Genomic DNA, 55,664 nt, shown 5'->3' on the forward strand with positions numbered 1-55,664 from the left:
GTCGACGAAAAATGTAATTGAGAACTGTTGGGCAGTGTGTGAGGGCTATTGCGGCGTTACGGTCAGCGATCAGGCCTTCCCCACGCAGCCGCCGCAATTGCCACGAATTTCGATCGTCGTCTTGGCCGGTCTGAAACTGTGCGCGCGAGTCCAGCCGTCAAGCCGGTCCTTCACCACTTCGTCGGAAAACTCTTCCACCTTGCCGCAGGTCTCGCAGATGGCAAAGGCGATCAGCTCCTGTTGATGGCAATGGGGATGCGCACAGGCGACGAAGGCGTTCAGGCTCTCCAGCCGGTGGACCAGGCCCATCTCCGTCAGTTTGTCGAGCGCGCGATAGACCTGGAGCGGCGCGCGCAGCCCGTCATCGCGCAGCCGGTCGAGGATCGTGTAGGCACTGAGCGGTGCCTCGGCGCCCGACAGCGTCTTCATCACCAGTGACTGGTTGCGTGTCAGATCTGCGCTCATGGCTTGGTCTCCGTGGAGGGCGCTTCGGTTCTTGCCATGGGCGAGGGCGCGAGGCTCAGAATGAAGAGGGCAAGCGCCGCCACCACGATGGAGGGCCCCGAAGGTGTATCGAATTGCAGCGACGCCGTCAGCCCTCCGACCACCGACAATGCACCGATGAGGGCGGCGAGCACGGCCATCACCTCCGGCCCGCCCGCAAAGCGCCGCGCAGTGGCCGCCGGTATGATCAGCAAGGCAGTGATCAGCAGAATGCCCACAAGTTTCATGGCTATTGCGATCACCGCAGCCATTAGCAGCATGAAGACTAGGCGGGACCGCTCGGGTTTCAGGCCCTCAGCCTGTGCGATGTCAGGGTTGACGGTGGCCGCCAACAGCGGGCGCCATAGCCAGACGAGGAGGGCGGTGACCACTGCGCCGCCGGCATAGATGATGGCAATATCCGTCTTCGATACGGCAAGAATGTCACCGAACAGGAAGCCCATCAGATCCACCCGCACCCAGGTCATGAAGGCGACCATGACCAGTCCGAGCGCCAGTGTCGAATGCGACAGAATGCCAAGCAGCGCATCGGTGGAAAGCGCCTGTCGCCGTTCCAGCAGGATGAGCGCCAGCGAGGCCAGCGCCGCCACCAGGAACACGCCCACCATGAGGTTGATTTCCATCACCAGCGAAAGCGCCACGCCCAGAAGCGCGGAATGCGCCATCGTGTCGCCGAAATAGGCCATGCGCCGCCACACGACGAAACAGCCGAGTGGGCCCGTAACAAGCGCAAGACCAATGCCGGCAACGAGGGCGCGGATGAAGAAATCGTCAAGCATCGCGGCCTCCCTCTGCTGGCGCTTCGCGATCCGCATGCTCATGGTGGTGACCGTCATCGGGATGGCAATGGGCGGTGACCGTCCCATCGGCATGGCGCACACGGCCGTCGGGCAAATGTGTATGATCGTGGTGGTGACGGTAAAGAGCGAGGGATTCCGCTGCACGCGTGCCAAAGAGCTTTCGGTATTCCGGGCTGTCCATCACGCTCTGCGGTTCGCCGCGGCAACAGACATGCCCGTTCAGGCAGATCACCGTATCGGTGTCGGCCATCACGATGTGCAGATCGTGCGAAATCATCAATATGCCGCAACCGGTGCGGTCTCTCAGGTCGCGGATCAATTCATAGAGCGCGACCTCGCCGGTGAAATCCACGCCCTGCACGGGTTCGTCCAGAACGAGCAGGTCCGGCTTGCGTAGCATGGCGCGCGCGAGCAACGTGCGTTGAAACTCGCCGCCCGAAAGGGCTGCCACCTGGCGTCCCGCCAGATGCCCGACCCCTGCCTCATCCAGTGCCGCGCGGATATCCTTTCGGTTGGCCGGTCCCGTCAGCGTCATCAGGCGCTCGACACTGAGCGGCAACGTCCAGTCGAGCGCAACCTTCTGCGGCACATAGCCGATCCGCAGCGCGCCTTTGCGGTGCACATGTCCTTCGCTTGGCGTGATGATCCCGATCGCGGTCTTGGCCGTCGTGCTCTTGCCCGAACCGTTCGGGCCGATCAGCGTGACTATCTCGCCCCTTCTGACGGCAAGATCCACGCCGCGCACGAGCCAGCGTCCGCCACGGCTGACCCCGGCATTGTGCATCTCCACCAGCATGTCGCCACTGGGTTGGGCATGTGTTTTTGATTTTTCCAGCATGGTCATTTTTCCGACTTGTCAGCGGATATGGCACACGTTATAGCGTAACGCAAGGATGTGTAATGTCATAACATTCGCATTGGAATTCCGTTTCTGATGATGCATCTCTTTGTTCGTTCGACGCCTGACAGGAGCCAGCCATGAAATCGTTCCGCCTCTTACTCGCCGCCGCATCCTCCCTTGCGCTGCTGGCACCGGGAGGGGTCACGGGCGCGTTCGCAGCCGATCAGGAAGTCGTTGTTTCCATAAAGCCGGTGCATTCCCTGGTGGCTGGGGTGATGGAAGGTGTCGGCGAACCGTCACTCATTCTGCAGGGCGCCGGCTCACCACACACCTATTCCATGCGCCCCTCGCAGGCGCGGATGCTTGCGGGTGCCGATATCGTGTTCTGGGTTGGGCCGGGCATGGAAGTTTTCTTGGCCAAGCCGCTCGAAACACTGGCTGGCGAGGCAAAACAGGTGGCTCTGGCCGAAACCGACGGCATCACGTTGCTCGACATGCGCGAGGGCGGAGCTTTCGAGGCCCATTCCCATGGTGATGAAGACGACCACGATCATGAGGCACATGACGATGGTCATGATCATGGCGACAGCAAGGGGCATGATCACGAAGAAGCCCACGCCGATGAAGGCGAGCACGATCACAAAGAAGATGAAGAGGCTCACGCCCACAAGGGGCATGAACACGAGGGGCCTGAACACGAGAACCATGAGCACGGGAAACATGAGCACGGGAAACATGAGCATGCGGAAAATGATCACGAAGCGCATGCGCATCACGACCACGGTCCGGATACGCATATCTGGCTCGACCCGGAAAATGCAAAAATCATCGTCAATGCTGTAGCGGAAGTGCTAAGCGAAGCGGATGCCGAAAATGCCTCGACCTACGCTGCCAACGCAGCCAAGCTCAACGAGCGCATTGAGGCATTGAAGGCGGAAATTTCCGCCGAGATCGAGCCAGTGAAGGACCGTCCCTTCATCGTGTTCCACGATGCCTACCACTATTTCGAGAAGCGCTTCGGTCTTTCTGCTGCCGGCTCGATCACCGTCAGCCCCGAGGTCATTCCCGGCGCGCAGCGTGTGGATGAGATCCGCACCAAGGTGAGCGAGCTGGACGCTGCCTGTGTCTTCGCGGAGCCCCAGTTCGAGCCAAGGCTCGTGGAGGTCGTGACCGAGGGTACCACTGCCAAATCCGGTGTTCTCGATCCGCTGGGCGCCGAGATCACGGATGGACCAGACCTCTATTTCGAATTGATGCGCGGCATGGCGGCTTCGTTCAAGAGTTGCCTCGCCAAGTAGCCGGTTCTCCGGCCACCGCCAGCAATCTGCCAGCAAGGCTGCCGCCGCCCTCAAATGCGGGCGCGGGAGCTGGCATCAGCCGCCATCTTCGCTGACCTGCAGCGACAGACCGGCTGGACCAGACCAAAACGCCTGAACCAAATCTGTAATGTTATAACAAATAGGAGACTTGGAATGCGACCGTTCAGACATCTCATGAAAACGGGCGCGCTTGCCCTTGGCACCGCGCTCGTCGCATTGCAGCCCCTTCACGCAGAGGAAGAGGAAGCCTGGCGGTTGTTCATCGCCGATCACAGCGAATCGGTTCTTCGGGCGCTCGATGCGGAGAAGGGCGAGGTGCTCGAAACCTTCCAGCTCAAGGCCCCGGCCCGCATCTATGCGACGGAGAGCAAGGAAACCGTATTCGCCGTGCAGTACGATGCGAACACGGTCACGGCATTCTCGACAGGCATCCATTTCGACGATCACGGCGACCACGCCGACCTTGAGGTGACCGCACCCAGGGCGCTTGAAGGCTCTGTGGATGGCGAGCGCCCGGTTCATTTCGTCGCGCATTTCGGTGAAATCGCGCTCTTCTTCGATGGCGAAGGTGTCGCGCGCCTCGTATCGGAAAAGGCGGTCTCCGAGGGAAAGCCCGACATTCGCGAGGTCAGGACCTCAGCCCCCCATCATGGCGTTGTGATTCCCTATGGCGCACACGCGATCGCAACGGTTCCCAACAGCAAGGATCCGAGCGAATTGCCCGAGGGTGTTCAGGTGGTGGATGCAAAGGGCGCAGCCATCGGCGAGCCCGCTGCCTGCCCCGGTCTGCACGGTGAAGCGACCTCCGGCAACATTACGGCAATCGCCTGTGATACGGGGCTGCTTCTCATCACGGGTGGCCGCAACGATCTCCCGGAAATCCGACACATCGCCTATACCGATGGTCTTCCGGAAGACCTCAAGGTCTCGACCCTCGCTGGCGGCAAGGCTCTGCAGTATTTCCTTGGAAACTTCGGCAAGTCCAACCTCGTTCTGATTGACCCCGAGGATGAAGACGCCTTCCGTCTCATTGAACTTCCGGTGCGCGCCGTGCATTTCGTGGTCGATCCGGTGCGGCCGAAATTCGCCTACGTCTTCACTGAGGATGGCAAGCTCAACCGCATCAATGTCCTGTCCGGCAAGATCGACCAGTCGCTTGAGCTGACGGCACCCTATTCCATGGACGGGCACTGGTCCGATCCCCGCCCGCGCATCGCTGTCACCCACGACGAGATTATGGTCACCGACCCGCTCAAGAGCGTAGTCCATGCCATCGATGCGGCAAGTTTCGAGAAGGCCCGCGACATCGCTGTGGAAGGCAAGCCCTACAACATCGTCGCCGTCGGCGGCTCGGGCGAAAGCCACGAAAACCACTGATCGCAGATCACCGCAAAGACAAAGCCCCGCTGTTTCCGGCGGGGCTCTTCTTGTTTATGCCGAGGGTCGATTACCCGCGGGAAAGCCAGTCGTCGATCTCGCGCTCGGCCTCTTCCTCGGCCTTGCCATAGCGTTCCTGCAGCTTGCCGGCCAGCTCCTTCCGGTTGCCGCGAACGACATCCAGATCATCATTGGTGAGCTTGCCCCAGTTCTGCTGGACCTTGCCCTTGAACTGTTCCCAATTGCCTTCAATCTGATTCCAATTCATGTCGGTATCCTTCCGCATTTGAATGGAGTGCACTCCGGTTGAGGTCATCGGCCTAGGTGCGTCGATAATGCGCGAGGCACGATGTGGTTCCCGCCTTGTTTTCGCCATCTGTCGATTTGAACGCCGGGCTTCCCGGGCCTAGATTAGGCGGGAAAGGAAAACCTTATGGAAAGCCAATCCGCGCCTTTCGTGCCACCGGCCCCGCGCCCGCGCACCAGCCCGCCATCCACCTTCGAGATGATGCGCATCGTCTATCGCAACCCGCTCGAACTGTGGGGCGAGCCCTCCTACAACGAACCGTGGATTTCCATCGACAACACGATCGGCGGCCCGCTCGTCATCGCCAATGATCCGGGCCTCATCCGGCATGTCCTCGTCGACAACGCGAAGAACTACCAGATGGCCCGCGTGCGCCAGAAGATCCTGCGCCCCATCCTGCGCGACGGGCTCCTGACGGCCGAAGGCGCGGTCTGGCGCCGCTCGCGCAAGGCCATGGCCCCTGTCTTCACCCCGCGCCACATTGCCGGCTTTGCCAAGCCGATGCTTGAGCGCTCGCAAGCCTTCGTCGCACGATACGAAAACGCAGACGAGCCCGTCGATGTCTCGCGCGACATGACCCTTCTCACCTTCGACATTCTCGCCGAAACGCTCTTTTCCGGTGAGATTGCCGGCGAGCCGGGCAGTTTCGCCCATCAGGTGGACCGCCTGTTCGAGACCATGGGCCGCGTCGATCCGCTCGATCTTCTGGGCGCGCCCGACTGGCTGCCCCGCATCACGCGCCTTCTGGGCCGCAATTCGCTGAAATTCTTCCGCGACATCGTTGCCGAGACGATGGCCATGCGCCGCGAGAAAATGGCGTCCGGCCGCGACGTGCCGGAAGATTTCCTCACGCTCCTCCTGCGCGCCGAGGGGCCGGAAGGTCTCACCCGCGCGGAGATCGAGGACAACATCATCACCTTCATCGGTGCGGGCCACGAGACCACGGCGCGCGCACTCGGCTGGACGATCTACTGCCTCGCCTCAGCCCCCTGGGAGCGCGAAAAGGTCGAGGCCGAGATCGACGCGGTGCTCGCCCGCGAGCCCGATCCCGTTCGCTGGCTCGACGCCATGCCCTTCACCCGCGCCGCCTTCGAGGAGGCGATGCGGCTTTATCCGCCCGCGCCCTCGATAAACCGCGAAGCGCTGGCCGAGGATCGCTACCGCGATTTCACCATCGTCAAAGGTGCACAGGTGCTCGTCATGCCGTGGACGGTCCATCGCCACCGGCTGTTATGGGCGGAGCCGGATGCCTTCATGCCGTCGCGTTTCCATCCCCAGAACCGCGAAAAGCTCGACCGTTATCAATATCTGCCCTTCGGGGCCGGCCCGCGCGTGTGCATCGGCGCCAGTTTCGCCATGCAGGAGGCCGTCATAGCACTCGCCATCCTCCTCTCCCGCTTCCGCTTCGACACCCTGCCGGAAACGAAGCCCTGGCCTGTCCAGAAGCTCACCACCCAGCCCCAGGGCGGCCTGCCCATGCGCGTCTCCCACCGCTGACACCGCATCAGGATAAGCATCACCACCAGAACCGCGTCTGCCCACACCCCCACTGCTTCGTCATCCTCGGGCTTGACCCGAGGATCCATGCCGGAACACCGGGGGATAAACTCCTGCCTCCTGAAAACTGCCCACTTTTTCTCGCCCGCGCCCGTCACCCCCGCAACGGCATGGATCCTATGGTCAAGCCATAGGTTGACGAGGCCAATGCAGCGCATTCCCTACTCGCTATTCGCTACTCCCTATTCGCTCTTTTCTCCCCCACCCCCAAAACCTCCACTACACTCCCCCCATCGCCCCTGTCGGGAACCGGGTCCGGAGCCGGGGATCAGGAGGGGCGACGGCAGCCTCCCCCTCGGGTTCGGTGACCCGAGGCCTGTGAGGGCCCGCGAAAGGCCGGCGGCCGGCATCATGTCGGTTGCGGAAAAGCCGCTAGGGCGCAGATCGCCCGAGTGACCGGCCGGCAGACGGGACAGCGGCCGGCGGGGCGCGCTTTTCGCGCCACTTACTTCACAACAGAGAGGCACGAAAAACGCGCCCCGTTTCCCGAATGGTCCAAACCCCGGCGGCAACCCCGCGCGGCAACGATGGAGCCTGTCTTGCAATGCCTGCGCCACCCCCCTCTGCAGAATGCCCGCCCACGTCAAACGCCCCTTCTCCCCGCGAGCGGGGAGAAGGTGAGGATGAGGGGCGAGCGCCGTTAATGGCCGGAATACCGACAGAGGTGAAGAAGATCGCAAGGCCCCGCCCGCCCCAGCTCTCACCCGCGTCCCTGGAAAAGGTTTTCCACGTGCACCGGCCAGCGGCGGGGAAGCACGGCAACAAGGTCGAAGCGCAGCGAAAGGCGCGCGTGGTCGGGCTGGCGCGCAAGCCACAGATCAGCCGTGCGCTCGATACGCGTCTGCGCGTGATAAGACACCGCATCCATGGCCGCCTCCACGGTCGGGCGTGCCTTCACCTCGACAATCGCCACCAGATCGCCGCGCCGGGCGATCAGGTCTATCTCGCCAAGCTTCGTGCGGTAACGGCGGGCAAGGATGCGATAGCCCTTGAGCCGGAGCGCCATAGCCGCCAGCCATTCGCCGCGATGGCCGAGCCGGTAGGCTTTTTGCCGCGCGTCAGCCGGCATCGCTCTTGGCTTTCAGGTCAAGAAGCCGTTGGTAAAGCTCGGATTTGCGTCCACCGGTCATACGGGCAGCCTCGCCAGCCGCTTTCGAGGCCGACATCTCATTGGAGAGCGCCATGAGCAGTCGGTCCACATCTTCGGCACTTGTTTCTTCCTCGCTATCCTGCGGCGCCACGCAGACCACCACTTCGCCCTTGGGCGCACCGGTATCGGCGTAATGCGCGGCCAGATCCGAAAGCGCGCCACGCCGCAATTCCTCGAATGTCTTGGTCAGCTCGCGTGCCACGCAGGCCTGGCGCGCGCCGCCGAGCACGTCCGCCATGGCGGCCAGACTGTCGTCGAGGCGGCGCGGCGATTCGAAGAACACCAGTGTCGCCGGCGTCTGGCGAAATGTTTCCAGCCGCGTGCGGCGCTGCCCGTCTTTCACGGGCAGGAAGCCTGCAAACAGAAAGGCATCCGTCGGCAGGCCCGACGCCGAGAGTGCTGCCAGCACCGCAGAGGGGCCGGGAATGGGCACGACGCGCAGGCCTTTTTCAATTGCTTGATCCACAAGACGATAACCGGGATCGGAGACGAGAGGCGTTCCGGCATCCGAAATGAGCGCAACGCTTTGCCCCGCTTCCAGTGCGGAAAGAAGGCGCGGGCCGGCCTTGTCCGCATTGTGCTCGTGATAGGCGGTGAGGCTCTGGCCGATGCCATAGCGCCCAAGAAGCACGCGCGAAACGCGGGTGTCCTCGCAGGCAACGATATCCGCCCCGGCAAGAACCTCGAGCGCACGCAGCGTGATGTCGCCCAGATTGCCGATGGGCGTTGCCACCAGATAGAGCGCCGGCTCCAGCGGCCCGGCACCAATGCGCGCGTTGCCGACGACGAAACTCTTCTCCCCGCGCGGGTTATCCATAACTCTTTGATCCTTATTCGCTCATCTCTTTGACATGGAGGCATGTGGGTTGCAAAGTCGCGCGCTGAATTTGGGACGAATGCGACGCATGAAATTGATGACATCGCCCGGTCGCCGAACCGGAATCCGCTCGCTGGCGCTTGCCGGTCTACTGGCTCTTGGTGGTTGCATGGGGGGCGATGTGCCCTACGGCATGCCGCAGTCAGGCGGTCAGACCATTGCCACACAGCCGGTCTTGGACAATGCGCCGCGCGTGCCTGCCTCGGGCGAGGTGATCGGTACGGGTGAGGCGCGGGTCGCGCTGCTTTTGCCGCTAACCGGCGAAGGCAATGCCAGCCGCATCGCGGCCGAGCTGAAGAACGCCGCGCTGCTTGCGATGGACGATGTCGGTCTCAACGCGCTGGAACTGGTGGTGAAGGACACGGGCGGGACCTCCGAAGGCGCTGCGATCGCCGCCGGTCAAGCCTCCGCCGAAGGTGCGGCCGCCGTGCTGGGTCCGCTCTTTTCGGCCAATGTGCGCGCCGCCGCCCAGGCGATCGGAACATCGCAGACCCCGATGGTCGCGTTCTCTTCGGATCGCGCCGCGGCATCGCCCGGCGTCTATCTCAATTCCTTCCTTCCGCAGGGCGTGGTCCAGCGCACGCTCTCCTATGCGGCAGGGCAGGGCGTGCGCAGCGTGGTGGCGGTCCTGCCCGAGGGGGCTGCCGGCGACATTGCGGAAGCTGAAGCGCGTCGCACCATGCTGTCCATGGGTGGCGAGGTGACAGCGGTTGCCCGCTATGCCTATGACAACATGTCCGTCGATGAAGCGGTGCAGGGCGTTGCCGATGCGGTGCGTTCCGCGGATGGGGTGTTCATCCCCGATGGCGGCACGAGCCCGGCGACCATCGTCTCGACCATGACCGAATCCGGTATCGACATTTCGGGCAAGAAGCTTTTGGGGACCGGGCAATGGGCGAGCGCCAATCTGGCAGATCCTGCGCTGCAGGGCGGGTGGTTCGCCGATACGGACCAGACCCGCGTCAACACCTACAAGCAGCGTTATCAGACACGATTCGGCGCCGAGCCGTCTCTGACCTCCGCGCTTTCCTATGACTCGGTTGTCCTCGTCGCCAACATCGCCAAAGGCGGTGGCGGGATCCCGCGCCATGCCTTGGAAACCCCGGTGGGCTTCAACGGGTATACCGGCCTTTTCCGCTTTTTGTCCGACGGCACGACCGAGCGCGGATACGCCATCTATGAGGTGCGGGAAGGCAAGGCCGAGATTATTGACCCGGCCCCGTCACGGTTTGGTGGAGGCAGTTAGGCGCTATCGGGCCAGATCGGCGACAACCGCATCCAGCACAATCATGCCCTTCGGCGTTGCCCGCAGCCGGGTGTTGCCGACGGGCTCGACAAGGCCCTCTTCCTGCAACACTGCGATGCGCGTGTTGGAAAGCGCCCGGCCCGAAAGCGCTTCATAGCGTGGTAGGTCGATGCCTTCCACCAAACGCAATCCCATAAGCAGGAATTCGTCGGCTTCCTCATCGTGGGTCAGAACCTCGCCGCCGATGACACCATGGTCCTGCATCTCGACGCGTTCGAGCCATGTCTCAGGCATTTTTTCGGTGAACGTCACTTGGCGACAGCCATCCTGAATGAACCGGCCATGGGCGCCGGGGCCGACGCCGACATATTCGCCATAACGCCAATAGACGAGATTGTGCCGGCTCTCAGCCCCAGGGCGGGCGTGGTTCGAAATCTCATAGGCCGGCAGCCCCCGTGCGGCCGTCACCTCCTGCGTGATCTCGTAAAGTCGTGCGGCATGATCCTGATCCGGCATCGCAAGCTTGCCGGCCTCGTGGAGAAGCTGGAAACGTGTGCCCTCCTCGATGGTGAGCTGATAGAGCGAGAGATGATCTGCCGCGTGCCCCATGGCTTGTTCAAGCTCGCTGGCCCACGCCTCCTCGCTCTGGTGCGGGCGGGCATAGATCAGGTCGAAGGAGAGGCGTGGAAAGATCTCACGGGCAAGGCCGATGGCCTTGAGTGCCTCGTCCACATTGTGCAGACGTCCGAGAAATTTAAGATCCCGGTCATTGAGCGCCTGCACGCCGAGCGAAACACGGTTGACGCCGGCCGCGCGGTAGCCGCGAAAGCGGTCGGCTTCAACGGAGCTGGGGTTTGCCTCCAGCGTCACCTCGATACCGTCCGGAACGTCCCAGTTGGCAGCAACGGCATCCAACAGCGCGCCGACGGTTTCAGGCTCCATCAGCGAAGGCGTACCGCCACCCAAAAATATGCTGGTAACGGTGCGCGGGCCGGTGCGGGCGCGCATGGTGGCAAGTTCACGCTGAAAGGCGGCGGCAAAACGTTTCTGATCCACCGGCTGGTGGCGCACATGGCTGTTGAAGTCGCAATAGGGGCATTTGGCCGCGCAAAACGGCCAATGCAGATAGACGCCGAAACCCGGGCTGCTTTCGGGCGCGGAGATCACGCAGCGCCCAGCCTGGCACGCGCGAATTTCTGGAATGCACGTGCTCGGTGGGAGAGCGCGTGTTCATCCCCCGGTTTCCAGCCATGCTTTTCCTGTGCCGTCATCTCGCCAAATGTAACGTCGTAGCCAACCGGTTGAAACACAGGGTCATAGCCAAACCCGTCCGTGCCGCGCGGCGGCCACACCAGATGTCCTTCGGCCTCGCCGCGGTAATACTCGGTTTCTCCGTCGGGGAAGCAAAGGCAAAGCGTAGCCACGAACCGACCGGTGCGCTTGTCGGTCGTGTCGGCTCCGTTCTCGGCAAGCAGTTTTTCCGTTTTCTCCATCGCCATCATGAAGTCGCGGCTGCCATCTTCCCTTGTGGCCCAGTCGGCGGTGTAAACGCCGGGTGCACCGTCCAACGCATCCACGCAAAGGCCGGAATCGTCAGAAAGGGCGGGCAGGCCCGTGGCTTCGGCAGCGGCCAGTGCCTTGATGCGGGCGTTTTCCTCGAATGTTGTGCCGGTCTCCTCCGGCTCTGGCAGGCCTAGCTCCGCAGCCGAGCGAACCGTGTAGCCAAAGGGGGCAAGAAGGTCGGAGAATTCGCGCAATTTGCCCTTGTTGTGGCTGGCGAGCACGAAGGTGTTGTTTTCGATCGGTCTCAAGTCAGTCCCCAGATACGTGGTTCAGCGAATTCGAGCGAATTGCCGAAAGGATCGCGAAAATAGATGGAACGGCCACCGCTCGGCCATTCAAAATCCGCCTCGATGGTAATCCCGGCCGCTTCAAGATGCGCTTTCCAGTGGACAATCTCGTCGCTGGTCGCGGCAAAGCAAAGGTGGCCGGGGCCGATTGCCCCGTGCGGCGGCACTGGAAGCCGGGCATCGGGTGCTGGCGGCTCAACGGTCGCTGAGGGGTTGAACAACAAAAGTACAGTCTGTCCGCAGCGGAAGAACACATGCCGCCCTTCGACCTTTGCGATCCTCTCAAGCCCGAGCATCTCACCGTAAAAGCGCTCGGCCTCGCCAAGATCGCTTACATAGAGCGCTGCCTCGAGGATTGCCGATGGTTGCATGGTCCGCTTTGCGTTCAGTTCAGGAAATCGCCATCTTCTGCATGTCCGCAAGCTTGGTGATACCCTTGCGGGCCAGTCCCATCAAGGCCGCAAACTCCTCTTCGGAGAATGGCTCGCCTTCGGCGGTGCCCTGGATTTCGACGATGCCGCCCTTGCCGGTCATCACGAAATTGGCGTCGGTCTCTGCCGCCGAATCTTCGGCATAATCGAGGTCGAGAACCGGCGTGCCATTGTAAATGCCGCAGGAGATTGCGGCGACATGATCCTTCAGAACCTTGTCGCGGCTCACCATCTGGCGCGCTTCCATCCATGAAAGGCAATCCGAAAGTGCAATGAAGCCGCCGGTGATTGCCGCTGTACGGGTACCGCCGTCAGCCTGGATCACGTCGCAGTCGACGGTGATCTGCTTTTCGCCAAGGGCCTGCAGGTCAACGACCGAGCGCAGCGAGCGGCCAATCAGGCGCTGGATCTCAAGTGTGCGCCCGCCTTGCTTGCCGGAAGAGGCCTCACGCCGCATGCGGTCACCGGTGGAGCGCGGCAGCATGCCATATTCGGCCGTCACCCAGCCCTGGCCTGAATTGCGCAGCCATGGCGGTACGCGTTCTTCGAGGCTTGCCGTGCACAGCACATGGGTATCGCCAAAGCGCACCAGGCACGATCCCTCCGCATGCTTGGAAAAGCCACGCTCGAAACTGACGGCACGCATCTCATCGGGTTCGCGTTTGGACGGGCGCATGGGCGTTTCTCTCCACTATCTATCGGTGTTTGCGGCTTGTAGCTTTGCGCAATCATGAACGCAAAGGAATTCCGGAAAACAAGGGAAAACCAGCCCGCCAATCACGAACAAAATTGTTGTTTTCACGCTATCCACGCTTATATTCGGGCGATCAGAGGTTGCGAATGACAAAACCGATCTTGGACAGAGAATTTCAGGAACATGCACTCCAATCGCTGGATAGCCGTTCCCGCGAGATTTTTCGGGTCATCGTCGAAACCTATCTGAGAGACGGTGATCCGCTGGGCTCGCGCAATCTGTCGCGCATCCTATCGACACAGCTTTCCCCAGCCACCATTCGCAATGTGATGAGCGACCTGGAGCATCTGGGGCTCATATACGCACCACATGTCTCTGCGGGACGGATGCCCACGCAGCAAGGGCTGCGTTTTTTTGTCGATGCGTTCATGGAGATCGGCGATCTCTCCGATGATGAACGCCGGATCATCGAGACGCAGGTGAAGGCTTCGAGCAGTGGACACTCGCTGGATCATATGCTGACAGAAGCAAGCCAGCTTCTCTCCGGGCTTTCACGAGGCGCAGGCGTTGTTCTCGCGACGAAGTCGGAAGCCGCGCTCAAGCATATCGAATTTGTCCAGCTGGAACCGCGGAAGGGATTGGCCATTCTCGTTTCGCAAAACGGTGACGTGGAAAACCGCGTTATCGACTTGCCAACCGGCGTCACCATATCCCAATTGCATGAAGCCTCGAACTTCCTGAACGCGCATATTCGCGGCCGCACTCTTGCTGAAACGCGCATGGAGCTCTCGCGTCTCAAGGAGGAAACGCGCGCTGCACTTGATTCGCTTTCGCAGGAACTGGTGGAACAGGGGCTTGCCGTCTGGGCGGGGACAGAGAGCGGCCAGCCTGCCCGGCTGATTGTGCGAGGCCGCGCAAACCTGCTCGAAAACCTGACCGCAGAAGCCGACCTGGAACTTCTTCGCCGTTTGTTCGAAGATCTCGAGACCAAGGAAGGCTTGATCCAGCTTCTCGACATGGCCGAAGAAGGGTCAGGTGTGCGTATCTTCATAGGCTCGGAAAACAGGCTATTCTCGCTGTCCGGCTCTTCGCTTGTAGTGGCTCCCTATCGCGATCAGGAATCGCGTGTGATCGGTGCTTTGGGCGTTATCGGGCCGACGCGTCTGAATTATGCGCGCATTGTGCCAATGGTGGATTATACCGCGCAAATCGTCGGGCGCTTGCTTCGATAATTTCTCAACCGGGGGGATCAATGTTTGGCCTGATCGGCAAGATGCGTGCGCACCCAGGTAACCGCGATGCGCTACTGGAGATTCTTTCGAAAGGCACGGCATCCATGCCTGGATGCCTGAGCTATGTAATTGCACGCGATCCCGAAGATCCCAACGGGATCTGGATTACAGAAGTCTGGGACAGTGAGGATAGTCACAAGGGGTCTCTCACCTTGCCGGCGGTTCAGGCGGCGATCGCAGAAGCTCGGCCCTTGATCGCTGGTTTCGACAGCAGTGTGCGAACCGAGCCGGTATACAGGATTGGAAACTGAAACCGTCGCCCCTTGATTTTGCGGTCGGGAACCTCGATATCGGACGCAATATCCAAGCAATTCTAAAACCATAGACGGACTGACATGACCAATCAGGCTAGGGACAACGAACAGGCCAGAACCGAAGCGGCGGAAGACCCGAACGTGAAGGCGTTCGAAGAACATGCCGGCGAAGAGGCGGTTTCGGAAGAAGACGTCCTTGTGCGGCTGGCCAAGGAAAATGAAGAACTGAAGGAGCGGGCCCTTCGCCTCGCGGCCGAAATGGAAAACCTGCGCAAACGCACGGCACGCGATGTCGCCGAGGCGCGCAGCTATTCCATCGCCGGCTTTGCGCGGGACATGCTGACGGTTTCGGACAATCTGCGCCGGGCGCTCGAGGCAGTCCCCGCGGAAGCCCGCGCTACCGGAGATAGCGGGCTCGCTTCCCTCATGGAGGGTGTAGAGATGACAGAGCGCGCCATGCTCTCCACGCTCGAGCGTCATGGTGTGAAGCAGATCGACCCCAAGGGTGAGCGGTTCGATCCGCATTTCCATCAGGCAATGTTCGAAGTTCCGGATCCCGAGACCCCGGAGAACACTGTCGTTCAGGTGGTGCAGCAGGGCTATGTGATCGGCGAGCGTATGCTTCGTCCCGCGATGGTTGGTGTCGCCAAGGGTGGCCCCAAGGCCGGCGCGGTTCAGAACGGCGAAAATGGAAGCGCCGAACCCGGTCCGCCCAACCCGCAGGCCGAGCGCGACGCCTGAGCGGTAGCTTCGCATTGGATTGAACCCCTTCGCGTGTCCGCGAGGCAACCCCTTGCTTCCTATTCATCGGGCCTTCGGCTATCCAGAAGGTGGAGGGCCCGATGGAACTGATTCAGCTTCTTGATTATGCCGGCGTGGCGGTGTTCGCGGCAACCGGCGCTCTTGCGGCGTCGCGCAAGGAACTCGACCTCATTGGCTTCATTTTCCTCGCCGGTGTGACAGGCACCGGTGGTGGCACGCTCCGCGATCTGGTGCTGGGAGTGCCCGTCTTCTGGGTTGAGAACCACACATACATCATAGTCTGTGCTGTGGTTGCGGTCCTCGTGTTCTTTGCCGCGCCGTTGGTTGAATATCGCTACAGGTTGCTTCTATGGCTTGATGCGGCGGGGCTCGCAGCCTATTCGGTGCTCGGGGCTGCCAAAGGACTAGAGGCGTCCGGGTCAGCCATCGTCGCGCTGGTCACCGGCGTGCTTACGGCAACCTTCGGCGGTGTGTTGCGCGACGTGCTGGCCGGCGAGCCATCTGTTCTGTTGAGGCCCGAAGTATACGTGACTGCCGCTCTTATGGGGGCAGGGGCGTTCACGGTGGCGAATGTTGCCGGAGTGGAGGGAGCGATCGCTGCACTGATTGCCGTGACAGCCGCATTTCTGGTGCGCGGCGGGGCCCTGCGCTTCGGCTGGACCATCCCGCGCTATCGTTCCCGCCCCGGGCGTCCGCCCGAGGAGCTAGAGTAGACCGACCTGTTGCGCCTCGTAGCGCAGGTCTTTGTGCGGCCGCGGGCCGATCTGCTGGATCACCAAGCCGGCGGCAAAGGAACCGAGACGGCCGCAATCGATGAGGCTGCGGCCATTTGTATATGCATAGAGGAACCCGGCTGCGTAGAGATCGCCAGCCCCCGTGGTGTCCACCAACTCGTTGATCTCGATCGCGTCGACGGCAACGGTTTCGTCCTTCGTAACGATGATCGAACCTTTTTCCGAACGGGTGACTGCAGCCAGGCGCGTGTCCTTGCGAATTTCTTCAAGTGCGCTCTCGAATGAGGACGTTTGATAGAGAGACAGCAGTTCCTGCTCGTTGGCAAAAACGATGTTGACTCGGCCCGAGCGCATCAGTTCCAGAAACTCGTCGCGATAGCGGTCCACGCAGAACGGATCTGAGAGGGACATGGCCACTTCGCGGCCCCCTGCATGCGCCGCATCGGCGGTCATGCGGATCGCTTCCTTTGCCCGTGGCGGATCCCACAGGTAGCCTTCGAAATACGTGACCTTGGAGCCCTTCGCCTTGTCTTCCTCCACGTCTTCCGGCCCGAGCTTCACACAGGCTCCGAGATAGGTGTTCATGGAGCGCTCGCCATCGGGCGTGACGAAGATCATGGACCGCGCAGTTGGCGGATGACCTTCCAGAGGTCTGGTATCGAAGGCGACACCCTGAGCGCGAATGTCGTGTGCGTAAATCTCGCCAAGCGTGTCGTTTGAAACTTTGCCGAAGAACACGGCTTTTCCGCCGAGGCTGGCGATGCCGGCTGCCGTGTTGCCCGCGCTGCCGCCAGAGGCTTCGATGGCCTGTCCCATGCGCTCATACAGGAGGGTGGCACGATCGACATCAATCAGGTTCATTGCACCACGAATGATCTTGTTTTCTTCCAGAAACGCTTCGTCGCAGCGGGCGATGATGTCGACAATGGCGTTGCCGATGCACAGCACGTCATATTCGCTCAAGTTCGGATCTCCAGACAATTTGGTGAAGCGCTACGGCTTGGGACACCGGCGGTTTACCGGTTTGAACGGGATTTGCAAGCCGTAGCTGCGGGTCGATAGTCTTGCACCAGCCCTATGTCGCCCCTATCTCGAGCAGGAGATGACCATTGAAAGGCTTTGAACCCGAATGATCTTCGACGCGGCCCGCGCCGCAATCAGCCGTCTTTTTTCCAGAGAGTTTCGCAGCGTTTTCTTCAAGACACTTGGTCTGACGCTACTGGTGCTTGTGGGTGTCTGGCTGGGGGCCAAGGAGCTCTTCGAGTACATCGCGCTGCCATGGCTTGATGCATTCTTCCCCGACCTGCCTTCCTGGCTGGGCTGGATGAGCTTTGTCGCACTAATCGCTGCCGGGCTCGGGTTGGCGGCCGGTCTCTCGCTCCTGATCGGACCAGTGACGGCCGTGATCGCCGGCCTGTTTCTGGATGACGTGGCAGAAGTGGTCGAAAAGGAAGATTATCCGCAGGACGCGCCAGGCAAGGCGCTTCCTTTGGGTGCCGCTATCGCCACCTCGATCAAGTTTTTCGGTGTGATCATCCTTGGCAACATTGTCGCGCTTTTCCTGCTGCTCGTTCCGGGTATCAATATTCTCGCTTTCTTTCTCGTAAACGGCTATTTGCTCGGCCGAGAGTTCTTCGAGTTTGCAGCCATGCGCTTCCGCAGCGAGCCTGAAGCCAAGGCGTTGCGCCGGCGTCATGCGGGCACGATTTTCCTAGCTGGTCTCGTCATTGCGGGCTTTCTGGCCGTGCCCGTACTCAATCTTCTGACGCCGCTCTTTGCAGCCGCCATGATGGTGCATCTGCACAAGATGATCTCTCAAGAGGATGCGGCACGCGCAGTGCAGGGCTCAGCTCAGAACGGTTAGGGTCAGGCCTGCGGCGCCAGCTCCACAAGCGGCGCGGGAATATCGTTTGTCTTCTCCAGTGATTTGCAGATATCCGCAATCACGCAGGCCGTACAATCGGGCTTGCGTGCTTTGCAAACATAGCGCCCGTGCAGGATCAGCCAGTGATGAGCGTGGCGCATGAACTCGTCCGGTATGACCCTCACCAGCGTGTCTTCCACCTGTTCCGGCGTTTTGCCGGGGGCAAGCCCGATGCGATTGCCGATGCGCAGTATATGCGTGTCGACGGCCATGGTCGGCTGGCCGAATGACATGTTGAGCACCACATTGGCCGTCTTGCGGCCCACGCCTGGCAGCGTGACGAGCGCCTCGCGGTTGTCCGGAACCTGCGATCCATGGTCGCGGATCAGCGCCTCGCTGAGCGCGATGACGTTTTTCGCCTTGTTCCGCCACAACCCGATGGTGCGGATATATTCACCCACTTTCTCCTCGCCGAGGGCCAGCATCTTTTCCGGCGTGTCGGCCACCTTGAAGAGGTCGCACGTTGCCCTGTTCACACCTGCATCCGTCGCCTGCGCCGACAGGACGACGGCAACAAGAAGGGTGAAGGCGTTCACATGCTCAAGCTCGCCTTTTGGCTCTGGCCGCTGAACCGAGAAGCGACGGAAAATCTCGCGGATCTCCTCGGGCGAATAGGCGGTTTTGCGTTTGCGGGAGCGGGCGGGTTTGCGGGCCGCGGCAATTTTCTTCTTGGGCTTTTCCATGGTGCTTCTATAATCGGGATCATGTCCGAAACAAACAGCGCAGACGCTCCCGTTTTTCAGGCGTTATTGACGCCCTACCGCTCGCTCACGACACGCGGCTTCACCATATTGATGGGCATTCTGCTGCTTGTCTGGCTCACCATTGGAGCATTTTTTCTAAAGATCGGCGCCTGGCCGGTTTTCGGATTCTTCGGACTCGATGTTCTGGCGATCTATGTCGCTTTCCGGCTGAACTATCGCGCCGCACGCGTGCGCGAGGAAGTGCGCCTGTCGCGTACCAGCCTCGATATCCGCAAGGTGCCACCTTCGGGCAGGGCTGAAATGCACCATCTCAACCCGTTCTGGACACGGTTTCGCATTGACCGGCACGATGAGATTGGCATCACCGAAATGGCGGTTGAGACGCGCGGCAAGCGCGTGGCGCTTGGCAGTTTCCTGAACCCGGACGACCGAGAGAGTTTCGCCACGGCCTTCGGAAAGGCGCTGGCCACCGCGAAGGGGCGGTGAACTCGGCAGGAATCGGGTGGTTGACCGGGTTGAAAAACAGCATGGTCATGCTCAGGAAAATGTCATGTGGCACCAGCGTGAACGCGCGTGCCGGGAGTTAACGCCATGAACATGCAGACGGCTCTGTTGCAACGCGATGTGACGCCGGAAGGTAGCGATTACGAGATCGTGCGCCGAGTGATCGAGAAGATCAGTCTCGACTATCGGGACCAACCTTCGTTGGAAGAAATTGCAGATGAAGTAGGCGATACGCCGTACGGTCTGCAGAAACTGTTTACGCGCTGGGCTGGGCTGTCGCCCAAGGCGTTTCTGCAGGCAGTCACGCTCGACCATGCGCGCCGGCTGCTTGATTCGGGCATGCCGCTGCTCGACGCGGCGCTGGAACTTGGTATGTCCGGGCCGGGGCGGCTGCACGACCTGTTTGTGACGCATGAGGCAATCTCGCCTGGTGAGTACAAGGCGCGGGGCGCAGGGCTCACCATGCGCTACGGGTTCCACCTCTCGCCCTTCGGCCAGGCCCTTGTCATGATCACGGAGCGCGGTCTTGCAGGGCTTGCCTTTTGCGACCCCGGCGATGAACGCGTGGCATTCGAGGATATGGCGTCACGCTGGCCGAATGCCCAATATGAAGAAGACATGGCTGCCACCGCATCCTATGCGGCACGCGTGTTCGATCCCTCGCGCTGGCGCTTGGAAGAACCGTTGCGCGTGGTGTTGATCGGGACGGACTTCCAGGTGCGGGTGTGGGATGCGCTCTTGAAGATTCCGATGGGCCGCGCCTGCGCGTACTCCGACATTGCCGAGCGGATCGGCAAGCCGACCGCTTCACGCGCGGTGGGCGCGGCGGTAGGGGCAAATCCGGTTTCCTTCGTGGTGCCTTGCCATCGCGCCGTCGGCAAATCCGGCGCTCTTACGGGGTACCACTGGGGTTTGACGCGCAAACGCGCGATCCTTGGTTGGGAAGCCGGACAGCTCTGCCAGCCCGATTGAGTGGACCTGCGGTGCTGGAGTTCCTTAGGATTCCACGGCGCCGCAAAATGGTCTAGGTTCGCCCCCAAATTTGCGTGGGAGTGTGCCTTGATCGTTATCATCGGTTCCATCAATCTCGACCTGATCGCAACTGTTCATCGTCTCCCCAAGCCGGGTGAAACGGTGCCAGGCGATACATTCGTCACCGCACCAGGTGGTAAGGGGGCAAATCAGGCACTGGCTGCAAGGCGCGCCGGCGCGCATACCCGCATTGTCGGCGCCGTGGGCAACGATCCGTTTGCCGGCGAGGCGCTGGAGCTTTTGAAAGCGGCGGGCGTCGATCTTTCCGCGGTTCATCAAGCGAAAAGTGCCACAGGCACTGCGCATATTCTGGTGGACCGCGAGGGTGAGAATACAATTGCGGTGGTGCCGGGTGCCAATGCGGACGTCTTGCCGGGCCATGTGGCACAGGCAGTGCTCGCGGCCGGCAATCACGTGCTTCTCCAACTTGAGGTTCCCATTGAAACCGTGGCCGCCGCGCTTGAAGCAGCGCGCAAGGCCGAAGCAATTTCGATACTCAACACGGCGCCCTATCGGCCGGAGGCGGTAGAGCTGCTTGGGGGTGCGGATTATGTGGTGGCCAACGAAACGGAGTTTGATCTCTACGCGGATGCGCTCGCGCTTGAAGGCGAAGGCCGGCGTGCGCGCATGGAAGTATTTGCGGCAAAGACCGGTCGAACCGTTATTGTCACGCTTGGTGGTGAAGGTGCATGGGCAGCGACCCCGGAGGCCTTTGTTGCCTGTTCCTCCATGAAGATCACGCCCATAGACACGGTCGGTGCGGGCGACACGTTTTGCGGCTATCTGGCCGCAGGACTTTCCGAAGGGCTGGAGCTCGAACGGGCCTTGCGGCAGGCAACCGTGGCCGGAGCGCTGGCCTGCCTTAAGCCGGGTGCACAGCCGGCCATTCCGTTGCGCAGGGATGTCGATAACGCGGCAGCGTGAGTGGAAATTGAGCGCCGCCGCCGCTCATAACCGCGCCAGCCGCTCCGTCAGCAGCGTGAAGAAGCCATGAGCATCCAGGTCTCGCATGACAAGGGCGTTCTTCGGCCGATCGGTCACCTGCCACCAGTCGACCACAGTCATGCCCATGGTGAGTTCGGAGCCGGTCTCGACGGTTACATTGCAGAGGCGTCCCTTGAACAACTCAGGCTCGAGTAGGTAGGTGATGACACAGGGGTCATGCAGCGGCCCCCCATCGGTACCGTATTTCTCTTCATCGAAGCGCTCGAAGAATTCCAGCAGTTCAGCACAAGCCTCGCCGACCCTGGTGCCGAGACCTCGAATGGCGTCGATGCGCGCACGTGTCGTGAGAGCCTTGTGTGTGACGTCCAGCGGCATCATCACAATCGGAACACCCGAGCGCAGCACCACATCGGCCGCATGCGGGTCAACATAGATGTTAAATTCGGCCGTGGGCGTGACATTGCCACCCTCGAAGAAACCGCCCCCCATCAGGACGATTTCGCGGATACGAGAGGCTATCCGGGGCTCGCGGTTGAGCGCGAGCGCGATGTTGGTGAGGGGGCCGAGAGGGCACAGGGTGATGTCGCCCTCCTCATGATCCATCAGGGACTCAACGATGAAATCGACGGCGTGTTTTTCCTGCAATGGCATCTGAGGCGCTGGCAGGTCAGGCCCGTCGAGCCCGGTCCGACCGTGAACATGTTCTGCTGTTACCAGATCGCGAACCAGCGGGCGGTTCGCCCCCGCGAAAACTCGTGTCTTGGGTTTGCCAGCGAGTTCGCAGATTTTGCGGGCATTCTTCTCTGTCAGTGCCAGCGGCACGTTGCCGGCCACGGTCGTGATGCCCAACACATCCAGCTCCGGACTGCCCAGCGCCAGCAATATGGCCAACGCATCGTCCTGACCAGGATCCGTGTCGATAATGATCTTGCGCGCTGCCACCATGCAGAAGCTCCAATATGCTTGAAACGCGTGATTTGAGCGACCATATCAGTTGGGAAGAGAAAAATGCCAACCGGGTTTTTCTCTATCCACGTCGCTCTTTGAGGACTGTTTGAAATGACGCGTATGACTCCCTTCTCGAACCCGCTTCTGCTTGGGTTCGACAGTATGGAAAAAACGCTCGAGCGCATTGCGAAATCGGGCGATGGCTATCCGCCGTACAATATCGAGCGCATTCGCGCAGAAAATGAGCAGGGCGTTAGACTGCGAATAACGCTCGCCGTCGCAGGCTTCAGCGCAGATGATCTGGATGTTACGACGGAAGAGAACCAGCTTATTGTCCGCGGTCGCCAGGCGGATGAAGGCGAGCGCGAATACCTTCATCGTGGTATCGCGGCGCGCCAGTTCCAACGCATGTTTGTACTTGCGGAAGGGATGCGTGTTCTGAATGCCGAATTGAAAAATGGCCTTCTGTCCATTGATCTCGACCGCCCTGAACCTGAGCGGCTTGTACAAAAAATAAACATTTCCGTGAAAGACTGACATACTGGTCTTATTCGGGAGGACCCCGGGCGGGCTGACCCGTTCCGGAACCTTGGGCTCTTCAGCGGGTTGGTTTCATATGGAAACGCCTGCGCTAAGGAGGCTTGCATGACCGAACATGAGCTTAAATTGGCGATTACCCAGCAACAGCTTGCACACATTGGTGAAGGCGCAGTGGCATACATGCGCGAAATGAATGCCGAGGATCTGCAAGGCAAGTTCCCTGGTATGCCTGATTTGACGCCGGGCACCCGGTTATGGGCGCTTTTCGGTGCTGATGGGCAGCCAATTCTGCTGGCTGATGCACGCGATGCGGCGCTCGCAGGCGCGATGCAGAACGATCTGGAGACTGTCAGCGTTCATTGAGGCGGTGTTTGAAACGCGGCAGGGCGCGCTGAAGGTCGCGCGCCCGCTTCGCCCGCCCGCTTCGCCTTTGCACAAACGCTTTGCAGGCTTGACAGCAGGGTCGATCTTCCGGGGAATGTCTGACGCGCTTGTGGCGCACTAGAATTGGGGGGAGGCCATGCCGTTCAGCACAACCCGATTTCCGCTTCTGGATGTTTGGGGTGGGCCAAGACAAAGAGGACTTCAGATCGGCGCCGCCTTTGGCGATCGCATCGCCCAGACGCTCGCCCTCTACAAAGCATATTTCTCTCGGCCCGATGACGTCCTTCTACCTGTGGTAGCCCGTTTTCGTGCCGTTGTTGATGGCTTTGACCCGCGGTATTCGGCCGAAATCGAAGGTATCGCCGAGGGCGCAGAGGTCGATCCGTTATGGATCCACGCTCTTAATGCACGCAGTGAGCTTCTGGCGGCTGTTTCAGCCTCGGAGTGCACTGTTGTTCACTATACCGGGACACCCTTCGTCGGGCAGAACTGGGATTGGTCAGAGGAGCTTGAAGACCTCGTCGTGTTGGTCCGCTCTGAAGATGAGCGAGGTCGACGTTTTCTGACAATGACCGAGCCTGGCCTTCTGGCGAAAATTGGGTTGAACGATGCAGGGTTCTGCGTCTGTCTCAACTTCCTCCCCACTCCAAAGCCAACGAACGGGCTGCCCTCACACGTGCTTTTGCGCGCTCTCCTGGATGTAGGGTCCTGGGCAGAGGTCGAAGCAACGCTTGAGCGTGCCGGCACCGATCGGTCGCTGAACCTTCTGGTCGCCAGTGCGGATGGACGCTGCATAAACGTCGAGTATGAGGGGGATGCCGCGCGGCGCATGGAGGCAGGCAGGCCTGCCACGATCCACACCAACCACTATCTGACTTGCGATGCACCTGTGGAAGCTGAATTGTTGGAAAACTCAACAGCACGGCTCGATCGTGTCCGTGCGTTGACTGCCCATGGCTTCCCGGCCGACCTTGCACGACTTCAGTCGGTTCTGTCCGACCGGGAACATCCTGAACACGCCATCCTTGCACCCTACAGAGACAGCGACGGATTTCTGGGTCGAAAGGGCACAGTCTGCACTATTGCGATGAATCTGGCGCGAAGGCAGATGCATATCCGGCGGGGCAACGATCCCGAGAATCCGTTTCACCAGATACTGGTCAATGAAGTGGAAACAACCTTCTCAATGTGAGAAGGCCGATTTTGGACGGCACCGTCAACGCTGTTGTCACACGCGATTGTTCAGGCGGCGTTGGAAGCCGGCGCCTGTGCCAGAAAGCTGTGAATGGCGGCAGCATCTTTTGTGCCGCGGATCTTCGCCGTGTGCTCTGCGTCGCGCAGCACGCGCGCGATACGAGACAGCGCTTTGAGGTGATCCGCACCCGCCCCCTCGGGGGCGAGAAGCAGGAATACGAGGTCGACGGGCTGGTCGTCGATGGCCTCGAAATCGACCGGGGTCTCCAGGCGAGCGAACACGCCGGTGATGCGGTCGATTCCGGGTAGTTTGCCGTGCGGGATGGCGACACCATTGCCAACGCCGGTCGAGCCCAGACGCTCCCTCTGCAGGATGGTGTCGAATATCTCACGTTCCGGCAGGCCTGTTACGCCTGCCGCTTTCTCAGCCAGAAGCTGCAAGAGCTGCTTCTTTGAATTGGCCTTCAAGGCTGGGATCACGGCCTTCTGGTCGATCAGATCGCTCAGATCCATGTCTATGCATCCTCTGCTTTGTCTGTTCGCCGGTCATGCTGCATGACCGGCGCTGAGGCTGGCACGGAACCTATGCGCTTGCCACTTCCGATGGATCGATCCAACCGATGTTTCCATCAGCGCGGCGATAGACAATATTCACTTCGTTGTTTCCGGCATTGCGGAATACGAAGACGGGATTGTCCTTGGTGTCGAGCTCGATGACGGCGGAGGCAACAGACATGGTCTGTAACGCCATCTTCAATTCGGCGACCACGGTGGGCGCGTAATCTTCCGGGACCTCTTCTTCATCTTCGGCCACCGGCGCCATGACGCGATACGCAATATCCATCGGATCGACAGTCTGGCCGTTGCTGTGCGATTTCAGCCGGCGCTTGTAGCGGCGCAAGCGTTTCTCGATGCGCTCGGCGGCGGCATCGAAAGCGGATTGCGGCTCCTGCGCCTGGCCGGTGCCCTGCAACACCATGCCTGTGTCGAGATGAATCATACAATCGGCGGCAAAACGAGAACCCGACTTTTCAACCGTTACGCGACCGGCAAAACCACCATCGAAATATTTATCGATGGCTTCGCCGATCCGCTCCTCGATACGCGAGCGAAACGCCTCGCCGATGTCCATATGCTTTCCGGAAATACGTAAGCTCATCTGAAAACAGACCTTTCCTGATCAGACACCGAACGAATCGAGTTTATACGTGTGGCTTGCATGTACAAGGTGCCGCGGCGGATTGTGATGTAGTCGGCCGCGTATCCCTTCTTCGGTTGCTGGCACTGCGGACAAAAGTCGAAGGCTCTCAAGGCCTGATAGTCCATGCGGGCGGGCTTCTAGTGGCTTACATCGCCCTTGTCAATTCAAGGAATTGGCCATTCATCCTCTTGTGCCTGCCGTTGCAAGCATCTTCTTCTCACGCCGACGCTGCACCGACGAGGGAATATTGAGCGCTTCCCGATACTTGGCAACGGTACGACGTGCGATGTCGATGCCTTCTTCGCGCAGCCTATCCACAAGGGCATCGTCGGAAAGCACCGCTGATGGCGCCTCGGCATCGATAAGTGAACGAATGCGGTCACGCACGGATTCCGACGAGTGCGGGTCACCACCCGAAGCAGAGCCGAGTGCCGACGTGAAGAAATACCTCAGCTCGAATGTGCCGCGCGGCGTCATCATGTATTTGTTTACGGTCACGCGGCTGATCGTCGATTCATGCATCCCGATGGCTTCTGCCACAGTGCGCAGATTGAGCGGTCTCAGATGGCTGACACCGTAGACCAGAAACGCGTCTTGTTGGCGAACAATCTCGGAGGCCACTTTCACAATGGTCTTTGCCCGCTGGTCGAGGCTGCGGGCGAGCCAGTTGGCGCTTTGCAGGCATTCGCTCAGGAACTGGCGTTCGCCTTCGCGGGCCTGGCCGGCTACTGTCGCATAATACGACTCGTTCACGAGAACGCGTGGCAGCGTCTCGGGATTGAGTTCCACTGACCAGCCTCCACCATTGGTTGCTCTCACAACGATGTCGGGCACCACAGGGTCGGCTGTCCCGCCAGAGAATGCTAGCCCGGGCTTGGGGTCGAGCGCCCGAATTTCGGAGAGCATATCAGCCAGATCTTCTGCATCGACGCCGCACAGGCGTCCAAGTGTACGGAAATCACGCTTGGCCAAAAGCTCGAGATTGTTCACCATCGCTTTCATGGCGGGATCGTATCGATCCTGTGCGATCAGCTGCAATGCCAGGCACTCGGCCAGATTGCGCGCAAAGAGGCCAGGCGGGTCAAAAGTCTGGCAAATGGAAAGCGTTGACTGAACGGCTTCGGGCGCTGCGCCGACACGGTTGGTGAGCTCTTCTATGTCGAGGCTTAGGTAGCCTGCTTCGTCTAGCCCTTCTGCGAGTTCGTGAGCGATGAGCAGTTGCGCGGGATCGGTAAAGGCCAGCGCGATCTGGCCGTTGACATGGTCGCGCAGGGTAGGGGCAGCCGGCGTTGTGTTTTCCAGATCGAAGGCGGTGCCGTTGCTGCTTTGGAGCCCGTTGCCACTGGCCGACTTCCATTGGGCGGACAAGTCGAAGCTGATGTGCTCCCGAGTACCGGGATCGTCCGGAAACAAATTCTCCAGGGAGGAATCGAGTTTATCGGAGATGCCTTCAGCTGTGTTTTCGTGAGCCGCCTGTTCGTTTTGCCAGGTTTCGGGGCGTTCTTCGGCAGTGTCTTCGCCACGCTCCAGCAACGGATTCCGTTCAATTTCGGTATCCAGGAAGCGCTCAAGCTCCAAGTGTGTCATCTGCAACAGCTTGATCGATTGCAAAAGCTGCGGCGTCATCACGAGCGATTGCGACTGACGCAAATGGAGTTTTGGCGCAAGCACCATTAAAACCGGCCCCGATTGAGCCCGACAGGAGTGCCGGGAAGAAGTCGGATTCAATTGGCCCGACTTTTGCTTGTCAAGTTGAAAGAGGGGAATGGTTAAAGGGTGAAGCCTTCACCAAGATAAAGGCGGCGCACATCGGCGTTGCCGACAATGTCGTTGGGATGCCCGTGGGTGAGCACCTGCCCAGCGTGAATAATATAGGCCCTGTCGATCAATCCCAACGTTTCGCGCACATTATGATCGGTGATCAGAACGCCGATACCGCGGGCGGTAAGATGACGTACGAGCTGTTGAATGTCGGTCACGGCGATGGGGTCGATGCCGGCGAACGGCTCGTCGAGCAGCATGAAGTTGGGGCGGCTGGCAAGAGCGCGGGCGATCTCCAGTCTGCGCCGTTCGCCGCCGGAAAGCGCAACCGAGGGTGATTTGCGAAGATGGCTGATGTTGAATTCATCAAGAAGCGCGTCGAGATTTTTGTCGCGCTCCTTGCGGCTTGGCTCGACAACTTCAAGGATCGCGCGGATATTCTGTTCCACCGTGAGCCCGCGGAAAATTGAGGCTTCCTGAGGGAGGTAGCCGATTCCCAGCCGCGCGCGGCGATACATGGGCATCCCGGTGACGTCGTGCCCGTCGATGTGGATCGTGCCCTGGTCCACGGGAACAAGGCCGGTGACCATGTAGAAACAGGTGGTTTTGCCGGCGCCGTTGGGGCCGAGCAGGCCCACCGCCTCGCCTGCACGCACACCGATGGAAACCCCGCTGACCACCTGGCGGCCCTTGTAGGCTTTGGTCAAACCGCGCGCGATAAGCGTGCCCTTGTAATTGGGCAGCTTGCCACTGGCCGGATTCTCCGCTGCCGGCTGTTTTGCCGCCCGCCTCTTACGCAACTTTGAAATCAACGTGGATTACTGCCTGTTTTGGGAGCCAGGGGTGAGCAGCATCTTTACACGGCCGCCCGAGCCACCGCCTTTGCAGCCATCGAGTTTTGCCTGACCGCTCTTCATCTGCACAGTTAGACGGCAGCCGACAATGACATTCTCGCCCTCCGAAAGCACCACTTCCTCGCCCGAGAGCACGAGCACTTCGCTTGCCATGTCGAACGTGGCGCTGTCGCCGGTGGCGACCTGATTTTCCGATTTCACGTAGACATTGCCATCTACCTCGAGCCGGTCGATATTCGCGCTTCCGGTGGCGGCCGAACCGCCATCCTTCAGATAGTAGACCTTCATACGCCCCGCCTTGAGCAGGGTTGGACCCTGCACGACGGAGACATTGCCGGAGAAGACCGCGACATTCTCGCTCTCGCGCACCTCAAGGCGCTCGCTCTCGATCTGGATGGGCTTGTCGCCGGAGAGCTGGAGGCCCGTCAGGCGGCTCTGAGAATCCTGCGCAAAAGCGGCAGAGGACAATCCCGCGAGAAGGAGCACGCCAGAGGCGAGCCTTGAGAAGCTTCCGATCCGCATTGTGTTCCTCTCCATTACCTGGCCATCGCGCCGGTGACCGTGGTTCAATTTCCCGTTGCCGACGCTGTTTCGCGAAGCCGCGACGGGTCGATTGTAACGCGAACGCGTTTATCGAATACAAACACCTTGCCACCGTCTTCCGCCGCGAATGAATCGGCTGCAATCTTCGTTCCTTCAAGCTCGATTTCCACGGGCTTCGAAGAGGCGAGGCTGCTTTTCTCGATGTCGATTTCCGCAGAATCCAACGTGGCAACAATACCTGAAGTGGTGCGTAGCGAAATCTTGCTGGTGATGTCTAGGCGATTGTTGCTGCGATCGTAGATACCGTCACTCGCCTGGATGGTCGCAAAATTGTCAGCGTCCACCGGCACATGGGCACGAATGCCCTCCAGCTCGATGACATCCTTACCGCCCAGCTTCTGGCGGGCACGTTCGGCTGTCATCTTGTAAGGGCGATCGTCATTCGTAAAACCGTTCAGTTCAGGGCTGGACATGACCAGGGATCCACCCTCGATCGACGCGCTTGCCAAATCAATGGCTCCGCGCGTGCCCGAGAAGATGTAGGAATATCCGGCGAACACGACTGTGATGACAAGAGCGATTGCCGGAAGAACAAGCTTCAGAAAACGCACGCGCTGGGAATGCCTTGATGCCAGCTCGAACGCTTCCGCTCCGCGCTCGCTGCTACGGATTGCCTGACCACGCCCGCTTTTTGCCGCTCTGGCGCTGCTATTGACTGATTCGATCATTCTATTTTTCCGTGTGCGCTACAGCAGGCCAATCAATCGATTGGAGCTGAACCCTCCCGGACAATACCGCTCACGATCCGATGAGGAACGCACGATCCATGGGACGATACAACCCAACCGGGTTTGCGGCGGAAAAAGCGCAGCCGTAAAACCCCGAGTTCCAAACTCGCCCCTTCATACTCCATTCAATCCCAATATGGCTATTTTTGGATTAACGACAATGATTTAGGCGCAATTTCGCGCCTTTTTCGCCTATGACGTGTGCTCGCCGCAAAATCTTGTACAAAGACGGTGGCTCCAAATTGGCCTTTGCACTAAAAGGCGCTTGGTTTGGAACGGAACCAGGTGAAAGCGAGGATGTCATGTCCACTCGAGCGGATGAACTGATCGATCGGCGACGATTGCGGCGTAAGCTGACATTCTGGCGGGTCGTGGCCTTTGCCGTGATCGTGTTGGCGATCGCGTTCGCCACGCGGCAGATTATGGGAAGTGCCGTGGATGTTTCCGCGAGCCACATCGCTCAGGTCAAGATTTCCGGAACGATCTTCGAAGATGACGAATTGCTGGAGAGGCTCCAGCGCATCCGTGAAGCCCCATCGGTTAAAGGCGTGATCCTGACGATCGACTCACCCGGCGGCACCACGGCCGGGGGCGAGGCGATCTACGAAGAGGTGCGTCGCCTGGCCAGCGAAAAGCCGGTGGCAGCACAGGTGGGCACGCTGGCTGCGTCTGCTGGTTACATGATCGCAAGCGCCACCGATCATATTGTCGCTCGGCAATCCTCTATCGTCGGTTCCATAGGAGTCCTCTTCCAATACCCGGACGTCAGCGGGCTGATGGACAAACTCGGTGTGAAGCTGGAGGAGATCAAATCCTCGCCGCTTAAGGCAGAGCCTTCGCCTTTCAAGCCGACCAGCGACGAGGCTCGCGCCATGATCCGCGCCATGATTCTCGACAGCTACGACTGGTTCGTGGACTTGGTCACTGAGCGCCGGCCCTTGTCGCGGGAAGAGGTGTTGACACTTGCAGATGGTTCGGTTTTCACCGGACGGCAGGCGCTCGAGAACAAGCTGGTCGATGGGCTCGGCGGCGAACGGGAAGCCAAAGAGTGGTTGGTTTCCAAGGGGCTCAGCGATGATCTGAACGTGGTCGAATGGAAAAAGCGTGAAACAGCTGGCAGCTTCATTCTGCCTCAGATCGCTTCCCGTTTCCTCGGCGTGCCGGAAGGCGGTGCCGATATCCTGCGCGAGCTTGGTGCCGACCGCATCTTCCTTGACGGTCTCCTATCGGTCTGGCAACCTGAAATGAACAGGTTGACTGACTGAAAAAACAAACAAAATCATCTTTGTGTCACAGGCACATGGCGACAAACAGGGCAACTCAGCGGCGGAAAAGAATCCATGATCAAATCAGAGCTTGTGCAGACGATTGCCAATCGCAACCCGCATCTCTATCTCCGTGACGTGGAAAACATCGTCAACGCGATCTTTGAGGAAATTTCCGATGCGCTCGCGGAAGGACACCGCGTGGAGCTGAGAGGTTTCGGCGCGTTCTCCGTGAAGAATCGTCCGGCGCGCACCGGTCGCAATCCTCGCACTGGCGAGTCCGTCGAAGTGGAGGAGAAGTGGGTTCCGTTCTTCAAGACCGGCAAGGAATTGCGCGAGCGTTTGAACGATGAGAAGGACCAGTAATTCCTTTCTGAAGCGTCTACAATTTCACAGTGGATTGACATGTCCAACCGCATTATTCTTGTACTCATTCTCGTGCCGTTGGCGGTAATCATCATCGCGCTGGCTGTTGCCAATCGTGGTCTGGTGCCGTTCACGATCGATCCGTTCAATCCGGGTAATCCGGTCCTGACAGTCCAGTGGCCGCTCTTTGTCTATCTCTTCCTTTCCGTCGTTCTCGGGATGATCGGTGGCAGTCTAGCGACGTGGTTTCGCCAGGGGCGTTATCGACGCGATGCGCGTCAGCGCAAGAAAGAGGTCGACAAACTGCGCACGGCGCCCTCACCGTCCACTGGCAACGCGCCACACATCAGACATTCCCCTTCCTGAAAGTGTCTCTCATAGGCTTGGCAACCAAGCCTTGTGTTGCCTGAGAAATCTGCCTGTGGCAGAAGCGCGGGCATCGTAGCCCAATGGCGGAGTCCCGATTGAAGCCTGCGCGCGCCAAACGCCGGAACGACGACCGGCGCAACCCTAAGAATGAAAAGGCGTCAAGCGCCCAGCTGCAGCGCCAGTCCGCGCCGGCTGCGCGCCCAACGCCACCCCGCCGCAAAGGCACACTGCCAGATGAGCGTTTGCCGGTCATTCTAGAAGTGTTGCCGAATGATGATTATGCGCTGCTCGATTCCGGCGGAGGGCAGAAGCTCGAACAGTACGGTCCCTATCGAATCGTGCGGCCGGAGGGGCAGGCGATCTGGCAACCTGCGCTTGGCCCGGCGGAATGGAACAGGGCGGATGCCATCTTTACCGGCGATACGGACGAAGAAGGCATGGGGCGCTGGCGCTTCCCCAAGGAGCCGTTGGGTGAGACATGGCCGATGCGCCATGAAGGGATCGACTATCTCGGACGATTTACCTCGTTTCGTCATGTGGGAGTATTTCCCGAGCAGGCGACCCACTGGTCCCATATGGAGACGCTGGTGCGCGAGGCGCGCCGCCCGGTGAAGGTGCTCAATCTGTTTGGCTATACGGGGCTTGCTTCGCTGGTTGCGGCCCGTGCGGGGGCTGAAGTGACCCATGTGGACGCTTCCAAGAAGGCGATTGGCTGGGCACGCGAGAACCAGGAAATGGCCAGGCTCGGCGACAGGCCGATCCGCTGGATTTGCGAAGATGCGGTGAAGTTTGCTGCACGCGAGGCGCGACGCGGCAATGCCTATGACATCGTTCTGTTCGACCCGCCCGCTTATGGGCGCGGGCCCAAGGGCGAGGTGTGGCAGCTGTTCGAGGATCTGCCCTATCTGGCTGATCTCTGTCGATCGATCCTGACACCCAACCCGCTGGCAGTGGTGCTGACGGCCTATTCCATCCGAGCGTCCTTTTTTGCCATCCACGCCCTGATGCGCGACACATTCGCCGGCGATGGTGGCCGGGTGGAATCGGGGGAACTCATTATCCGCGAGAAGTCGGCCGGCCGCGCCCTGTCCACCTCGCTGTTTTCGCGCTGGGTAGCATCATGAGCGGACATGAGAACGAGCGGCGCAGGCCGGGCCAGGTAAAGGAAGTCACCAGCCTCACCAATCCGATCATCAAGGACATTCGCGCGCTGGCGCAAAAGAAATACCGCGACCGTGAACACGCCTTCATCGCCGAGGGGCAGAAGCTGGTGATCGACGCGTTCGATGCCGGCTGGACAATCCGCACGCTGCTTTATGCCAAGGCGGGGCGCGGCAATGAGGCGGTGGAGCGGCTGGCCGCGCGCACCGTGGCAACCGGCGGTCTTGTTCTGATCGTCAGCGAGAAGGTCTTGTCGACCATCACCAAGCGCGACAATCCGCAGATGGTTCTCGGCGTCTTCGAGCAGAAGACGGTTAAGCTTGAAACCTTAAAACCCGCCGATGGCGAGGTCTGGGTGGCGCTCGACCGGGTCCGCGACCCCGGCAATCTTGGCACGGTTCTGCGCACTGTGGACGCTGTGGGTGCAAAGGGTCTTATTCTGGTTGGCGACTGCACCGACCCGTTTTCCTTCGAGACGGTCCGGGCCACGATGGGCTCCATTTTCGCTGTGCCCATCGTGCGTGCAAATGAGCAGGCGTTCCTCTCGTGGCGGAAAGGCTTTTCCGGTCGGGTCGTAGGCACCCATCTGAAGGGATCTGTCGATTATCGCACCGTCGATTACACGAAGGGTTCGATCCTGCTCTTGATGGGCAATGAGCAACAGGGCCTGCCGGACCGGCTTGCCGAAAGCTGCGACACGCTCGTGCGTATTCCGCAGGCGGGGCGGGCGGATTCGCTCAATCTCGCCGTGGCAACGGGCGTGATGCTCTATGAAATCCGGCGCGCGGCGCTGCCGCTTGAAGAAAGGGCGGACGCATGAGCGCGCGCGCGATCGGGTTCTACGCGCTGCTGATCGTGCTCTTCACGGTCGCAGATCAGGTGGTGAAGGAAGTGGTCGAGACGATGATGCCGCTGCATGAGCGGATCGAGCTTCTGCCGTTCCTCTCGCTTCTGCATTCACGCAACACCGGCATTGCCTTCTCCATGTTTTCCGGCATGAGTGACATGGCACTGAGCCTCGTGATGGCAGGCGTGATCCTGTTCATCGGGTATCTCGCACTGCGCACGGGGGCCGCGCAAACATGGGCACGGCTCGGCTTCGCGCTCATTCTGGGTGGGGCATTCGGCAATCTCATCGACCGGCTCACCAACGGTTTCGTCACCGACTACATCTATTTCCACACGCCGGTCTGGTCGTTTGCGATCTTCAATCTGGCCGATGTGTTCATCACCATCGGTGCGGGACTTGTCATCCTCGATGAGTTTCTCGACTGGCGGCGCGGCCGCTCGGGCGGCGAGACGCACGCGGATTGACCTCGCGCCCGCTGCGCCGCAAAGTCTGCCATCATCGATGACCGTAACCAGCCGGAGTGAGTGATGGCGGACACGTTTCAAGCGGTTCTGATTTCGCGCGACGAGGACAAGAAGCAATCCGTCGACTGGACGGAGCTTTCCGAAGACGATCTGATGGAGGGCGACGTTACAGTCGCCGTGGAGGCGACCACCGTCAACTACAAGGACGGGCTCGCCATCACCGGCAAGGCCCCCGTGGTGCGGCGCTTTCCCCTCGTACCGGGCATCGATTTCGCCGGCACGGTGACGAAATCCACCCATGACGGCTGGAAAGAGGGCGACAAGGTCATTCTCAATGGCTGGGGCGTGGGCGAGACGCATTGTGGCGCCTATGCCGGGCGCGCGCGGGTGAATGGCGACTGGCTGGTGCCGCTGCCCGATGGCATGACCCCAAAGGACGCGATGGCCGTGGGCACTGCCGGCTATACGGCCATGCTGTGCGTGATGGCGCTGGAGCGCCACGGCATCACCCCGGAGCGCGGGCCGGTGGTGGTGACGGGGGCTGCCGGCGGTGTCGGCTCGGTCGCCATCGCGCTTCTGGCCGGGCAGGGGCATCACGTGATCGCCTCCACCGGCCGCGCATCCGAAGCCGATTACCTGAAGGAACTGGGTGCATCAGAAATCATCGACCGGGAGGAGCTTTCCGGTCCCGCCCGTCCGCTCGGCAAGGAGCGCTGGGCCGGCGGCGTCGACGCGGTGGGCAGCCACACGCTCGCCAATATGCTTTCCATGACCTCCTATGGTGGCGCGGTGGCGGCCTGCGGGCTGGCGCAGGGCATGGACCTGCCGGCCAGTGTCGCGCCGTTCATCCTGCGCGGCGTCTCGCTATTGGGCGTTGATTCCGTCATGGCGCCGAAGGAGCTGCGCATAGAGGCCTGGCAGCGCATTGCCAAAGAGCTCGACCACAAAAAGCTTGGCGCGATCGCAAGCGTCGTGCCGTTCAGCGAGGTGATCACGGCGGCAACGGACATCATCGAGGGCAGGGTGCGCGGGCGCGTGGTGGTGGAGATGCCCGGTTAAGCCATTCGCTAAAATTCGAACGGCCAGCCAAAAGCTTCTGTAATGCCCGCCGCCTATTGTCTGCGCCATGACAATGGCGGGGAAAAGCAAAGGCGACCCGAAGCCGGCAAAGACGCTCCCCCGGGAGCGGCAGCCGCGCAAGAGGATCCGCATCAGGCCACCGGCGCTGGCGCCGGTGCGGCTTCCCGTGCCGACGCATCATGGCGAATTGGCCATCGGCCTGGCAATTCTTCTGATTGCGGGGCTCGGCCATCTGACCGGTGCCTCGCCGCTTGTCAGCATGGCGCTTCTGGCACTGGGTGGTGTTGCGCTGGCGCTCGCTCTTCGCGCGTCGATGGTGGATCGACGCATGGCATCGGTTCTGGCCGAATCCGAAGCGGTCAATCGCGGCGAGCTCGAAGAACTGGCCGACCGCATGTGGGAGCTGCGCGAAAGCGAGGAGCGCTTTCACGGGCTGGTGGATGCGCTGGGTGACCTAATCGTCCACCGCGATCGCAGCGGCCGCATCGTCTATGTGAACCGCGTTTTCGCCGATCTTCTGGGCCGCGACCCTTCCACCCTGGTGGGCCGCAAACTGAGCCAGCTCGGCATCGACATCGGCCTTGTGCCGGATGCCGCCTTCACCGATGGCGAATGTTTGAGCTCCACCGATGTGGCGATCCACACGCGTGGCGGGGTGCGCTGGTATTCATGGATCGAGCACTCGGTGCGCGACGACAGCGCGGATTCGGTGTCGCACCGGGCCATTGCGCGCGACATCACCGCCCGCAAGCGGGCCGAGACGGCGCTGATCAACGCGCGCGAACGCGCCGAGCAGGCAAGCCGTGCGAAATCGAGCTTCCTTGCCACGGTGAGCCATGAAATCCGCACGCCGATGAACGGCATCATGGGCATGGCGACGCTTTTGGCCGACACGGAACTGACGCCCGAGCAGCGCACCTATGTGGGCGCGGTTTCCACTTCGGCCGCCGCGCTTGTGGCGCTGATCGAGGACCTGCTCGACTATTCCAAGATCGAGGCGGGGCGGCTGGAACTGGAGCCCCAGGCGCTTCCGCTGAACGAGCTCGTGGAAAACGTGGTCGAGCTTCTGGCCGCGCGCGCTTTCACAAAGAACGTCGGCCTTGGCTGCTACATCGCGCCGGATGTGCCCGAAACCATCACGGCGGATCCGGGTCGGCTGCGCCAGGTGCTGATCAACCTCCTCGGCAATGCGCTGAAATTCACCGATGAGGGAGGGGTGACGGTCGCTGTCTCGCGGGCGGAGAAGAATGGCGCGCCGGCGCTGCGGATTGCCGTTTCCGATTCCGGCCCCGGGCTCGAAAAGGACGACATCAACCGCATTTTCAAGGATTTCGAACAGGTGGACGGCAGCTCCACCCGCCGCCATGGCGGCGCGGGGCTCGGCCTTGCCATCACCAAGCGCATTGTCGACGCGATGAATGGCGCAATCAGCGTGGCGAGCACGCCGGGCGAGGGCTCGGAATTTGCCGTGCTCCTGCCGCTGGGCGCGGAGGCGGACGAGGCGGGGCGTGTCGAGCCGGTGCTCGAAGAGGTCAACGCCGTCATTCTCTCGCCCTTCGTGCAGGAGGCCGAAACCATCGCCATGACTATGCGTGTCCATGGCGGGCGCGCGGCGATCGCCGCCACTGCGGAGGATGCGGCACGGCTCGCCGAAGAGAGCGGCCGGCCGTTCAACACGGTGCTGGTCGACGCCTCGCTTGAAAGCGACGATGGCGCGCTGATCACCCGTCTGCACGCGCTTGGCGTGGGCGGAGACCGCGCGCTGACGCTGATCACGCCATCGGAGCGCGGGCGGCTTCCCGCGTTTCGCGCCAGCGGCTATGGCGCGTTTCTCGCCCGGCCCGTGCGGGGCAGGACGCTGCTGCGCCAGCTTTTGGGCAGCAAGAGCGAGGCCACCTGGCCGGCTGCGGAAACGCATGATCGCACACATGATGCCGGGACCATGGGCCGGCGCGCGGGCGGGCTCAATATTCTGGTCGCCGAGGACAACGAGATCAACGCCATGCTGGCGCGCGCTACACTGTCTCGCGCGGGGCATCGGGTCACGCTCGTTTCCAACGGGCGCGAGGCGGTGGAGGCGGTGAGCGCGCCGGGCACACGCTTTGATGCGGTGCTGATGGACCTGCACATGCCGGTGATGGACGGGCTCGACGCCATCAACGCCATCCGCCGGCACGAGGAGGAAACCGGGCTGGCGCCACTGCCCATCCTCGTTCTCACCGCCGACGGGCAGGAGGAGACGCGCAGCGGCGTGCTTGCCCATGGCGCCAATGGCTTTGTCACCAAGCCGCTCGACCCGGACGAACTTCTGGCCGCGCTGGAGCTGCAGGTCACGGCCTGAAAACAGGGTGGGGACAGACCGGCTCGGCGCCCGCTGTGACGGCCTTCTTCTTCCGCCCCCGCTCGCGGGGAGAAGGGGGCGCAGGCGCTGGTGTTTTTCCACAGTCGCGGCATCGCCGTGCCTTCACCCTCATCCTGAGCTTGTCGAAGGGCGGGGGTGAAGGCATGCCCCACGCTCTCCGCCGCTGCACTACATGCCGCCCTCTCCCTTCGCCCTTCGGCAAGCTCAGGACGCTCAGGATGAGGGGTGTGTGTGGCTTCCCCTCCAAGCACCGCTTCATCCCGGCCTGACCCGGGACCCATTGAGAAGCAGAGCCGGGTTCCGCAGAAGGCGCTGCCGGCGGAGCGGGGACGGTGCCCGGCCCCAACACCCGCTTGCTGCTAACCTCCCGTGACGGTAGTGTCATAGTTCTGTCGCAAGCGATCATTATTTCAGCTTCAACGCCAAGCGGAGGAGCAACAGCTATGCAGGGCATCACGCTGAACCGGACGCCTCTCGATGACAAGGCCGCAAGGCCGCCGCTCCCCGGCGATGCCGAGGACGCGCTTCTGGGCCGCATCGGCGCGCTCGAAGTGCGCCTTGCGCGCAGCGAGGAGGAGATTGCCGCGGCCCAGAGCATTCGCTACCGGGTTTTCTACAATGAGATGGGCGCGAAAGCGCCGCTCGGCGCGCTGAGTGCCGACCGCGATGCGGATGCATTCGATGCCGTGTGCGACCATCTTCTGGTGTTCGACACCGCGCTGCCGGGCGAGGATGTGGACCGCATCGTCGGCACCTACCGGCTTCTGACGCCGGAGGGCGCGCGCCGGGCCGGAAAATTCTACTCCGCAGACGAATTCGCCATCGAAACGCTGATGGCCCGCCATCAGGGCCGCCGCTTTCTGGAGCTTGGCCGCTCCTGCGTTCTGCCGCCCTACCGCACCAAGCGCACGATCGAGCTTCTGTGGCAGGGCATCTGGGCCTATTGTCGCAAGAAGCGCATCGACGTGATGATGGGCTGCGCCTCCTTCCCCGGCGTCGTGCCGGCGGCCCATGCGGAGGCGCTCTCCTTCCTCGGGCATTTTTGCCAGGTGGAGGCCGAATGGCATGTGCGCGCCGTCGCCAGCCGCTACGCCCCGCTCGACCTGATGCCGAAGGAAGCGATCCAGACCCGCTCGGCGCTTGCCGCCATGCCACCCCTCGTCAAAGGCTATCTGCGCCTCGGCGCACGCTTTGGCGATGGCTGCGTGATCGACCATGATTTCGGCACCACGGATGTGTTCGTGGTCCTGCCGGTGGAGGCGATCTCGGACCGGTATATTAATTATTACGGGGCCGAAGCGCAGCGTTTTGCGGCTTGAGGGGGCTGCCGGGAGGCCACTAATGTTGAATGCCACGCTAGTCAGTGACTAGCGTGGATCTTGTCAGCCAAGCGATCTGCAAGGTTGTCCATCTCGCTCTCAGGAATAATCTCTGGATCAAGCGGGGCGTCGTGCAGAAATTCCAGTGCTCGTTTGTAAGCTGGTAACATTTTTTTGTCAGTGGGCTCCCCAACGAGAAAGTACGTCTTGAAGTTTTCTGTTCCTTTTGAGAGGCCAACTAAGGTGCCAACCCAACGGGCGGCTTTGTCCTGAACTCCCTCTTCCGTGGTCAAGTCGAAAGAAAGTGGTTGTATGCAATGCCATTTCCCATTCTTCCAAGCGTGTTCGAATTCAACTTCGTTTCGTGGTGATCGAATAACCTTTTTCTTAAATATACCTTCGATCTTTCGTTCCAATAGTTTATCGCGAAATGGCTTCCATATATCACTATCAGCTCGACGGTGGACGGTTTCCTCATCGTATTGGCCGATAAAGCGTTGGTGGAGGTTTTCAAGCGTTTTATCGGGATCAGCCGTCACACCTGCACCCATCTCACTCCAAACAAGAGAGCTGTCATCAGCAGCGACAACTTTGTGGCCAAACGAGAGTGCGTTCATATCCCTTGACAATAGGTCGTTTGTCTGGCCGTTTTTTGTGATCTTTGCGAATGCGCGTTCAATCTGTCGAATGTCGTGGCGAAGCGCCGAACCGCTAGCCGTGGGGAAAACCTTTGTGATCCGGCTAAGTGCTTTCTTGAATTTCGATCCGAGATAACCGCTTTTGGGTGCGTAGAGAATAACGCCGATGTTAATCTGTTCTCCGGCGATCGCGTCGTGTCGGTACCTCAATATGGCGTATGTGTATGGCTCTCTTATCATGACAGCACTCTTTCGACCTCTCGGATGCAATGATCAATCTGATCCCTGACCCTTTTAATATGTTCTAACGCCTCGGTTATGAAAGGGCGAACCCCATCCCATTCGCTTGGGAGTACAGCGTCATATTGCGCCAACCTCACATCTGACAAGTCTGCCCACTGAGCTCTTATTGGCGTAAGGTCGAGTTCTCTTTTTCCCGATAGCTGTTGAGCAAAAATGTGTTCACTGTCGGCCCCATAATTGCACATCATGGCAAGGTTGCCTGGCGACCATGGTTCACAACGGGGAAACAGCTTCATCCGAAAACGAAATGCACTCTCGTGATCGATCAACCGCCAGAGCTGATCCTTTACGAGCATGTTCGAGTTCCTCGGACTACGGTCACTGTTACCTATAAAGCCGTCGAACGCCAATACCGATATCGCCTGATCGATCTGATTTCTAGATAGTCGATCAGAGGGAAGCCATCGTCTCCATTGTACTCCGGCGTGTTCTGAGCCGAACGCTACAGGGCACGAATTTTGGAGGCGCATCTTTAGCGAAGGATCGGTCACCGCTTCGAGAAAATCTCTGTCAATTCTCACCAAAAAAGGTTTACACACCGGTAATCCTAAATCCGCAGCCAAAAGAGATCCGATTAATTCGTTTGCAAGGCCTTCGATACTGCATTCAGGGCCATCTGAAACCTTCAGAACGATCTCGTGTTCATTTTCAAGGTTATCCAAAACTGCTGCTCTAAGTGGTTTTGTTCTTCCGACTTCTGTCGGACGGTCAAGGCGGCTTAATCTCGTTTCACAGATCACAGCGCCCCGCTCCCGATTTCCTCTGGATCATATGCTCCCCCCACCCCATCGGATGTTTAGTATCCGATAATGTGACGGGAATATAAAAATATGTCCAACATTAGATGTACTCGCAGCGTCGGAAAATTGATTAATAACTGGCTTGAAATTTTCTCAGGTACTGTGGTGTACCAAGGGGGAGAAAGCCGATGCAAGTACACTCACTTAGTGGCTAGCCATTCAAGCTTTAGGCCTATCTAGCGCTGCCTATGGTCGTCTTGAAGTCCGCTTTATCGTAAAATTCCTCTACCGCTATCACTCCCCCATCACCCCCCGGCATTATAAGCCGCAATCGCCGCCATGTTCACGATATCGGAATCCTTCGCGTTGAGCGAAACCACCTGAACAGACTTGTTCAGCCCCACCAGAAGCGGGCCGATGACGGTGGAGCCGCCCAGTTCCTGAAGCATCTTCGTGGAGATGGAGGCGGAGTGGAAGGCAGGCATGACCAGCACGTTGGCCGGGCCCGACAGGCGGCAGAAGGGATATTGCTGCATCAGGTCCGGGTTCAGCGCCACGTCTGCGGCCATCTCGCCATCATATTCGAAATCGACCCGGCGCTTGTCGAGGATCTTCACCGCCTCCTGCACACGCTCGGAGCGTTCGCCCGGCGGGTGGCCGAAGGTGGAATAGGCGAGCATCGCCACGCGCGGCTCATAGCCCATGCGGCGGGCCTGCCCTGCGGCCTCCTCGGCAATGTCGGCCAGCTCCTCGGAATTGGGCATGTCGTGCACCGCCGTGTCGGCCACGAGCACGGTGCGCCCGCGGCACAGCGCCAGCGTGACGCCGATCACCCGGTGGCCGGGGCGCGCGTCGATCACGCGGCGCACATCGTCGAGCACGGTGGAATAGTTGCGCGTCACGCCGCTCACCATCGCATCCGCATCGCCCAGCGCCACCATGGTGGCGGCGAAGTGGTTGCGGTCGTTGTTGATCAGGCGCTGCGCATCGCGGAAGAGATAGCCCTTCCGCTGCAGGCGCTCATAGAGATAGTCGGCATAGATGCTGTTGCGGCGCGAAAGCCGCGCATTGATGATCTCGATGCCGGATTTGGAAAGATCCACGCCCGCCTGCCGCGCCGTCTCACGGATCTGCTCTTCCCGGCCGAGCAGGATGGCGGTGCCGAGCTTCTGGTTCACATAGGAGGCGGCAGCCCGCATCACCTGTTCTTCCTCGCCCTCGGCGAAGACCACACGCTTGGGCTGGCGGCGCACCCGATCGTAGATGCGCTGGAGCGTCGAGGCGAGCGGGTCGCGGCGGGCCGAAAGCTCGTTTTCGTATTTCTGCATGTCGAGGATGGGGCGGCGGGCAACGCCCGAATCCATCGCCGCCTTTGCGACAGCCACCGGCACCGCCGAGATGAGGCGCGGATCGAACGGCACGGGGATGATGTAGTTGGGGCCGTATTTGGGGCGGTTGCCCTGATAGGCGGCGGCCACATCGTCCGGCACGTCCTTGCGGGCAAGCTCGGCCAGCGCCTCGGCGGCGGCCACCTTCATCGCGTCGTTGATGGTGGTCGCGCGCACATCGAGCGCGCCACGGAAGATATAGGGGAAGCCGAGAACATTGTTCACCTGGTTGGGATAGTCCGAGCGACCCGTCGCCATGATGGCGTCGGTGCGGATTTCGGCCACTTCCTCCGGCGTGATCTCCGGGTCCGGATTGGCCATGGCGAAGATGATCGGGTTTTTCGCCATGGATTGCACCATGGCCGGCGTCAGCGCGCCCTTGGCCGAAAGGCCGAAAAACACATCCGCCCCTTCCAGCGCCTCGGCCAGCGTACGCCTGTCGGTTTCGACGGCATGAGCGGATTTCCACTGGTTCATGCCTTCCTCGCGGCCCTTGTAGACCACGCCCTTCGTGTCGCAGAGGAAGACGTTTTCCGGCGCGAGACCAAGCGATTTGGCAAGCTCGATACAGGCGATACCGGCAGCCCCCGCGCCATTGCAGACAAGCTTGGTCGTCTTGATGTCGCGGTCGGTGAGGTGCAGCGCGTTGATGAGGCCGGCGAGCGCGATGATGGCCGTGCCATGCTGGTCGTCATGAAAGACGGGGATGTCCATCAGCTCGCGCAACTGGCTTTCGATGATGAAGCACTCGGGCGCCTTGATGTCTTCCAGATTGATGCCGCCGAAGGAGGGGCCGAGCAGCTTGACGCAGTTGACGAAGGCGTCGGCGTCTTCCGTGTCGACTTCCAGATCGATGGAATCCACGTCGGCGAAGCGTTTGAAAAGGACGGACTTGCCCTCCATCACCGGCTTGGAGGCAAGCGCGCCCAGATTGCCAAGGCCGAGGATCGCCGTACCGTTGGAAATGACGGCCACCATGTTGCCGCGCGTGGTGTAGTCGAAGGCGCGGCTCGGGTCTTCGGCAATGGCCTGAACGGGCACGGCCACGCCCGGAGAATAGGCGAGTGACAGGTCGCGCTGTGTCGCCATCGGCTTTGTGGGGGTGATTTCCAGCTTGCCGGGTCTGCCGGATGAGTGGAAGTCCAGCGCTTCCTGCGGGCTGACGGATGGTCCCTGACGTTCGGACTTTTTATCGTTGGGCATGTCGGCTTGTTTCCTCCGGGAGACGGGCTCTGGCTTATGCTTTCTGTGGAGTTTTGCCAGTGACGGGTGCATAAGGCTACACTTTTGCCCAGTAAATGGCCAAGCAGATTGAAGCTGTTGATTTGAAGCCAGTACAAAGGCCGGGGGAGCCCTCCTTGAACGACGAAACGCCGATGCGCCAGAAGGCTTTGGAGGCCGCCGCCGGGGCGACACCCATGATGGCGCAGTACATCGAAATCAAGATGGCCAATCCCGATTCGCTCCTGTTTTACCGCATGGGCGATTTCTACGAGCTGTTTTTCGACGATGCGGAGGTGGCAAGCCGGGCGCTGGGCATCACGCTTACCAAGCGCGGCAAGCATCAGGGCGACGACATTCCCATGTGCGGCGTGCCGGTCCATGCGGCCGATGATTATCTGCAAAAGCTGATCGGTCTTGGCCATCGCGTCGCCGTCTGCGAGCAGATGGAAGACCCAGCCGAGGCCAAGAAGCGCGGCTCGAAATCCGTGGTGCGGCGCGACGTGATCCGGCTGGTCACACCGGGCACCATCACCGAGGAAAAGCTGCTCGACCCATCCGAGGCCAATTACCTGATGGCCCTTGGCCGGGTGAAGGGCGGGGATGAGAGCCTTGCTCTCGCCTGGATCGACATTTCCACCGGCGCATTCCGCGTCGCGCCGACGCGGCCCGACCGGCTTCTGGCCGATGTGCTGCGCATCGACCCGCGCGAGCTGATCGTGCCGGAGGCGGTCTATTACGACGAGGCTTTTCGGCCCGCCTTCGATGTTCTGGGCCGGGTGGCCAATCCGCAACCGGCCAACATGTTCGATTCCGCCTCCGCCGAAATGCGCCTGACGCGCTTTTACGGTGTGGCGACGCTGGAAGGCTTTGGCCGCTATTCCCGCGCCGAGCTTTCGGCCATTTCCGGTGCTGTCGCCTATGTGGAGAAGACGCAAAAGGCCGAACGTCCGCCGCTTGGCCGCCCGGAGCGTGATGACGAGGGAGCGAGCCTCTTCATCGACCCGGCCACCCGCGCCAATCTGGAGCTTGGCCGTACCTTGTCCGGCAGCCGCGAGGGCAGCCTTGCCAAGGCCATCGACCGCACGGTGACGGGCGCGGGGAGCCGGCTTCTCTTCGAGCGGCTCATGTCGCCGCTCACCGATCCGGAAGCGATTGGCGGGCGGCTCGATGCGGTCTCCTTCTTCCTCGCCGAACCCGGCCTGCGCGAGGATGTGCGCCGGCTCTTGAAAGGCGTGCCGGACATTGCCCGCGCGCTCTCGCGGCTGGCGCTCAACCGTGGCGGCCCGCGCGACCTTGGCGCGCTCGCATCCGGTTTTGAGGCGGCCCATGGCGTGGCGGAGCTGCTTCAGGGCAAGGACGCGCCTGCCGAAATCGCCGCCGCACTGTCCGGCATTGCCGGCCTGCCTCTGGATTTCGCCGCCCATCTGTCCCGCGCGCTTTCCGACGAGCTTCCGCTCTTGAAACGCGATGGCGGCTTCATCCGTGCCGGCTACAATGAAGAGCTCGATGAGATGCGCGCGCTGCGCGACCAGTCGCGCCGGGTGATCGCCGAGATGGAGCGCCAGCTTGCCGAGGAGACGGGCGTCAAGTCGCTCAAGATCCGGCACAACAATGTGCTTGGCTATTATATCGAGGTCACGGCCAACAATGCCGGCGTGATGACCGGCACGGACGAGGCGAAGGCGCGCTTCATCCACCGCCAGACCATGGCCAACGCCATGCGCTTCACCACGACGGAGCTGGCCGAGCTTGAAACCAAAATCGCCAATGCCGCCGACCGCGCCCTGCAGATCGAGCTTGGTGTCTTCGATCAACTGCTGTCCGAAGCCGTGGCCGCCGCCGACCGCATCCGCGCTGCCGCCGATGCTCTGGCTGTGCTCGATGTTTCGACCGCACTTGCCGAACTGGCGGAAGCGGAAAACTACTGCCGCCCGCAGGTGGATGGCAGTCTCGATTTTCACATTGAGGGCGGTCGACATCCCGTGGTCGAGCAGGCGCTGCGCAAGCAGTTGGCCGAGCCCTTCGTTGCCAATGATTGCGACCTCTCGCCCACGGGCAAGGAGGATGCGGGAGCGATCTGGCTTCTGACCGGCCCGAATATGGGCGGTAAATCGACCTTCCTGCGCCAGAACGCGCTGATCGCGGTGATGGCGCAGATGGGCTCCTTCGTTCCTGCATCTGTCGCCCGCATCGGCGTGGTGGATCGCCTGTTCAGCCGCGTTGGCGCATCCGACGATCTGGCGCGTGGCCGCTCGACCTTCATGGTAGAGATGGTGGAAACGGCGGCGATCCTCAATCAGGCGGGGCCGCGTGCGTTGGTGATTCTTGATGAGATCGGCCGCGGCACGGCGACCTTCGATGGCCTGTCCATCGCCTGGGCAGCGGTGGAATATCTCCATGAACAAAACCGCTGCCGCGCGCTCTTCGCCACGCATTTCCACGAGATGACCGCGCTTTCGGAAAAGCTCGGACGGCTCTCCAACGTCACCATGCGGGTGAAGGAATTCGAGGGGGACGTGGTGTTCCTGCACGAGGTGGGACGCGGCGCGGCCGACCGTTCCTACGGTGTGCAGGTGGCCCGCCTTGCCGGCCTGCCCCATGCGGTGGTGGAGCGGGCGCGCGCAGTGCTTCAGCAGCTTGAGGAGGGTGAGACTTCCGGCAAGGCGTCGAAACTAATCGATGATCTGCCGCTTTTCTCAGTGGCGGCGAAGCAGGAAGCGAAAGCGTCGAAGACGCCGGACCGCGTTGGCGAAGAACTGCTCGCGATCAATCCGGATGATCTGACCCCACGCGAAGCGCTGGAGGCGCTTTACCGGCTGAAGCAGCTTGCGGCCGGGAAATAGGGCGCATTGTCGAAGCTTAAAACGCGTCTCCCCAGTCGGTCTTGCGGGCGGCCTTGAAGGTGCGGCCTTCGCGGCGGGTGACGAGGCGGTCGTCCAACGCGCCACCGCTGGTGCACAGTTTCAGGCGTACCATGCCGCTCGCCGTTTTCGGCGGGGCGAGCACGCGGTCGGGGCGATCATCGGGGGCATGGCGCGAAACCGCCAGATAGCTGAATTTTTCATCCTCCCACGGCACCTCGCCACCCTTGGCGGTGCGGTGCAGGCGCGAGCGGGCGACCCGGCGCGAAAAATGGCACCAGTCGGGCGCTGCGATCGGGCAGGGCGCGTGATGCGCGCAGGGGGCGAGAATGTTGCCGCCAAGGGCGATCAACCTGTCGCGCGCGGCAAGAATGCGCTGCCACCCGGCAGGCGTTCCCGGCTCTACGATCACCAGCACATTGGCGGTTAGCGCCCAGAGACGGTCAATCAGCGTATCGCGAACCGCCGGAGCAAGCTCGTCCAGAACATAGCAGAGCGTCACGAGGTCGGCTGGCGCGATATCGGTTAAACCGCCTTCGACTCCCGCCGCATGCCACCTGGCTTCCACGGGGAGAGCTTCAGCAAGCTTTGCGCCGGTCTCGCGCATGGCAGCGCTTGTCTCGACCAGCGTTGCCGCGCCGAGCTCTGGCCATTCTCCAAGGGCCGCCCAAAGCGCCGTACCGGGACCGGCACCGACATCGAGCATATGCGATGGTGCGAAATCCTGCCGCCGGGCCCCTGTCTCCGAAAGGCATTGGCGCACGGCAGCATAGGTGGCGGGCAGGCGGGTTGCCAGATAGGCTTTCGCCGCCAGCGCATCGCCCACATGCAACGCACCGTCTCTGGTCTCGGCACGGTAGCGCTGCGAGAGGCGCTGGGCAGCGCCCTGAATCTCGGAAAGCGGCGTGCCCTCCAGATACGCATCAACCGCTTGACGCAAAGGGGCGGGAAGCTCCATTTGAAACCCGTGTGTTTTCCGTGCGAAACCCGTGCGACATAGCGGCCAGGCGTTAAAGCTGCAACCGCAGTTCGTAGACAGCCATTTTACGGCGCGCGAAAACACGCTATATAGCGCCGCCAATTCGGGAAACTCATGGCCAAGGTTCCACTCAAGCTCGACCAGATTATCGACGCTGCGGCATTGCGCGCCGAGCTCTCAGGCTTTGCCGAGAAATCGAGCGGTTCAGACGCGCGCGCAAGCGTGATGAGGGCGCTGAAGGCGCATATCGCTGAGGGGCGCAAGACTGCCGAAACCATGCTGATGAACGATGGCGGCGGTACGGCCTGTGCGGCGCGTCTTTCGCATCTCATGGATGTGATCATCAGCGAGGTGCAGTATTTCGCGGCGACGCATGTCTATCCAACACAGAATCCGTCATCGGCAGAACGGTTGGCAATTGTCGCGGTCGGTGGCTATGGGCGCGGCACGCTGGCGCCCGGCTCCGATATCGATCTGCTGTTCCTGCTCCCCTACAAGCAGACGCCATGGGGCGAGCAGATCGTGGAATACGTGCTCTACATGCTGTGGGACATGGGGCTGAAGGTCGGCCATGCCACGCGCAACATCGACGAATGCATCCGCCAGGCGCGCACCGACATGACAATCCGCACGGCAGTTTTGGAAGCGCGCTTTATCTGTGGCGAAAAACCGCTATTCGAAGAGATGGTCGAGCGCTTCGACGAGGAAGTGGTCAAGGACACGGGCGCGGAATACAGCCAGGCCAAACTTGCCGAGCGAGACCTGCGCCATGCCAAGGCGGGCGAAAGCCGGTATCTGGTCGAGCCCAATGTGAAGGACGGCAAGGGCGGCTTGCGCGACCTGCACACGCTGTTCTGGATCGGGAAATATTTTTACCGGGTGCGCCGAGCGGAAGACCTGGTGGGGCAGGGCGTCTTCACCCGCAAGGAATATCTGCAGTTTCGCAAGGCGGAAGATTTTCTCTGGGCGGTGCGTTGCCACATGCATTTCCTCACCGGAAAGGCGGAAGAGCGGCTGCATTTTGATATCCAGCGCGATATCGCAGAGCGTCTTGGCTATACGAGTCATCCAGGCCTTTCGGCGGTCGAGCGCTTCATGAAGCATTACTTTCTCACCGCCAAGGGCGTGGGCGACCTGACCCGCATCTTCTGTGCAGCGCTTGAGGAAGAACAGGGCAAGCATGTGCCCGGCTTCAACCGCTTCTTCATGAACTTCTCTCGCCGCCGCAGAAAACTTGCCGGAACCAGCGATTTCATCGTCGACAATCACCGCATCAACGTGGCCGATGAGGGCGTGTTCGAGCGTGATCCGGTGAACCTGTTGCGGCTTTTCTGGTTCGCAGACCGGCACGGCCTCGAATATCACCCCGAGGCGCTGAAGCTCCTGACCCGTTCGCTCAAGCTGATCGACCGCAATCTGCGCCGCGACAAGGAGGCCAACCGCCTCTTCATGGATGTGCTGACCTCCGACCGCGACCCGGCGCTCAACATGCGCCGCATGAATGAGGCCGGCGTTCTGGGCAAGCTCATCCCTGACTTCAACAAGATCGTGGCGATGATGCAGTTCAACATGTACCATCACTATACGGTCGACGAGCATCTCATCCGCTGCATCGGCGTCCTCTCAGAGATCGAGCATGGCGACGGCGAGAAGCTGCATCCGCTCTCCCATTCGCTGATGCCGTCGCTGAAGCCGTGGCGCGAAGTGCTCTACACCACGGTGCTTCTGCATGACATCGCCAAGGGGCGGCCCGAAGACCACGAGACGGCGGGTGCGCGGATCGCCCGCAGGCTCTGCCCGCATATGGGTTTCGATCCCAAGGAAACAGAGATGATCGCCTGGCTGGTCGAACATCATCTCGACATGTCGATGGCCGCCCAGACTCGCGATCTGAATGATCGCAAGACCATTCAGGATTTCGCCGATATGGTGCAATCCGTGGAGCGGCTGAAATTGCTTCTTGTGCTAACCGTTTGCGACATTCGCGGGGTGGGCCCAGGCGTGTGGAATGGATGGAAGGGCCAGCTCCTGCGCACGCTTTATTACGAGACCGAAGTGCTTTTGACCGGCGGCTTTTCCGAAGCGCCGCGTTCGACGCGTGCGGATGAGGCGCGCCAACGGCTGGGAAGCGCTCTCAAGGAAAATGGCTGGCCCGAGAAAGACATCGAGGACTATCTCGATCTGCACTATTCGGCGTATCTGCTGGCCGTTGATCTGGATGATCAGCTACGCCATGCGGATTTCATCCGGGAGGCCGACCGGGAGAAGCGTCCCTTGGCCACGATGGTCAAGCCGCACACATTCGAGGCGGTGACGGAGATTACCGTGTTCGCGCCTGATCACCCGCGCCTCCTGTCGATCATCGCCGGAGCCTGTTCGGCAGCTGGAGCAAACATTGTCGATGCCCAGATTTTCACCACGACTCATGGCCGCGCGCTCGACACGATCCTGATCAATCGCGAATTCGATTTCGATGCCGATGAACGTCGCCGTGCGGAACGGGTGCGAAAGCTGATTGAGGATGTGCTTTCGGGGAAATCCTATCTGCCCGACATGATCGACAAGCGTGCCAAGCCGCGCCGCGGCACCCGCGCCTTCCGCGTTGAGCCGCGCGTGGAGATCGGCAACACGCTGTCGAACCGTTTCTCTGTCATAGAGGTAAAAGGACTGGATCGCCCGGGGCTCCTTTCAGAGGTGACCGAAACGCTCTCCGATCTTTCGCTGGACATTGCTTCAGCACACATTACCACTTTCGGCGAGAAGGTGATCGACACCTTTTACGTAACGGACCTCACCGGCCAGAAAATCGTCAGCACCGACCGGCTGGACGCCATCCGCAAGGCGCTTTTGAGAACGCTGGAAAGCGGCGTGGAGCGACCCAATAGGGGCAAATCCCGGGCGGCGGCCGAATGAGCGGAACGGCGGGGGAGGAAGCTTTGCAGGGTGGCAGCGGGAGCATCGTTCCGGCATGGATCCTCGAGCTTGCCCCGGGGATCCATGCCAGAGCAGACGTGCAGGCTCAAATTCTCAGTCGCGGGTGGCTTCCCGCTCCCATTTTCAGGTCTTCCCTCCCATGAGTCTCATTGGAAAATTCGCCAGTGTCGGCAGCGCTACAATGGCAAGCCGCATCCTCGGCTTTGCGCGTGAGGGGCTGATCGCTGCCGCAATCGGTGTGGGACCGGTTACCGATGCTTTCTATGCTGCGTTCCGCTTTCCCAATCTCTTTCGCCGCCTCTTCGCTGAAGGTGCGTTCAACACCGCCTTCATACCGTTGTTTGCCAAGGAGATGGAGGGCGGCGGGATCGAGGCGGCGCGGCGCTTTGGCGAGAATGTGCTGGCGGTTTTGATTACGGTGCTTTTGGTGCTGTCGGTTGCGGCGATGCTCGCCATGCCATTCCTGGTCTCCACCATCATCGCGCCGGGCTTTTCCGATACGCCGGAGAAGTTCGAGCTGACGGTGATCATGACGCGGATCATGTTCCCGTATCTGTTTTGCATGTCGCTGGTCGCCATGTTCTCCGGCATCCTCAATGCAATGCGCCACTATTTTCTGGCAGCATTGGTGCCGACGCTTCTCAATGTCATCCTCATCGGGGTTCTGCTTGCTGCGCTGTTTTGGGAATTCGACCCGCAGCAGACGGGCATCTGGCTTGCCTGGGGTGTGTTTGCTTCCGGTCTGGCGCAGCTCTTTTTCCTGATCCAGGGCGCGCGCAGTGCTGGCTATTCCATGCGGCTGTGCCTTCCCCGGCTGACCCCGGGCGTCAAACGTCTGTTGGTCCTGATGGCCCCGGCCTTGCTGACGGGAGGCATCATGCAGATCAATCTTCTGGTGGGGCAAATCATCGCCTCCACGCAGGACAACGCCATTGGCCTTCTCAATTTTGCAGACCGCATCAACCAGTTGCCGCTCGGCGTCATCGGCATCGCCGTGGGCGTGGTGCTCCTGCCGGAGCTTTCCCGTGCGCTGAAGGCCGGCGATCACGCCGATGCGCAGCATCTGCAGAACCGTTCGATGGAATTTGCGCTGGGGCTCACATTGCCAGCCGCTGTCGGACTCATGGTCATGCCCGGGCCAATCGTCGCCATTCTCTATGAACGCGGCCAGTTCACCGCGCTTGATACGACGATGACGGCGGCTGCACTCGCAGCCTTCGCGAGTGGCCTTCCGGCCTATGTGCTGACCAAAGTGTTCCAGCCCGCGTTTTTCGCTCGCGAAGACATGAAAACGCCCATGTGGTTCTCGCTGATCACGGTGGCGGTGAACATCGCGGCAAGCTTGTTGTTTTTCCCTGTGTATGGCCATGTGGCTATCGCCGCCGCGACAGCGCTTTCTGCTTGGGTGAACGTGCTTCTACTGGCCATCACCCTCTGGCGGCGGGGTGATTTTCGCCCGTCGTCGCTCACCCTTCGGCGCATCGCCTTCATGCTGCTTGCGAGCGCGGTCATGGGGGCAGTTGTGTGGGCGCTGCTTGCTGCGCTGCCCGAACTCGTCCGGCACGATCTTTTGATCATCCGGGTTCTCACGGTGGTTGCCATCGTTCTTCTGGCGGCCATTGCATATTTCGGCGTGGCGCTTGCGACGGGCGGCATCGAACGGGCGGAACTGGCACGGGTTCGGCGCAGGCGCGGCAGACAAGCCCTCCATTAACCGAATGCGAAGGCGCTGCTGATAGCGTGCCCTTCGCTATTTCGGGGGAGAGGCATGCAGCAACGTCTTTATTACATCGATTTCCTGCGTGTCTCCGCGTTCATGCTGCTGATCGCCTATCACGCCTCGGTCGCGTTCTTCCCGGACATGAAATGGCTCATCGAGGCGCCCGAAGGCAGTGCTACGCTGTCGCTCATCATGAAATTCCCGCGCGCGTGGCGGCTCGCCCTGCTGTTCTTCGTGTCGGGTATGGGGACGTGGTTCGTCTATCGGCGGTGTCATGATCTCAGCTTCCTCAAAGGCCGCTTCGTGCGGCTTTTCCCGCCGCTGATCTTCGCCATGTGCGTCATTATTGTGCCGCAGGTCTGGTACGAGCGCATGTATGAGGATGGATATCAAGGGTCGTTTTTGACTTTCTGGCTCACGCGCTATTTCACCGAAGGCAAGTATCCGGACGGGAATTTCACCTGGGCACATATGTGGTTTGTTGCCTATCTGCTGGTGATGACCTTTGTCTGCTATCCGGTCTTCCGCTTGATCGACCATCCCTTCATAAAGCCTGTGACCGACTGGTTTCAGCGGATTGCCGCCTCACCTTATGTCTATTTGCTTTTTCTCCTCCCGCTTGTGCTCAATCTCGCGCTGTCGCCCATTTTCCCGCGCCAGACAAATGCGCTCTACAATGACGGAGCGTGGTTTTCTGTGTGGGCGAGCTGGTTCGGGCTTGGCTTCCTGTTTGCCCGATACCATCAGGCATTGATCGGATCTGTGGTCGCGTTGCGATGGCGGAGCGCGTGGCTTGCGGCGACGCTGACGCTAGCGCTCTACCTCTTTTCATGGACAGGATCCGGCGGGTACTTCATCGGCGACTATGAAACCATGACCCCTCTTTTCAAGGCGCTTTTGATGGCGCTCGCATGGGCAATGATCCTGGCGCTATGCGGGTTTACCGCGAAGCATCTGGACGCACCGAGTGCCGTTACCTCTTGGCTCAACCGCAAGGTGTTTCCACTTTATATTGTCCACCAAACCGTGGTGGTGGCGGCCCTTTATTACGTACTGCCCCTTGGCCTTGGTGTCTGGACGGAATATGCGTTGGTATTGATGGCGACGTTCACAGGCTCCTTCTTGTTTGCGATCGTGATCGAATGGCTGCCTGGTCGTGCCGGCCTTCTGCTGGGCCTTCCGCCGCGGGGAAAGCCGCTTCCGGCGGCTGGCGTGGAAACGCAATCGGCGCGTGGGGCTTGATTGCCGGTTTCGCGTCGTTCATAAGCCTTGGCGCGCGGCCTTCGCGCTCCACAGGGCATTCAGGAAAGATCCATGAGCGAATTCAGGGAGCTCGTTTTCTCCGGCGTTCAGCCGACGGGCAATCTTCATCTCGGCAACTATCTGGGCGCGCTGCAGAAATTCGTCGCGCTGCAGGAGAGCCATGAGTGCATCTACTGCGTCGTCGATCTGCATTCGCTGACCGCGACGATGGCGCATGACGATCTGGCCGATCAGACCCGTTCGATCACCGCTGCCTTTCTGGCGAGCGGGATCGACCCGAAGAAGAACATCGTCTTCAACCAGAGCCAGGTGCTGCAACACGCCGAGCTCGCATGGATTTTCAACTGCGTCGCGCGCATCGGCTGGATGAACCGCATGACGCAGTTCAAGGACAAGGCCGGCAAGGACCGTGAGAATGCATCGCTCGGCCTGCTTGCCTATCCGAGCCTGATGGCCGCCGACATTCTGGTCTATCGCGCCACGCATGTGCCGGTCGGCGACGATCAGAAGCAGCATCTTGAGCTGACACGCGACATTGCGCAGAAGTTCAACAACGACTTTTCTGGCCGCATCGCCGAACTGGGCTACGGGGTCGAGATGGACGTGGGCGAGGAAAAGGTGAACGGCTTTTTCCCGCTCACCGAACCGCTGATCGAAGGCGCGATTACCCGAGTGATGAGCCTGCGTGACGGTTCAAAGAAGATGTCGAAATCGGACCCGTCCGACCTGTCTCGCATCAATCTGACGGACGACGCCGACGCCATCGCTAAAAAGATCAAGAAGGCGAAGACCGACCCCGAGCCATTGCCCTCGGAAGTGGGCGGGTTGGCCGAGCGGCCCGAGGCGCAGAACCTCGTTGGCATCTATGCCGCGCTTTCCGGCGTCACGAAGGCGGATGTGCTTGCAGAGTTCGGTGGACGCCAGTTCTCGGAGTTCAAGCCGGCGCTGGCGGAGCTTGCGGTCGAGAAGCTGTCTCCGATCGCAGACGAGATGCGCCGGATCATCGCTGATCCGGCCTATATCGACGGCGTTCTGCGCGATGGTGCGGGCCGGGCACGCGAGAAGGCGGAAGCAACCATGAAAATGGTCCGCGAGATCATCGGGCTCATAGACGGGTGAGCCCTTTCAGCGCCCCGTCTTGCCGAAAGCCTTCTGCAATGGCAAATTGCGCGGAACTGGCGGGTCACTCGCCGCTAAACAGGACTTGTGAATGGTCTCCAAGCGACTGATCCGCGAGGCGGGGCACCGCCGCAAATTCCTTGCCATCATTGACGACACGCCCGAATGCGAGCGCGCTGTTGCCTATGCGGCTCGACGCGCCCAGTCGACAAACGGCGTTCTGGTGCTTCTCTTTGTGATAGAACCCGGCGACTTTCAGCATTGGCTGGGGGTTGAGCAGATTATGCGTGAGGAAGCGACGGCTACAGCCAATGCAGCGCTCGACACCCACGCGACGAAAGTGCGCGAGACCATCGGTATCGAGCCGGAACTTGTCGTGCGTGAAGGCAAATCCGCCGACGAGATACACAAGCTCATCGAAGAAGATCAGGACATTGCCATTCTCGTTTTGGCGGCGGGCAGTTCCAAGGAAGGGCCGGGACCGCTGGTCTCGTCCATCGCCGGGAAGACGGCCGCATTTCCCATCCCCGTCACCGTGGTGCCGCAGAATCTGAGCGACGAGGAAATCGAAAGCCTGGCATAAGCGCCTTTTGCTCCCCATATGTGCGCTTGAACCGTCGAACGATTCCTCCTATTTTAGAATTATTCCAAGAGACGCCAGATCGGAAATCCATCATGTTCATTCAGACTGAAGCGACCCCCAATCCCGCGACGCTGAAATTTCTGCCTGGCCGGGTTGTTCTGGAAGAAGGCACAGCCGACTTCCGCGAGGCCGATTCGGCTGCGGAAACGTCGCCTCTGGCCGAACGGTTGTTCTCGGTTTCCGGTGTCACCGGCGTGTTCTTCGGCTACGATTTCATCACCGTAACCAAGGAAGATGGTCCGGACTGGCAGCATCTGAAGCCAGCGATTCTTGGCACCATCATGGAACACTTCATGTCGGGCCAGCCCGTTATGGCCAAGGCCGGGCTCGGCGGGCTTCCGGTTTCGGAAGACGGAGAGTTTTATGATGAGGCGGATGAGGAGATCGTTTCCACCATCAAGGAACTGCTCGACACGCGCGTGCGGCCTGCGGTTGCCCAGGATGGCGGTGACATCACGTTTCGTGGCTATGAGAAGGGCACGGTCTTTCTGCACATGAAGGGCGCCTGCGCCGGCTGCCCGTCCTCCACAGCCACTTTGAAACACGGCATCCAGAACCTGCTGCATCATTTCGTTCCCGAAGTCCGGGAAGTCGAGCAGGTGATCTGAACGCATCAAGAGACAAATTCTGATAAGAAAAAACCGGGCTCCAAGGCCCGGTTTTTTTCAGGGTCGGATCGAGTGACCCTGGTCGCTGAGACGGTTTCTACCGCTTAACGATTACTTTAGCACCAACTTCGGTACGGTTGTAAAGGTCGATGATGTCCTGGTTCATCAATCGGATGCAACCGGAGGACATTGCTTTGCCAATCGAGCGCCATTCGGGCGTACCGTGCAGGCGATAGCCCGTGTCGCCGCCACGGTTGAAGAGATAGAGCGCGCGAGCGCCCAGCGGATTGGACAGGCCGGGCGGCATGCCCTGGCGCCATTTCGCCAGTTCCGGCTGGCGACCGATCATTGCAGAGGGCGGCGTCCATGTTGGCCATTCGCGCTTCATCGCGATGCGCGCTGTGCCAGCCCACTCAAAACCGTCACGACCAACACCGATGCCGTAGCGCATCGCCTTGCCGTCATCCATCACCAGATAAAGAAACTTGGCATTGGTGTCGACAATGATGGTGCCTGGCTTTTCTTTGGTTTCATAGGAAACGATCTGACGGTGATACTGACGGGGAACTTCGTTGATTGGGATGCGTGGCAGCTGATAGCCGGCATCTTTCACCGTGCCGTAGTCGGAGGTGAACACCTTCAAAGGTCCGCCCGTCGTACAACCTGCGAGTGCCGTTGCGAATCCTAGTGC

At 60.7% G+C, this 55,664-nt stretch carries 55 protein-coding genes (1 of these 55 cut by a window edge); 31 read left to right on the forward strand and 24 right to left on the reverse strand.

Features of this window, described 5'->3' with window-relative positions; genetic code table 11:
- Positions 1-69 precede the first annotated feature (69 nt).
- From KW403_RS10310 to KW403_RS10320, 3 genes are read right to left on the reverse strand one after another with little or no spacing between them, the layout of a single operon-like run.
- Positions 70-465 (reverse strand): Fur family transcriptional regulator, encoded by a 396-nt coding sequence (locus KW403_RS10310; RefSeq protein ID WP_223019405.1) that lies wholly within the window; start codon positions 463-465, stop codon positions 70-72.
- Positions 462-1,283, reverse strand: a complete 822-nt coding sequence (gene znuB / locus KW403_RS10315) for a zinc ABC transporter permease subunit ZnuB (protein WP_223019406.1) — start codon at positions 1,281-1,283, stop codon at positions 462-464. Before znuB ends, KW403_RS10310 begins: the two co-directional genes overlap by 4 nt.
- Positions 1,276-2,142 carry an ATP-binding cassette domain-containing protein gene (locus KW403_RS10320; RefSeq protein WP_223019407.1) on the reverse strand — a complete coding sequence of 289 codons (867 nt, stop codon included), beginning with the start codon at positions 2,140-2,142 and terminating at the stop codon, positions 1,276-1,278. The genes znuB and KW403_RS10320 overlap by 8 nt, the downstream gene beginning before the upstream one ends.
- A 140-nt stretch (positions 2,143-2,282) precedes the next feature.
- On the opposite strand from KW403_RS10320, the gene KW403_RS10325 reads away from it, so the two are divergent.
- Entirely contained in the window at positions 2,283-3,443 is a 1,161-nt protein-coding gene (locus KW403_RS10325; protein WP_223019408.1) for a zinc ABC transporter substrate-binding protein, read from the forward strand.
- Between the two features lie 174 nt (positions 3,444-3,617).
- Positions 3,618-4,841: a zinc metallochaperone AztD gene (aztD, locus tag KW403_RS10330; protein ID WP_223019409.1), complete on the forward strand. Its 1,224-nt coding sequence runs from the start codon at positions 3,618-3,620 to the stop codon at positions 4,839-4,841.
- A 70-nt stretch (positions 4,842-4,911) separates the two neighbouring features.
- Here the strand turns inward: aztD and KW403_RS10335 are convergent, their stop codons facing one another.
- Positions 4,912-5,109: a CsbD family protein gene (locus tag KW403_RS10335; protein WP_223019410.1), complete on the reverse strand. Its 198-nt coding sequence runs from the start codon at positions 5,107-5,109 to the stop codon at positions 4,912-4,914.
- Positions 5,110-5,274: 165 nt separating this feature from the next.
- On the opposite strand from KW403_RS10335, the gene KW403_RS10340 reads away from it, so the two are divergent.
- The gene (locus KW403_RS10340) at positions 5,275-6,645 is read left to right on the forward strand and encodes a cytochrome P450 (RefSeq protein ID WP_223019411.1); all 1,371 of its coding nucleotides are present in this window, start codon (positions 5,275-5,277) and stop codon (positions 6,643-6,645) included.
- Between the two features lie 760 nt (positions 6,646-7,405).
- Here KW403_RS10340 and KW403_RS10345 read toward each other — a convergent pair.
- Together KW403_RS10345 and rsmI are read right to left on the reverse strand one after the other, a co-directional pair.
- The gene (locus tag KW403_RS10345; RefSeq protein ID WP_223019412.1) at positions 7,406-7,774 is read right to left on the reverse strand and encodes a YraN family protein; all 369 of its coding nucleotides are present in this window, start codon (positions 7,772-7,774) and stop codon (positions 7,406-7,408) included.
- Positions 7,764-8,672: a 16S rRNA (cytidine(1402)-2'-O)-methyltransferase gene (gene rsmI / locus KW403_RS10350; RefSeq protein ID WP_223019413.1), complete on the reverse strand. Its 909-nt coding sequence runs from the start codon at positions 8,670-8,672 to the stop codon at positions 7,764-7,766. The genes KW403_RS10345 and rsmI overlap by 11 nt, the downstream gene beginning before the upstream one ends.
- A gap of 88 nt (positions 8,673-8,760) precedes the next feature.
- On the opposite strand from rsmI, the gene KW403_RS10355 reads away from it, so the two are divergent.
- Positions 8,761-9,978: a penicillin-binding protein activator gene (locus tag KW403_RS10355; RefSeq protein WP_223019414.1), complete on the forward strand. Its 1,218-nt coding sequence runs from the start codon at positions 8,761-8,763 to the stop codon at positions 9,976-9,978.
- Positions 9,979-9,981: 3 nt separating this feature from the next.
- On the opposite strand, the gene hemW is transcribed toward KW403_RS10355, so the two are convergent.
- From hemW to rph, 4 genes are read right to left on the reverse strand one after another with little or no spacing between them, the layout of a single operon-like run.
- On the reverse strand, positions 9,982-11,145 hold the full coding sequence (gene hemW, locus KW403_RS10360) for a radical SAM family heme chaperone HemW (RefSeq protein ID WP_223019415.1): 1,164 nt from the start codon (positions 11,143-11,145) through the stop codon (positions 9,982-9,984).
- Positions 11,142-11,789 (reverse strand): RdgB/HAM1 family non-canonical purine NTP pyrophosphatase, encoded by a 648-nt coding sequence (rdgB, locus tag KW403_RS10365; RefSeq protein WP_223019416.1) that lies wholly within the window; start codon positions 11,787-11,789, stop codon positions 11,142-11,144. The genes hemW and rdgB overlap by 4 nt, the downstream gene beginning before the upstream one ends.
- On the reverse strand, positions 11,786-12,199 hold the full coding sequence (locus KW403_RS10370; RefSeq protein WP_223019417.1) for a VOC family protein: 414 nt from the start codon (positions 12,197-12,199) through the stop codon (positions 11,786-11,788). Before KW403_RS10370 ends, rdgB begins: the two co-directional genes overlap by 4 nt.
- Before the next feature lie 19 nt (positions 12,200-12,218).
- Positions 12,219-12,935, reverse strand: a complete 717-nt coding sequence (rph, locus tag KW403_RS10375; protein WP_223019418.1) for a ribonuclease PH — start codon at positions 12,933-12,935, stop codon at positions 12,219-12,221.
- A 164-nt stretch (positions 12,936-13,099) separates the two neighbouring features.
- Here rph and hrcA point away from each other — a divergent pair, with 164 nt between their 5' ends.
- The 4 genes from hrcA (at position 13,100) to KW403_RS10395 (ending at position 15,974) form a co-directional block, all read left to right on the forward strand.
- Complete coding sequence (hrcA, locus tag KW403_RS10380) at positions 13,100-14,185, forward strand: heat-inducible transcriptional repressor HrcA (protein WP_223019419.1); 1,086 nt, start codon at positions 13,100-13,102, stop codon at positions 14,183-14,185.
- Positions 14,186-14,205: 20 nt separating this feature from the next.
- On the forward strand, positions 14,206-14,496 hold the full coding sequence (locus tag KW403_RS10385; RefSeq protein ID WP_223019420.1) for a putative quinol monooxygenase: 291 nt from the start codon (positions 14,206-14,208) through the stop codon (positions 14,494-14,496).
- Positions 14,497-14,580: 84 nt separating this feature from the next.
- On the forward strand, positions 14,581-15,240 hold the full coding sequence (grpE, locus tag KW403_RS10390) for a nucleotide exchange factor GrpE (RefSeq protein WP_223019421.1): 660 nt from the start codon (positions 14,581-14,583) through the stop codon (positions 15,238-15,240).
- Between the two features lie 101 nt (positions 15,241-15,341).
- Positions 15,342-15,974 (forward strand): trimeric intracellular cation channel family protein, encoded by a 633-nt coding sequence (locus KW403_RS10395; RefSeq protein WP_223019422.1) that lies wholly within the window; start codon positions 15,342-15,344, stop codon positions 15,972-15,974.
- Here KW403_RS10395 and KW403_RS10400 read toward each other — a convergent pair.
- Positions 15,966-16,958 (reverse strand): adenosine kinase, encoded by a 993-nt coding sequence (locus tag KW403_RS10400; protein ID WP_223019423.1) that lies wholly within the window; start codon positions 16,956-16,958, stop codon positions 15,966-15,968. The two genes, KW403_RS10395 and KW403_RS10400, sit on opposite strands and share 9 nt — an antisense overlap.
- A 166-nt stretch (positions 16,959-17,124) precedes the next feature.
- Between KW403_RS10400 and KW403_RS10405 the strand changes: the two genes are divergently transcribed.
- A complete protein-coding gene (locus KW403_RS10405; protein WP_223019424.1) occupies positions 17,125-17,859 on the forward strand; it encodes a sulfate transporter family protein in 735 nt (244 codons plus the stop codon).
- Between the two features lie 2 nt (positions 17,860-17,861).
- On the opposite strand, the gene nth is transcribed toward KW403_RS10405, so the two are convergent.
- A complete protein-coding gene (gene nth / locus KW403_RS10410) occupies positions 17,862-18,602 on the reverse strand; it encodes an endonuclease III (RefSeq protein ID WP_223019425.1) in 741 nt (246 codons plus the stop codon).
- A gap of 21 nt (positions 18,603-18,623) precedes the next feature.
- Here nth and KW403_RS10415 point away from each other — a divergent pair, with 21 nt between their 5' ends.
- The 3 genes from KW403_RS10415 (at position 18,624) to KW403_RS10425 (ending at position 21,083) form a co-directional block, all read left to right on the forward strand.
- Positions 18,624-19,109 (forward strand): DUF2244 domain-containing protein, encoded by a 486-nt coding sequence (locus KW403_RS10415; RefSeq protein ID WP_223019426.1) that lies wholly within the window; start codon positions 18,624-18,626, stop codon positions 19,107-19,109.
- Positions 19,110-19,214: 105 nt separating this feature from the next.
- Entirely contained in the window at positions 19,215-20,099 is an 885-nt protein-coding gene (locus tag KW403_RS10420) for a methylated-DNA--[protein]-cysteine S-methyltransferase (RefSeq protein WP_223019427.1), read from the forward strand.
- Positions 20,100-20,186: 87 nt separating this feature from the next.
- Positions 20,187-21,083, forward strand: a complete 897-nt coding sequence (locus KW403_RS10425; protein ID WP_223019428.1) for a ribokinase — start codon at positions 20,187-20,189, stop codon at positions 21,081-21,083.
- Positions 21,084-21,107: 24 nt separating this feature from the next.
- Here KW403_RS10425 and KW403_RS10430 read toward each other — a convergent pair whose 3' ends face one another.
- Positions 21,108-22,049, reverse strand: a complete 942-nt coding sequence (locus tag KW403_RS10430; protein ID WP_223019429.1) for a nucleoside hydrolase — start codon at positions 22,047-22,049, stop codon at positions 21,108-21,110.
- Between the two features lie 114 nt (positions 22,050-22,163).
- Here KW403_RS10430 and KW403_RS10435 point away from each other — a divergent pair, with 114 nt between their 5' ends.
- The 3 genes from KW403_RS10435 (at position 22,164) to KW403_RS10445 (ending at position 24,168) form a co-directional block, all read left to right on the forward strand.
- Entirely contained in the window at positions 22,164-22,589 is a 426-nt protein-coding gene (locus tag KW403_RS10435) for an Hsp20 family protein (RefSeq protein WP_223019430.1), read from the forward strand.
- A 108-nt stretch (positions 22,590-22,697) separates the two neighbouring features.
- Positions 22,698-22,955 carry a BQ00720 family protein gene (locus tag KW403_RS10440; protein WP_223019431.1) on the forward strand — a complete coding sequence of 86 codons (258 nt, stop codon included), beginning with the start codon at positions 22,698-22,700 and terminating at the stop codon, positions 22,953-22,955.
- A gap of 157 nt (positions 22,956-23,112) precedes the next feature.
- A complete protein-coding gene (locus tag KW403_RS10445; protein ID WP_223019432.1) occupies positions 23,113-24,168 on the forward strand; it encodes a C45 family autoproteolytic acyltransferase/hydrolase in 1,056 nt (351 codons plus the stop codon).
- 50 nt (positions 24,169-24,218) lie between these two features.
- On the opposite strand, the gene ptsN is transcribed toward KW403_RS10445, so the two are convergent.
- From ptsN to lptC, 6 genes are all read right to left on the reverse strand, one after another.
- Positions 24,219-24,683: a PTS IIA-like nitrogen regulatory protein PtsN gene (gene ptsN, locus KW403_RS10450; RefSeq protein WP_223019433.1), complete on the reverse strand. Its 465-nt coding sequence runs from the start codon at positions 24,681-24,683 to the stop codon at positions 24,219-24,221.
- A 70-nt stretch (positions 24,684-24,753) separates the two neighbouring features.
- A complete protein-coding gene (gene hpf, locus KW403_RS10455) occupies positions 24,754-25,329 on the reverse strand; it encodes a ribosome hibernation-promoting factor, HPF/YfiA family (RefSeq protein WP_223019434.1) in 576 nt (191 codons plus the stop codon).
- Between the two features lie 222 nt (positions 25,330-25,551).
- The gene (gene rpoN / locus KW403_RS10460; RefSeq protein ID WP_223019435.1) at positions 25,552-27,045 is read right to left on the reverse strand and encodes an RNA polymerase factor sigma-54; all 1,494 of its coding nucleotides are present in this window, start codon (positions 27,043-27,045) and stop codon (positions 25,552-25,554) included.
- A gap of 95 nt (positions 27,046-27,140) precedes the next feature.
- The gene (lptB, locus tag KW403_RS10465; protein WP_223019436.1) at positions 27,141-27,944 is read right to left on the reverse strand and encodes an LPS export ABC transporter ATP-binding protein; all 804 of its coding nucleotides are present in this window, start codon (positions 27,942-27,944) and stop codon (positions 27,141-27,143) included.
- A gap of 6 nt (positions 27,945-27,950) precedes the next feature.
- Positions 27,951-28,508 (reverse strand): LptA/OstA family protein, encoded by a 558-nt coding sequence (locus tag KW403_RS10470; RefSeq protein WP_223019437.1) that lies wholly within the window; start codon positions 28,506-28,508, stop codon positions 27,951-27,953.
- A 44-nt stretch (positions 28,509-28,552) separates the two neighbouring features.
- On the reverse strand, positions 28,553-29,257 hold the full coding sequence (gene lptC / locus KW403_RS10475) for an LPS export ABC transporter periplasmic protein LptC (protein WP_223019438.1): 705 nt from the start codon (positions 29,255-29,257) through the stop codon (positions 28,553-28,555).
- 362 nt (positions 29,258-29,619) lie between these two features.
- Here lptC and sppA point away from each other — a divergent pair, with 362 nt between their 5' ends.
- The 9 genes from sppA (at position 29,620) to olsB (ending at position 38,553) form a co-directional block, all read left to right on the forward strand.
- Positions 29,620-30,582 (forward strand): signal peptide peptidase SppA, encoded by a 963-nt coding sequence (gene sppA, locus KW403_RS10480; protein ID WP_223019439.1) that lies wholly within the window; start codon positions 29,620-29,622, stop codon positions 30,580-30,582.
- A 75-nt stretch (positions 30,583-30,657) separates the two neighbouring features.
- Positions 30,658-30,948: an integration host factor subunit beta gene (locus KW403_RS10485; RefSeq protein ID WP_223019440.1), complete on the forward strand. Its 291-nt coding sequence runs from the start codon at positions 30,658-30,660 to the stop codon at positions 30,946-30,948.
- A 39-nt stretch (positions 30,949-30,987) separates the two neighbouring features.
- Positions 30,988-31,314, forward strand: a complete 327-nt coding sequence (locus tag KW403_RS10490; RefSeq protein WP_223019441.1) for a lipopolysaccharide assembly protein LapA domain-containing protein — start codon at positions 30,988-30,990, stop codon at positions 31,312-31,314.
- Between the two features lie 98 nt (positions 31,315-31,412).
- Positions 31,413-32,441: an RsmD family RNA methyltransferase gene (locus tag KW403_RS10495; protein ID WP_223019442.1), complete on the forward strand. Its 1,029-nt coding sequence runs from the start codon at positions 31,413-31,415 to the stop codon at positions 32,439-32,441.
- On the forward strand, positions 32,438-33,298 hold the full coding sequence (locus tag KW403_RS10500) for a TrmH family RNA methyltransferase (RefSeq protein WP_223019443.1): 861 nt from the start codon (positions 32,438-32,440) through the stop codon (positions 33,296-33,298). Before KW403_RS10495 ends, KW403_RS10500 begins: the two co-directional genes overlap by 4 nt.
- The gene (lspA, locus tag KW403_RS10505; RefSeq protein WP_223019444.1) at positions 33,295-33,792 is read left to right on the forward strand and encodes a signal peptidase II; all 498 of its coding nucleotides are present in this window, start codon (positions 33,295-33,297) and stop codon (positions 33,790-33,792) included. Before KW403_RS10500 ends, lspA begins: the two co-directional genes overlap by 4 nt.
- 63 nt (positions 33,793-33,855) lie before the next feature.
- Positions 33,856-34,851 carry an acrylyl-CoA reductase (NADPH) gene (gene acuI / locus KW403_RS10510; RefSeq protein ID WP_223019445.1) on the forward strand — a complete coding sequence of 332 codons (996 nt, stop codon included), beginning with the start codon at positions 33,856-33,858 and terminating at the stop codon, positions 34,849-34,851.
- A gap of 73 nt (positions 34,852-34,924) precedes the next feature.
- The gene (locus KW403_RS10515; RefSeq protein WP_378596413.1) at positions 34,925-37,213 is read left to right on the forward strand and encodes a PAS domain-containing hybrid sensor histidine kinase/response regulator; all 2,289 of its coding nucleotides are present in this window, start codon (positions 34,925-34,927) and stop codon (positions 37,211-37,213) included.
- Between the two features lie 464 nt (positions 37,214-37,677).
- Positions 37,678-38,553 carry a l-ornithine N(alpha)-acyltransferase gene (gene olsB / locus KW403_RS10520; RefSeq protein WP_223019447.1) on the forward strand — a complete coding sequence of 292 codons (876 nt, stop codon included), beginning with the start codon at positions 37,678-37,680 and terminating at the stop codon, positions 38,551-38,553.
- Between the two features lie 41 nt (positions 38,554-38,594).
- On the opposite strand, the gene KW403_RS10525 is transcribed toward olsB, so the two are convergent.
- From KW403_RS10525 to KW403_RS10535, 3 genes are all read right to left on the reverse strand, one after another.
- Positions 38,595-39,431, reverse strand: a complete 837-nt coding sequence (locus KW403_RS10525; protein ID WP_223019448.1) for a DUF3037 domain-containing protein — start codon at positions 39,429-39,431, stop codon at positions 38,595-38,597.
- The gene (locus KW403_RS10530; protein WP_223019449.1) at positions 39,428-40,234 is read right to left on the reverse strand and encodes a HipA family kinase; all 807 of its coding nucleotides are present in this window, start codon (positions 40,232-40,234) and stop codon (positions 39,428-39,430) included. Before KW403_RS10530 ends, KW403_RS10525 begins: the two co-directional genes overlap by 4 nt.
- A 305-nt stretch (positions 40,235-40,539) precedes the next feature.
- Entirely contained in the window at positions 40,540-42,825 is a 2,286-nt protein-coding gene (locus KW403_RS10535; RefSeq protein ID WP_223019450.1) for an NADP-dependent malic enzyme, read from the reverse strand.
- Positions 42,826-42,998: 173 nt separating this feature from the next.
- Between KW403_RS10535 and mutS the strand changes: the two genes are divergently transcribed.
- Positions 42,999-45,689, forward strand: coding sequence for a DNA mismatch repair protein MutS (gene mutS / locus KW403_RS10540; protein WP_378596492.1), 2,691 nt, complete (start codon positions 42,999-43,001; stop codon positions 45,687-45,689).
- Between the two features lie 16 nt (positions 45,690-45,705).
- Here the strand turns inward: mutS and KW403_RS10545 are convergent, their stop codons facing one another.
- Positions 45,706-46,665 (reverse strand): small ribosomal subunit Rsm22 family protein, encoded by a 960-nt coding sequence (locus KW403_RS10545; protein ID WP_223019451.1) that lies wholly within the window; start codon positions 46,663-46,665, stop codon positions 45,706-45,708.
- A 135-nt stretch (positions 46,666-46,800) separates the two neighbouring features.
- Here KW403_RS10545 and KW403_RS10550 point away from each other — a divergent pair, with 135 nt between their 5' ends.
- From KW403_RS10550 to KW403_RS10575, 6 genes are all read left to right on the forward strand, one after another.
- Positions 46,801-49,599: a [protein-PII] uridylyltransferase gene (locus KW403_RS10550; RefSeq protein ID WP_223019452.1), complete on the forward strand. Its 2,799-nt coding sequence runs from the start codon at positions 46,801-46,803 to the stop codon at positions 49,597-49,599.
- A gap of 160 nt (positions 49,600-49,759) precedes the next feature.
- Positions 49,760-51,334 carry a murein biosynthesis integral membrane protein MurJ gene (gene murJ / locus KW403_RS10555; RefSeq protein WP_223019453.1) on the forward strand — a complete coding sequence of 525 codons (1,575 nt, stop codon included), beginning with the start codon at positions 49,760-49,762 and terminating at the stop codon, positions 51,332-51,334.
- A gap of 54 nt (positions 51,335-51,388) precedes the next feature.
- Positions 51,389-52,582, forward strand: coding sequence for an acyltransferase family protein (locus tag KW403_RS10560; protein ID WP_223019454.1), 1,194 nt, complete (start codon positions 51,389-51,391; stop codon positions 52,580-52,582).
- A 72-nt stretch (positions 52,583-52,654) separates the two neighbouring features.
- The gene (gene trpS / locus KW403_RS10565) at positions 52,655-53,722 is read left to right on the forward strand and encodes a tryptophan--tRNA ligase (protein WP_223019455.1); all 1,068 of its coding nucleotides are present in this window, start codon (positions 52,655-52,657) and stop codon (positions 53,720-53,722) included.
- A gap of 91 nt (positions 53,723-53,813) precedes the next feature.
- Positions 53,814-54,305 (forward strand): universal stress protein, encoded by a 492-nt coding sequence (locus KW403_RS10570; protein ID WP_007008142.1) that lies wholly within the window; start codon positions 53,814-53,816, stop codon positions 54,303-54,305.
- A gap of 92 nt (positions 54,306-54,397) precedes the next feature.
- Complete coding sequence (locus KW403_RS10575) at positions 54,398-54,973, forward strand: NifU family protein (RefSeq protein WP_223019456.1); 576 nt, start codon at positions 54,398-54,400, stop codon at positions 54,971-54,973.
- A gap of 97 nt (positions 54,974-55,070) precedes the next feature.
- On the opposite strand, the gene KW403_RS10580 is transcribed toward KW403_RS10575, so the two are convergent.
- Positions 55,071-55,664, reverse strand: the 3' portion of a protein-coding gene (locus KW403_RS10580) for a L,D-transpeptidase (RefSeq protein WP_223019457.1). Its footprint extends 30 nt past the window's final position; 594 of the gene's 624 nt are visible here — the last part of the coding sequence; its start codon lies beyond the right edge, outside the window; its stop codon occupies positions 55,071-55,073.

The organism is Nitratireductor kimnyeongensis, from assembly GCF_019891395.1.
Taxonomy (GTDB): domain Bacteria; phylum Pseudomonadota; class Alphaproteobacteria; order Rhizobiales; family Rhizobiaceae; genus Nitratireductor; species Nitratireductor kimnyeongensis.

What these genes read in the sequence shown, in the direction of transcription:
- KW403_RS10310 (WP_223019405.1), bottom strand. Translation starts at nt 465, where the DNA reads ATGAGCGCAGATCTGACACGCAACCAGTCACTGGTGATGAAGACGCTG.
- znuB (WP_223019406.1), bottom strand. Translation starts at nt 1,283, where the DNA reads ATGCTTGACGATTTCTTCATCCGCGCCCTCGTTGCCGGCATTGGTCTT.
- KW403_RS10320 (WP_223019407.1), bottom strand. Translation starts at nt 2,142, where the DNA reads ATGCTGGAAAAATCAAAAACACATGCCCAACCCAGTGGCGACATGCTG.
- KW403_RS10325 (WP_223019408.1), top strand. Translation starts at nt 2,283, where the DNA reads ATGAAATCGTTCCGCCTCTTACTCGCCGCCGCATCCTCCCTTGCGCTG.
- aztD (WP_223019409.1), top strand. Translation starts at nt 3,618, where the DNA reads ATGCGACCGTTCAGACATCTCATGAAAACGGGCGCGCTTGCCCTTGGC.
- KW403_RS10335 (WP_223019410.1), bottom strand. Translation starts at nt 5,109, where the DNA reads ATGAATTGGAATCAGATTGAAGGCAATTGGGAACAGTTCAAGGGCAAG.
- KW403_RS10340 (WP_223019411.1), top strand. Translation starts at nt 5,275, where the DNA reads ATGGAAAGCCAATCCGCGCCTTTCGTGCCACCGGCCCCGCGCCCGCGC.
- KW403_RS10345 (WP_223019412.1), bottom strand. Translation starts at nt 7,774, where the DNA reads ATGCCGGCTGACGCGCGGCAAAAAGCCTACCGGCTCGGCCATCGCGGC.
- rsmI (WP_223019413.1), bottom strand. Translation starts at nt 8,672, where the DNA reads ATGGATAACCCGCGCGGGGAGAAGAGTTTCGTCGTCGGCAACGCGCGC.
- KW403_RS10355 (WP_223019414.1), top strand. Translation starts at nt 8,761, where the DNA reads ATGAAATTGATGACATCGCCCGGTCGCCGAACCGGAATCCGCTCGCTG.
- KW403_RS10370 (WP_223019417.1), bottom strand. Translation starts at nt 12,199, where the DNA reads ATGCAACCATCGGCAATCCTCGAGGCAGCGCTCTATGTAAGCGATCTT.
- rph (WP_223019418.1), bottom strand. Translation starts at nt 12,935, where the DNA reads ATGCGCCCGTCCAAACGCGAACCCGATGAGATGCGTGCCGTCAGTTTC.
- hrcA (WP_223019419.1), top strand. Translation starts at nt 13,100, where the DNA reads ATGACAAAACCGATCTTGGACAGAGAATTTCAGGAACATGCACTCCAA.
- KW403_RS10385 (WP_223019420.1), top strand. Translation starts at nt 14,206, where the DNA reads ATGTTTGGCCTGATCGGCAAGATGCGTGCGCACCCAGGTAACCGCGAT.
- grpE (WP_223019421.1), top strand. Translation starts at nt 14,581, where the DNA reads ATGACCAATCAGGCTAGGGACAACGAACAGGCCAGAACCGAAGCGGCG.
- KW403_RS10395 (WP_223019422.1), top strand. Translation starts at nt 15,342, where the DNA reads ATGGAACTGATTCAGCTTCTTGATTATGCCGGCGTGGCGGTGTTCGCG.
- KW403_RS10405 (WP_223019424.1), top strand. Translation starts at nt 17,125, where the DNA reads ATGATCTTCGACGCGGCCCGCGCCGCAATCAGCCGTCTTTTTTCCAGA.
- nth (WP_223019425.1), bottom strand. Translation starts at nt 18,602, where the DNA reads ATGGAAAAGCCCAAGAAGAAAATTGCCGCGGCCCGCAAACCCGCCCGC.
- KW403_RS10415 (WP_223019426.1), top strand. Translation starts at nt 18,624, where the DNA reads ATGTCCGAAACAAACAGCGCAGACGCTCCCGTTTTTCAGGCGTTATTG.
- KW403_RS10420 (WP_223019427.1), top strand. Translation starts at nt 19,215, where the DNA reads ATGAACATGCAGACGGCTCTGTTGCAACGCGATGTGACGCCGGAAGGT.
- KW403_RS10430 (WP_223019429.1), bottom strand. Translation starts at nt 22,049, where the DNA reads ATGGTGGCAGCGCGCAAGATCATTATCGACACGGATCCTGGTCAGGAC.
- KW403_RS10435 (WP_223019430.1), top strand. Translation starts at nt 22,164, where the DNA reads ATGACGCGTATGACTCCCTTCTCGAACCCGCTTCTGCTTGGGTTCGAC.
- KW403_RS10440 (WP_223019431.1), top strand. Translation starts at nt 22,698, where the DNA reads ATGACCGAACATGAGCTTAAATTGGCGATTACCCAGCAACAGCTTGCA.
- KW403_RS10445 (WP_223019432.1), top strand. Translation starts at nt 23,113, where the DNA reads ATGCCGTTCAGCACAACCCGATTTCCGCTTCTGGATGTTTGGGGTGGG.
- ptsN (WP_223019433.1), bottom strand. Translation starts at nt 24,683, where the DNA reads ATGGATCTGAGCGATCTGATCGACCAGAAGGCCGTGATCCCAGCCTTG.
- hpf (WP_223019434.1), bottom strand. Translation starts at nt 25,329, where the DNA reads ATGAGCTTACGTATTTCCGGAAAGCATATGGACATCGGCGAGGCGTTT.
- rpoN (WP_223019435.1), bottom strand. Translation starts at nt 27,045, where the DNA reads ATGGTGCTTGCGCCAAAACTCCATTTGCGTCAGTCGCAATCGCTCGTG.
- KW403_RS10470 (WP_223019437.1), bottom strand. Translation starts at nt 28,508, where the DNA reads ATGCGGATCGGAAGCTTCTCAAGGCTCGCCTCTGGCGTGCTCCTTCTC.
- lptC (WP_223019438.1), bottom strand. Translation starts at nt 29,257, where the DNA reads ATGATCGAATCAGTCAATAGCAGCGCCAGAGCGGCAAAAAGCGGGCGT.
- sppA (WP_223019439.1), top strand. Translation starts at nt 29,620, where the DNA reads ATGTCCACTCGAGCGGATGAACTGATCGATCGGCGACGATTGCGGCGT.
- KW403_RS10485 (WP_223019440.1), top strand. Translation starts at nt 30,658, where the DNA reads ATGATCAAATCAGAGCTTGTGCAGACGATTGCCAATCGCAACCCGCAT.
- KW403_RS10490 (WP_223019441.1), top strand. Translation starts at nt 30,988, where the DNA reads ATGTCCAACCGCATTATTCTTGTACTCATTCTCGTGCCGTTGGCGGTA.
- KW403_RS10500 (WP_223019443.1), top strand. Translation starts at nt 32,438, where the DNA reads ATGAGCGGACATGAGAACGAGCGGCGCAGGCCGGGCCAGGTAAAGGAA.
- lspA (WP_223019444.1), top strand. Translation starts at nt 33,295, where the DNA reads ATGAGCGCGCGCGCGATCGGGTTCTACGCGCTGCTGATCGTGCTCTTC.
- acuI (WP_223019445.1), top strand. Translation starts at nt 33,856, where the DNA reads ATGGCGGACACGTTTCAAGCGGTTCTGATTTCGCGCGACGAGGACAAG.
- KW403_RS10515 (WP_378596413.1), top strand. Translation starts at nt 34,925, where the DNA reads ATGGCGGGGAAAAGCAAAGGCGACCCGAAGCCGGCAAAGACGCTCCCC.
- olsB (WP_223019447.1), top strand. Translation starts at nt 37,678, where the DNA reads ATGCAGGGCATCACGCTGAACCGGACGCCTCTCGATGACAAGGCCGCA.
- KW403_RS10525 (WP_223019448.1), bottom strand. Translation starts at nt 39,431, where the DNA reads ATGATAAGAGAGCCATACACATACGCCATATTGAGGTACCGACACGAC.
- KW403_RS10535 (WP_223019450.1), bottom strand. Translation starts at nt 42,825, where the DNA reads ATGCCCAACGATAAAAAGTCCGAACGTCAGGGACCATCCGTCAGCCCG.
- mutS (WP_378596492.1), top strand. Translation starts at nt 42,999, where the DNA reads ATGCGCCAGAAGGCTTTGGAGGCCGCCGCCGGGGCGACACCCATGATG.
- KW403_RS10545 (WP_223019451.1), bottom strand. Translation starts at nt 46,665, where the DNA reads ATGGAGCTTCCCGCCCCTTTGCGTCAAGCGGTTGATGCGTATCTGGAG.
- KW403_RS10550 (WP_223019452.1), top strand. Translation starts at nt 46,801, where the DNA reads ATGGCCAAGGTTCCACTCAAGCTCGACCAGATTATCGACGCTGCGGCA.
- murJ (WP_223019453.1), top strand. Translation starts at nt 49,760, where the DNA reads ATGAGTCTCATTGGAAAATTCGCCAGTGTCGGCAGCGCTACAATGGCA.
- KW403_RS10560 (WP_223019454.1), top strand. Translation starts at nt 51,389, where the DNA reads ATGCAGCAACGTCTTTATTACATCGATTTCCTGCGTGTCTCCGCGTTC.
- trpS (WP_223019455.1), top strand. Translation starts at nt 52,655, where the DNA reads ATGAGCGAATTCAGGGAGCTCGTTTTCTCCGGCGTTCAGCCGACGGGC.
- KW403_RS10570 (WP_007008142.1), top strand. Translation starts at nt 53,814, where the DNA reads ATGGTCTCCAAGCGACTGATCCGCGAGGCGGGGCACCGCCGCAAATTC.
- KW403_RS10575 (WP_223019456.1), top strand. Translation starts at nt 54,398, where the DNA reads ATGTTCATTCAGACTGAAGCGACCCCCAATCCCGCGACGCTGAAATTT.